Origin of the sequence: Glutamicibacter sp. AOP12-B1-11 (assembly GCF_052379245.1) — a bacterium.
Classification (GTDB): domain Bacteria; phylum Actinomycetota; class Actinomycetes; order Actinomycetales; family Micrococcaceae; genus Glutamicibacter.
The window spans coordinates 1-56,909 of sequence record NZ_JBQSYL010000026.1; the positions used below are offsets into that span (position 1 = coordinate 1).

Below are 56,909 nucleotides of genomic sequence, written 5' to 3' on the forward strand. Positions count from 1 at the left end.
CGAAATATCCTGGCGCGGATCATGCCCAGTTCTTCGCCGAAGTCCTGCACGGCGAAGGCCGCGGAGCGCGGCTGGGTGCCCAGTGCATGCGCCGCCTGTGTCAGAGCGCTCTCGTAGGCGGCCAGCAGGCGGTCGATCGTCGGGCAGGGCACCGCCAAGTGCCGGGCGAGGCCCTGGATGATCTTGGTGCGGTAGTAGTCTTCCCTCGGCATCCGCGGCACGTCCCAGCGGCCTGCGTCGTTGCGGAAGATCGGCCGAATGGGAATGGCGGAGAAGTCGAAGTAGCGCCCGTGGGCATCCGGTTCGGAGAAGGGGTCCACGAGCAGCGAGGCGTAGCGCACGTAGACGAGGTACTCCTGGTGGATGGCCGGCAGCTGCTCGAATGCCGCCACCTGCTCCGGGTCGATGCTCTGCGGGTGGACCGGGTAGCCGTCCTGGAGCATGAAGGCCAGCAGGTTGACTCCCTTCCCGCCCAGCGCGGCGATGATGGCCGAAAGCTCGCGCCACTGCTGGACCATGGCGTGGATCATGGATGGGGTGACCGGCCCCTCTGGGTAGAGCTTGTAGACGTACTGCGTCGGCGGCTTCGCGGCGAACACGGCGCGCAGCGTGACCTCGTTCATGAACAGCGCCGGATGCACGTACAGCGAAATATTCCGCGCCTCGGCTTCGGCTGGCAGGCCGAGCACCGCCAGCTCGGTGCCCGCCGCCTCATGCACGGCGCGCAGCCGTTCCAGTCCCGGCGAGCTGCCGCGATTCGATGCGGCGTAGATGCGGGCCTTGGCTCCGGCGGTCAACACCGCGGCGCCCGGGTGTCCCTGCGGCCAGCGGGTGTCGCCCAGGTAGCTGGAGAAGCTGATCACCTCCGGGTCCGCGCCCCGGGCGTTGGCGTATTCGCGCACCAGTGACCCGGAGCCCAAGGTGGGCGAGAGCAGGACGATGCGTTCGAACCCGGCCAGCACCTCACCGGCCAGTTGGCGCAGCACCGGGAGGTAGGCATCCGCAGTGACCGCCAGGAGCAGCGTGTCCCATTCCCCGGCCACCGATCCGTACCCGTGGAAGACGTGTTCGATCTCCGCTTCCCCGGCCAGTGCCGCGTGGGCGAGGTTCTGCACCTCGGCGCGCACGGTGCCCGCAGTTGTCTCCAGCGCGGCGAAGAATGCCGCCGCGCGCTGCGATTCGCGGCCCGCAAGGCCCAGGGTCCCGGGGAGCCGCCCGAGCAGCACCGCGCTTTGCACGGCCACCGGACCGGTCCCGGCGATGAGGATATTTCCCAATTCGTCCATCTGCTAAACGTCTTTTCCTATTGAGCGCTGCTTCACGTACAGCGCGATGTCGAATACCTGGTCCGGCTGGCGGATGATGTCGACCAGCCGCCAGAGCGCCGGGTCGACCTGCTGCATCGGGTAGTTGAACAGCGATTTAAGCCCGTCCCCGAAGCGCATGGCCACCACGATGTCCTCGCGGGTCAGCGCATGCATCTGGTGCAACAGTTCGTATTTCACGCCCACCGTGGAGCTGATCACCACGTGGGTGGCCTGCGCGGTGAAGTCCAACTCGTGGAGCGCGCGTTCCTCCAGCCCGATGTCCAGGCCCTCGCCGAGCTGGGCCACGACCCGGCGCCCGAGCGCAATCGACTCAGCGTCGATGTCGATCCCGAGCGCGGACGCGCCGGTGAGCGAGGCGACGTTCAGCAGCGTCATCGGGAAGGATCCCGCGCCGACGAGCAACAGCTTGGAATCCCCGGTCAGCGCGACGGCCCCGAATTCCTTGGCGATGCAGGATTCGATATTGGCAAAGTATCCCTCCGCTCCTACCTGCCCCTCCAGCAGCCGCAGCGCGCGGTACTTCTCGATGACCGCCACGCAGCGCGCCGACTGGCAACGCAGTTGGTCCACCAGCTCATCCGTGCCGGCGGCCGCGGCAAGCTGGGCGAAGGGGGGCACGTTGCCCGGATCGGTGACGAAGCGCGCGTAGTCCGCCAGCAGCTCCTCGAGCTCGCCAGCGTGCCGGGTCGAGCCGTCGTAGCCGTCGGCCGCCGCGCTGAAGTGGCGCAGGAAGCCGCGCAGCGTGGCCAGCATGGCCTGCGCACCGGAGCTCAGCTCCGGGCTTGCGCCAATCGATATTTCAGTCATGGATATATGCCCTCCCCTCGGCCACGATGGCCACGTGTCCGGCGACGCGCAGCCCGGTTACCGTTCCGGAGCCGTAGTCGGCTTCCACGTCCATGCTGCCGCCGGGTTGCCGTACGCTGGCGCAGACCGGAGCGCGGTTCTTCGCGGCCAGGTACGCGCCGAGCGCGGCGGTTCCCGAGCCGCAGCTGCGTTCCCAGAGCAGGCTGCCCAGTGCGGGCACGTTGATCAGCGGGTCCAGCGCCCCGCGCGCCGGATCGTAGAGCATCACCCCGGCAACGGAGACGCCTTCGCTATTGCCCAGCTGCAAAGCCGCCTGTTCGGCGTGCTCGCGCAGCCCCTGGCCGTGGCCGGCGCACTCAATGACAAGGTGCACCGAATCCGCATACCGCACCAGGGCCGTTCCCGAGCGGGCTCCCGGGGACGGGTAGGGTTCGATGCTCAGCGGCAGCGGGCTCTCCAGCTGGCAGCGGTAGCCCGAATCCCGGGGCTCGACTCGGCAGCTCAGCAGCTCCTCGGCGCCCGAGGCTTCTAGAAAGAGTTCAACCCGGCCGGTCTGCCCCTGCCTCGAGGCGTGCAGCGCTGCCAGCGCCATCGCGGCGTTGGCGCAGAATTCGTCCCCTGCCATGTGCAGGCGCAACTGCGCCGCGGAGGATTCCGCCGGCAAGATGAACCCGACCTGTTCGGCATGCAGATGCTCGGCGCGCAACAACTGCTCCGCGATGGTGCGGTACTGCCGGGGCGGATGCTGGCTGGTGACCAGCACGGTGGTGTTGGATGTCGGGCTCAGCTTCGCGAAGTCCACTTCGGTGGTGCCCCTGGCCGCAGTGGAACGCGCGTATCTGCGTGCAGGCAGCGCGGAGGCGTGCCGGCGGCCGGTGTGGCGCGGGGTCCGGCGCAGCTGTGCTGACTGGCTCATGGGGCGGACAACCGGTCCGCGAGCAGCTCCACGCCGTCCACGGCCAGCGGGCCGGGTGAGGAATAGTAGTAGTTCAGCGGCACCACGGCCGCGTCCTCCTCGATGGCAGCGAGGCCATCGAGCTCGGGTCGATCGCGCAGCGCCTGGAGCACCTCCTGGTCGGTTTCCAGTGCCGAGGAACCGGTAGGCAGGTACATCGCGAAGACCTTGTCGGCGGCGCTGGCGATCAGTTCTTCCGTGGAAGGGTCGAAGTAGCGCTTGGGCACATCGCCGAAGGCATTCTCCAGGCCGAGCAGCTCCATCTGCTCCGAGACCAGCGATTCCCCTCCATAGGATCCGAGGCCGCCGGCGCTCGGCACGTATAGGGACAGCGCGCGCTCTCCGCTGCCCTGCTCAACGCGCGCCGCGGCGGCCGCTACACGCTCGCGCATGTCCTCCACCGCATTCTCGGCCGCCTGATCGGTGCCGAACAACTGGCCGTAGGACTGCACGTCACGGTAGATCTGCTCGAATCCGCTCACTCCTCCGGTGGAGCGGTCTTCGAATCCGGCGCAGTAGCCGCTCACGGTCAGCATCTGGACCCCGGCCTCGTCCAGTCGTTCGGCCAGGGAATCCAGATCGACTCCGGCTGCGATATCGGTGCCGATGACCACGTCGACTCCCGAACCAAGGATCATCTCGTAGGAGACGTCGTGCGAGTCCTCCGTGATCCGCTCGGCGTCCTCCACCACGGCCTTGGTGGCCGCGTCGAAAGGCACCTCCAGGCTGCCAGCGTAGTGCGTCAGCTTGTCGCCGGCTCCAGCTGCGGACAGCAGCGCCGGGGCCTCCGAACCGACCGCGAGCACGCTGCGCGGTGCCGCGTCGAACACCACCTCCCGGCCGCAGCTGTCCAGGGTGATGCTGCCGGCGGCCGATTCATTCTGCGCGCTGTTCACGGTTCCGCCGGGGACGGCGCAGGCGGTGGCCACGGCCAGGATGACGGCGGGCATGGCCACCATCCAAGGATTGATTCTTCTCATAGATCATTGCTCCATTCGGTGCGGCCAGGGCGGGGACCTTAGGTCTCTGAGTACGCCTTTTAGCCAACAATCGTAAACACTAATGAGAATCATTCTCAAAAGTCAAAACGATGACGGCCCGCCGTCTCCTTGAACCCACGCCAGCCCCGCTCGCCCGGATAGGCCGCAGCGCACCTCGGAACAAAAATAGATCGCCCGCCGTACCCGGAATTTCCGGGTACGGCGGGCGATCTCCTGGATATCCAGCCTAGAGAGGATCTGGCATTAAAGCCCTTCAGCGGTCAGCCAGGCCGAAGCGATATCGGCGGCCGACTTCTGGTCAACGGTGCTTTGCACATTCAGCTCAACCAGGGTCTCGGCACTCAGCTTTTCGCTAACCGGGTTGAGCACCTCGGCCAGATCCGCTGACAGCTCGGCGGAGACCACCGGAACGACGTTCGAAGCCAGGAACAGCGACTCGGGGTCTTCCAGCACCACGAGATCTTCGGTTTTGATGCGCGGGTCGGCGGTGAACACGTTGGCAATGTTCACCGTGCCGGCGACCAGATCTTCAACGGTGGTGTCGCCGGTCCCGGAGAAGTCAGCCTTCACTCCATAGACGCTTTCGAGCCCCTTAGGGCCATAGGGGCGTTCGGCAAGCTCCGGTGGCCCGCCGAGGGTCAACGGCTCGCTAACATTCGCCAAGTCCTTGATGGACTTCAGGTTATTTTCCTCAGCAAACGCCCGGGTCACGGTGTAGGAGTCCTGGTCAGAGGCCTCGGCCGCTTCAAGGACCGCCAGAGAATCCGGAAGCTCCGACGTCAGCTCGGTGTAGACCTCATCGGCGGCACGCGCTTCGGTGTCTTCCTTGAAGAATTGCAGCAGATTGCCGGTGTACTCGGGGAACACATCGATACTGCCCTCTTCGAGCTGAGGCATGTACGCGTCCCGCTGACCAATGCTGTACTTGCGTTCCACCTCTTTGCCGGCCCCTTCCAGCGCCTGGGCGTAGATCTCGGCAACGATCTCATTCGAGTAGTAGGCCTGCGAGCCGACAACAATCGTTTCTCCGCCGCCTTGTTCGGCGTTGCTCTCGGTTGCCAGCGGGTCTCCCCCTGCGCAACCAGCCAAGACAAGACTGCCCGCCAGCATTGCGGCTGCGCTCGGGATAGTGCGTTTCAGTTTCATGGCTTTTCCCTTTCCTGGGATGTCGAGTGACCTATTTTCGGGCTTGCATCTTCACCGGCGGTTTTGTCTGGGGCGAGCTTGCGCGGTGCCTTCTTCCTAGCTTTTCCCAGGCCCTCCGGAACTGCCGTCTTTTGAATCACGGCGAACAACAGGTCCAGGAGCAGCGCAAGCACCGCCACCATGAGCGCTCCGCCGAGAACCATGTCGAAGCGCCGCAGATTCAGTCCGGTAATAATTGGCAGGCCCAGCCCGCCAAGGTTCACGTAGGCCGCGATGGTCACCGTTGCGACCACTTGCAGCATGGCTGACCGGATTCCGCCTACGAGCAGCGGCAGGCCGAGCGGGATTTCAACCTTGAAGAGGATCTGCCACTCGGTCATCCCCATGGACCGAGCCGCGTCAAGGGCCTTGCGGTCTATGGCTTCAAACCCCGTATAGGCTCCGGCCAGCAGCGAAGGGATGGCCAGTAGAACAAAGGCGACCATGGCTGCTTCGGGTTTGTGCAGCACGCCAAAGAGCAGCACCAATAAGATCAGCAGGCCGAAGGAAGGTACCGCACGGGCAACACCCGCGGCGCCCACGGCGATCTCGCGCCCAATGCCGGTGTGCCCGATCGCCCAACCGGCAGGGATGGCAATGACTCCCGCAAGGAGCACCGCCGCCACCGTGAACAGCAGATGCTGGCCAAGCAATGCCTGCAGTCCCCCGCTGCCTTCCCACTGCTCTGGCGCGGAAATCCATTCAAGTGCCTTGGCAATCAGGTTCATGGCGACACCCGCGTTCTGGCCGCATGCGTGGCTTTTCGCTTTGGTTGCTTAATTTGACGTGTCCAAGGCATCAGCCATCGTCCGAGGAGGACTAAGAGTAGGTCGATGGCTAGGGCAATCAAGGCCACCGCAAGGATCCCCGAAAAGACTTCTTCGATGATGCGCCGCTGGAGGCCGTTCGTGAACAGGTATCCCAGGTTCGTCACACCCACCAAGATTCCCACGGTCGCTAGCGAGATGGTGCTGACCGCGGTGACGCGCAGTCCGGCGAGAATCACCGGACCGGCAAGCGGCAGGTCCACCTCGAAAAACCGGCGCCCGGGCCCGTAGCCCACGGCAGTTGCGGCCGCGCGCGCGGCAGGGTCTACGGAGTCCAGTCCGTCCACGACGCCGCGGACCATAATCGCAATCGCGTAAATGCTCAGTGCCACGATCAGGTTGGCTTCACTGATCGCGCTCATTCCGGTGAGCACCGGCAGGAGCATCAGCAACGCGAGCGAGGGGATGGTGTAGAGCAGGCCGGTGGTTGTCACTACCGGTCCGCGAACGATTCGAAATCGCCAAGCTACCCAGCCCAGCGGGATGGAAAGCAGGAATCCGATGACGATCGCTATCAGGCTCTGCCGCAAGTGCTCTAGCGACAGCGACCCGATGAGTCCCAGATTCTCGAGTATCCAGTTCACGCCTTGGATCCGTCCTCGACGAGTCTTCCCTGGGTCCGGCCTTGGGAATCCACGAGCACGGCACCGTGGGGCGTATTTTTGACGCTCAGTGCTCTGGCTCCACGGTCTGTGCCGATGAAGGAAGCCACGAACTCGTTGGCTGGGTTTTCAATGATTTCACTCGGGCTACCCACCTGCAGCTTCTGCGCACCGGCGGACAGGATCACCACCTGGTCGCCGAGGAGGAATGCCTCATCGATATCATGGGTGACGAAGACAATCGTCTTATCAAGTTCTTGTTGCAGCCGAATCAGTTCCTGCTGCAGTTCGGCGCGCACAATGGGATCGACGGCACCGAAGGGCTCATCCATGAGCAAAATATTCGGGTCAGAAGCCAAGCCACGGGCCACTCCGACACGTTGCTGCTGGCCTCCGGATAACTGGTGCGGGTATCGGTCAGCCATGGTTGAGGGCAGGCCTACGGTCTCCATAAGTTCCAGTGCCCGGGTTCGGGCAACCTTGCGAGATTTGCCTTCGAGCCGGGGAACCGTGGCGATGTTCTCTGCCACAGTGAAATGCGGGAGAAGCCCCGAGTTCTGCATGACGTAGCCGATACTGCGGCGCAGGCCCACCGCGGGCTTTGTGGATACATCCTGGTCGTCTATGCGGACCGTGCCGGCACTGGGGTCAACCATGCGATTGATCATGCGCAGCAGTGTCGTCTTGCCGCAACCAGAGGAACCCACGAATACGGTGGTGCGATGGGCTGGAATCGTCAGGCTGAAGTCCTCAACAGCCGTGGTGCCGTCTGGATAGTGCTTGGAAACGGTATCAAATTCGATCATGCACTGTTGCTCCCCACTAGCTCGTTGTGATCAGCTGCGTCGTGCCTGTGCATACATTGGCTCCTTGCGGTGGCGTTGAGCCTAATTCTGCCCTAAAAATCCGATGACGGCACGGCAGACTATGAATTGATTTTCGCTCGATCTTCGAGACAATACGCACTAAACCTTCAAGCCACATTAGGATCGACATAAACATAGTTACTACTTTTGGAGGAATATCTTGCTTATCCCCGCCGTTGTCCTAGCGTCCCTCTCGCTGACCACCGGGATTTTTACGGCCTCTGCGCCAGCGGTGACTGGCCCCGAAGCAGAATTACTGACAGAAATGTGGGATTCGGTGCTGACCCTCGATGCGGCCACCGGGTTGGTCCTTGACGAAAACATGCAGCAGGAATGGGTCTCAATGACGGTCGTGGACGTCCAAACAGGAAAAATTCTAAGTGAGACCACACTGACTCCTGGGCATGCAGGAACTCCGGTCCAGGTTCCGATATCGGTTCTTCCACTTCGAGATCGCTTGGGCTGGAATTAGTCGCTTTTCGTCGAAGACGGAATGCTCCGACCTCCACAACCGTTCGCTGGACGGAGCTTTGCCTGTTTCCATCGCACGATCATCGTTCTGATAAGCGCCACGAAGGACAGCGGGATCACCATTGCCCCGGCAGCCAGCGATAGATCAGCGGTGATTCGGAATACTCCAGCCTCAGGGAAAGCATCGCTCAGCAGCAGTGCCCATATGGTGCTTGGAATAATTCCCAGAGCCAGCGAGAGCAACGTGAACAGCAGAACGCTCACCCGAGTTGAAACGACGAATCCAAGGAACGCCATCAACCCAGCGAATCCGAGCCACGGCAGCAGCGGGAAACCCAGTGCAAACCACAAACCCGCGTCGAGATAAGTCCACCAAGGGGCACGGGCAAGCAACGGATCCACGACAAGCAACAAGATCGCCCATCCTGATCCGCAAAGCAGCGGCAGAAATCGCCATTTGTTTTTTGTTACCAGTTGATTGTTCCCGACACCGCGCGTTTGCTCAGAGATCTCCACGGATTCGTTCCTGTCGGGTTTTGAAAGTCTTAGTGATTGGACCTGCACCGAGGAGATGCGCTTCGATTGGAGCCTTGCCTATTCCGCGGGTGCTGCCGACTGTGGCCGAATCCAAGTTGCTGCCCTTCGTTGCGCTAGCCCACGAATGCTCATCCACGCGATAGCGAAGCAGAGCATGAGGAAGGCCAAAGCAGAGGCAAGCCCGGATACGAGGTCCAGCGCTTGGTAGAAAATTGCGCCGAGCGCCAGTACCACGAAGACCCCGCCGGCGGCGGAACCGATCGCGCCCATCAGCGCCTGGGAGTTTCCGGTAGCTGCGGGTCGCTTCTTCTCACGAATCGCCAGGGCGATGGTTGCCCCCGTGGCGGGAAAGACCGCGGCGATCGCGCCGATCCACGCGCCGTTGGCCAAGGCCAGCACCAGCCCCCCACCAATGCCGGACAGCGAGAACGGTGATTCCTTAGCCAGAATTGGCCAGAAAATTGCGGCGCCGAGCGCGGCGCCAAACACAATGCCGGCCAGGATCGCCAGCCCGAAGAGCGGCAAAGTGAACGATTCGGCCTTCTGCCCAGCAATTTTCACCATATGGTGATCATATGCGATTGCTATTTGACTTGTCGATATTTAATGCGTTGCAGTGATACGTCAGTCTTTGCCGGTTAGTCGTTCAGGTCGTTTGCCCCACGGACCCGAGCTTGGCGGTCAGGGAATCCCGCCGCTGCCAGCAGCCGAGCAGGCCCAGTCTGGGGAGCAGCAAGCTAACTGAACTCTGCGCCCGGATCGTTAACATGGCCCGAGCATCGGCAGAGTTCCTTGCCTTGGATACACGAAATGCCCCAAACCGCTGGTGGTTTGGGGCATTTCGAGGATTGAAGCTTAGGCTTCGAGCACTACCGGAACGATCATCGGACGGCGGCGCAGCTTGCGCGACACCCACGAACCGATGACGCGGCGCACGATCTGCTGCAGCTGGTGGGTGGAGTGGTTTGGATTGTTAGCCACTGCCTCCAAGATCGCTGCGGCGATCTTTGGCTTGATCTCGTTGAAGACCGCATCGTCCTCGGCCACGCCGCGGGCGTGGATGTCTGGCCCGGAGATCAAGGTGCCGTTCTGGCGGTTGATCACGGTGATCACCGAGATGAAACCTTCTTCGCCCAGGGTGACACGGTCCTTGAGGTCCTCGTCGGTGATGGTGCCGACCTTGGAACCATCCACGTAGACGTAACCGCATTCGACCTGGCCAACGAGTTCGGCTACGCCGTCCTTGAGGTCAATGACCGAACCGTCTTCCGCGAGGATGACGCTCTCTTCCGGAACACCGGACAGCGCGGCCAAACGGCCATTGGCGATCAGGTGGCGGGTTTCGCCGTGGACCGGAAGAACGTTCTTCGGACGGACGATGTTGTAGCAGTACAACAGCTCACCGGCCGAGGCGTGGCCGGAAACGTGGACCTTGGCCATGCCCTTATGGATGACCTCGGCGCCCAAGCGCATCAGGCCGTTGATCACACGGAAGACCGCGTTCTCGTTGCCCGGGATGAGGCTGGAGGCCAGGATCACGGTGTCACCCGGGTTGATCTGGACCTTGTGTTCACCGTTGGCCATGCGGGACAGTGCCGCCATTGGCTCACCCTGCGAACCGGTGGACATCAGCACCACCTTGTGATCCGGCAGCTGGTCAACCTGCTTCAGGTCAACAACGACCCCCTGCGGGATGTGCAGGTAGCCGAGGCGCTCGGCGATGCCCATATTGCGCACCATCGAACGGCCGATGAAAGCAACCTTGCGGCCGTGCACGGCTGCAGCATCCAGCACCTGCTGGACGCGGTGCACATGCGAGGAGAAGGAGGCGACGATGATCCGGCGGCGGGCCCGAGCAAACTTCGCTTCCAGCACCGGACCGATTTCGCGTTCGGCGACGGTGAAGCCCGGCACCTCGGCGTTGGTCGAGTCGGTGAGGAACAGGTCCACGCCCTCCTCGCCGAGCTTGGCGAAGTGGCGCAGGTCGGTGATGCGGCCGTCGAGCGGCAGCTGATCCATCTTGAAGTCACCGGTGTGCAGCACGGTACCGGCTTCGGTACGCACGAACACGGCCAGCGCGTCTGGGATCGAGTGGTTCACCGCGACGAATTCGCACTCGAACTCGCCGATCTGAGCCACTTCATTCTCGGTGACCACGTTGGTGATCGCCTTGATGCGGTGCTCGGCCAGCTTGGCTTCGATGAAGGCAAGGGTCAGCTTCGAACCATACAGCGGGATATCTTCGCGCAGACGCAATAAGTACGGAACCGCACCGATGTGGTCTTCGTGGCCGTGGGTGAGCACTACGCCCACCACGTCGTCCAGACGATCCTTGATGTAGGAGAAGTCGGGCAGAATCAGGTCAACGCCCGGCTGGTGCTCTTCGGGGAAGAGCACACCGCAGTCGATGATCAACAGCTTGCCGTTGATCTCGAAAACGGTCATATTGCGGCCGACCTCGCCCAATCCGCCCAGCGGAACGGTACGTAGGGTCCCCTTCTTCAGCTTGGTCGGCTTCTGCATACGCGCAGTATCGGCCTTGCCTACTGAACTTTCAGTCATAAGTGGTTAAGCCCTTTCGTTAAAGATCCCATCCACCTTCACGTAGGTCCGCGCGGATGGCATCGAGTTCTGCGTCCGATGGTGCCAGTAGCGGCAATCGAACGACGGTGTTCGGCAGGACACCCTGCCAGTGAAGTCCATATTTTGCGGCAACTGCGCCCTGAATGTGGCCCATGATGCCGCGCTGGATCGGGTCCAGCTCGAAGTGTGTAGCGCGTGCAGTCGCCAAATCCCCGGCATGCATCGCATCAACAAGCGTACGGTACTTAGCCGCTGCGACGTGAGCCGTCACGGAAACGACACCGGCGGCGCCGGCTGCCATCAGTGGCAAAGTCAGTCCGTCGTCCCCGGAGTACACGTGCAAATCGGTGTTAGCCAGCACGGTGGTGGTCGACTGGTAGTCGGCCTTTGCATCCTTCAACGCAATGACCTGAGGAATCTGCGCTAATTCAATGATAGTTTCCGGGCTCAGCGCGATTCCGGTGCGTCCAGGGATGTCGTACATCATGATCGGCAGGTCAATGGCCTCGGCAATCGCCTTCACGTGGGCGATGATTCCAGCCTGACTTGGCTTGTTGTAATAAGGCGCGGTGACCAGGATGCCGTGAACTCCGGCCTCCTTAGCACCGAGCGACAAACGGATGGAGTGGCGAGTGTCATTAGTTGTGGAGCCTGCCAGCACCGCTGCGCGGTCGCCCACCGCATTGACGACGGTGCGGAACATTTCGATGTTCTCTTCGTCGGTGAGCGTCGAGGTCTCCCCGGTAGTGCCGGTGACGACCAGACCGTCGCAGCCTTCATCAACGAGTTTGACAGCCAGCTTGGCGGCGACATCATAGTCAACCTCACCTGCCTCGGTGAAGGGGGTGACCATCGCGGTCAGCACGGTACCGAACGGGAACGACTGATTATCAATTTCACTAGTTGCCATGGCTTAAATCTACACGCGGAAGTGTCTTGATGGCATATTCATGTTGTTCCGTGATGCGATATGTCTATGGACGTGGAAACAAAGGCCCGCAGACTGCCCGGATTAGATGCAGCCAGGGCGCTAGCCATCTTGGGAATGTTTGCCGCCCATATCTTTGATCTCTTCGCCCGCGATGCGACGGGTGCGCTGCAGCCAACCCTGACCGGAGCCGCGGCAAATGGCCGCTCCTCGGTGCTCTTCATGGTGCTCGCCGGTGTTTCGCTGACCTTGTTCGCCCGCGCGCTGGAACGCAAGGGCATGGATCGCAAGTCCTCGTCGCTGGTGCTGCTGCGCCGCGCGGCGGTTATCGCGGCGCTGGGCATGCTGATCGGCCCGGCGAACGAGTCCATCGCGAACATCCTGGTGCACTACGGATTGCTGTTCCTCGTGCTGATCCCGGCGTTATTCGTGCCAGCGAAAGTTCTGTGGGCACTGGCCGGTGGCTGGCTGCTGCTCGCTCCACTCATCTGGCGGCCGCTGGCGGCCGGTGATGCCGGAGCGTCGCTGAACCACAACCCGACCTTCACCGACTTTGCGCACCCGGGATTGCTGCTTGAGGACCTGCTGGTCACCGGGTACTACCCGCTGCTGATCTGGATCGGCTATGGCCTGCTCGGGGTAGCTGTGGGGAAACTTCGACTCGCTAGCCGAGGCACGGTGGCATGGTTGGCAGCTGGCTCGGTAGTCGTCGCGGCGCTAAGCCTGCTCATCGGATGGCTGAAGATCCTGCCTTGGGTCGATGGGATCGGCGCGGTCTCCGGGGTTCCTCGCTCGCAGCTGTTTACCGCGCTGGTCACCGGGCGCTCACCGTCCGGGAACCTCGACTCGTTCATGACTCAATCCGCTTATATTTGGCTTCCCACCGCGCACTCAGGGTCGCTGATTTTCACCATTCATGCAGCCGCCTGCGCCGTTGCGCTCTTGGCGGTATCGCTGCTCTCAATCCCCTATCTGGGCTATTTCGGCCAGCTCATTGCAAGCGCCGGGAGGGCTCCGCTGACACTCTACATCGGTCATTTGATCTTGTTGCCGATGCTGCAGCTGGGGCTCTCGCAGTGGACCCAATGGTGGGTATTGTGCGTGCTGATGCTGCTCACCGCGTTGATCTTGCGCCACACCCGTAGGGCAGGCCCGCTGGAAGCTGGAATTCGCTACCTGAGTGAATTGCCGAATGCGGACCACAAAGAGAACCCAAGCTAAGCTCTCCGCCAGTCCCCGAAGGCAAGAAATATGCATCTCGCTATTAGGCCAACTGACAAGGGATTAGTTAGACTTTCCTTATGATCAAACGCGTCCATTCCCGGCAGAGGCTGCATAATATTCCGCTCAAATCTTCGTGCATTTTGCTTGCTCTTGCGCTCATCGGATGCTCTTCGGCGCCCATCGATCCACCGCGCGAATCTTCACCTGCACCATCCGAATCCCCCGCTGCCCCAAGCCTTCGCGAATTTGATCTTGACAACGCGTTATGGGAATTAAGCGACGGATACGGTTCCGAAGAATCCACAGCGCTTCAGTTCAAGAACGGCAAGGCGAACCTCAACACCGCCGAATACTCCATTGGGGACGTAGTCTATTCGGATATGAACGGCGATGGAGTCGAAGATGCCTTAGCGCCGGTCGAAATGCTAGACGGCAACAGCTTCTCCTCGCTTTGGTTTATCTGGCTAGCGGCCATCGAACAGCCAGAACAATTAATCCACCCTGTAGCGGCCAGCAGAAGCTGCGGTGATTTCATCAATGAGGTGACCGCCATACCCGGTGGCATAGAGATTACGGAAACTCGTCGCACCATCTTCGATGAGGACCGATCATGCGCAGAGGGAGGAACCTGGGAGGAAACGCGAACCATCGCCGTCGAGCAATTTGGCGAGGACAAGATCTGGCTTCCCGTTCAAACGGGCCCCGAACGCGGCTACGGCGGCGTTTGCAATGAAGAACTGCCCGGCGATGTCGTGCCCTTTGACGAGCCCTACTACCTGGCGCCCACGACGGAAGCCAAGGAGGAATTCTCATCTGGTGAGATCCGCGGGATCAGCATTGCTGGACTTGAAGATCAAGGCACTGAGGGCGGAGAACCCGGCGGGTGGCGGCTCTACAACGTGGTGGAGAATGACGACTCCGTAGAGCGCTGCATCTGGCTCCCCATCCACTAGAGCTAGACTTCTGAAATATCTCAATTAAAACGGCAGGAGCTTCGAAACCAAGAGTAGGTTGCGAAGCTCCTGCCGTTTCATGTGTTCAGATCACTTGCTCGTTGTGCTCGCGTTCTTCTCGGCCACGAAGAAATTCACGGCAGTTCGCATCGAAGCTCGTGCACGTTTCCGGTCTCCACTGGCGTCATAAGCCAAAGCCAAGCGGTACCAAGACTTCCAGGATTCAGGATGGGCCTCGACGTCTTGCTTGTGGATCGGGAAGTCAGCGTCAGCAGCTTCTCGCACGAACCTGCCCGAGGGCATGCGTGGCAAGTCTTCCGGCAGTTCGCCGAGTTCTGCGAGAATTTTTCCCATCTTCTCGGTGCGCAGTCCGAAGAGAATCTCGCGGATCAAGATCCACACGCCCAGCGCAGGAATGACGAAGACCGCAACGCCTATGGCGATGGCGATCGGTTCGCCGGTGCGCATGAAGCGCATCGCTTGGGTGAAGGACATGGCAATATACAAAACGAACAGCAGCAGAATGCCGCCTACCCATAGTTTGGTTTTCACTGGCCCAACTCCAAGTAGCCGTCGAGCCCATAGGTAAGTCCTGGGCGCGAGGCGACGGTACGCAGGCCGAGCAGCACCCCTGGCATGAAGGATGCCCGGTCATAAGAATCGTGGCGCAGGGTGAACTGCTCGCCGGGGCCGCCGAAAAGAACTTCCTGATGGGCCACCAGACCGCGCAGACGCACTGAATGTACGTGCACGTCGTCCACGAGGGCGCCTCGGGCACCGTCAAGTTGGGTTTCCGTTGCGTCCGGGCTTTTCGCCACGCCGGCGTCCCTGCGGGCTGCGGCAATCAGCTCGGCGGTGCGCACCGCGGTGCCGCTGGGTGCATCCACCTTGTTGGGGTGGTGCAGTTCGATAATCTCTACCGACTCAAAGTATTTTGCGGCCGTGGCCGCGAAGGCGCTGGCAAGCACCGAACCAAGAGCAAAGTTTGGGGCGATCAGCACACCTGCTTCGGGGTGCTGCGCGAGCAGGTGCTCAAGCTTCGCACGGCGCTCGTCGTCCCACCCGGTGGTTCCCACTACTGCGTGCAAGCCATTCTCCACGGCGAAGCGCACGTTGGCTTCGGTGGCTGTCGGTACCGACAGGTCAACGATGTGGGTTGCGCCTGCCTCAAGAATTTCTTTCAGGTCTGCGCCTCGTCCAAGGCTCGCCACGAGATCCATATCGGCGGCTTCGGAGACGGCTTTAACCGCTTCCGCGCCCATTCGTCCTGCGGCGCCAAGCACCGCAACCTTAATCTGTGCACTCATGGGTTTAAGCCTATCGCCTGTACCCTGCAGGTCTTCGCATCGGTGACGTGATCTGCGCCTGATCCAGTCGCGACGGCACCGCGGGGATCCACCTCCAAGATTTTGCGATCATCTCGAGATATACGGCGTGTAGCTTGTAATTCAATTCTTCACAAGGAAAAATGGAAGACAGGATCTTTCTAGGAGTTGTCAAGTAATGGGGACCGTCCTGAAGCGATGGCGCGCTATCACATTCATCTTATTTGCTGTTGCTTGTGGAACTGTCGCTTGCGGTTCCGGCGATGTACCGACGTCGTTAAGCGATGAAGAGCGCTCCAGGCTCGTTGATCTGCTGGAGCAGGAAAGCTCGTGGATCGAAACGCCATCATGCCAAGTCGAAGTTTTCCGTCAGGACGCCGATACCACCTATGGCTGGGCGACTTGCGTGACCGCAGCCTCGGCACCCGATCAGGAAATAGACCAGGGGCATTCTTACCCTTTCCGTGCCGATGGCAGTGAAGTAAGCACTCCCGGTGACGGCAGCGACTATCAAAAAAACGTTGAAAAGCTCTTCCCCAAGGACCTTTGGCCGGCAATCGAGCAACACGCGGTGGGTCTGCCTTAAAGCTGCAATGCACCATTGCTCGCGATGATTGGCTATCCTTGATCCTCAGTTAACTGAATACTAGATTTTTCGTGGAATCGTCCGCGGACGGAAGGTTATGTGTGCGGCACGGTTATTTTGGACAGGTCCCGGAGTCTTTGCGCACTCGATTATCGGTGCGCGTGGCCGGCGAAGGTCCGGACGTGGTTCTCATCCACGGGTTGGGAGCTTCAAGCCGCTATTTCACTCCTCTGGCCACGGAGTTGGCCCGTGACCATCGAGTGATTGTGCCCGAGCTACCCGGGCATGGCAAAAATATGGATGATGGACGCCCAGTCAGCGTGGCACGCTTCGCCCACGAAGTGTCCCTAGCGCTGCGCACGCTCAACGTGAAAAATGCGGTGATTCTCGGGCATTCGATGGGGGCACAGGTGTCCATTGAGATTGCACGGACCCGACCCGAACTGCTCGAACACCTCATCATTGCCGCACCCGCGGTCAATGACCGGGAAGACACGCTTTTTCGTCAAGCGCGCCGTTTAATCCAAGACTTCCCTCAAGAGTGGAACGCGGTCAAGGCGATCCTGCTCGTTGACTACCTACGCTGCGGGATTCCGTGGTGGGCTAAGAGCTGCTCGGAAATGCTCGACTACTCGACCATTGATCTGTTGCGCACCGTCCCCGTTCCCGTGGATGTGGTCTGCGGTACGCAAGATTCACTTTCACCGCCTGAATTTGGGCTACGGCTGACGGCTAAGGCCCCGCAGGCGAAACTGACGGTGTTCCAGAACGCTGCTCACGGTTTTAATTACTCGCATTTCGAAGAGCTCGCTGAGCTTGTACGCAAAGCAAAAAATTCGGCTGTTTCAGCGTCAACGTGCTGACGTTCAAAAGCAAGAAGTGTATTGGCGGACTGTCCAAACCTGTATCTCCAACCCCTTGAATTAGAGTTTCGCTCGGCATAGGGTTGCCCTGAGAAACATCAACCCAGCATGTGAGGTAAGCGATGAGGCGCACTCTGCGAACATTTGCAGCAGCGGCAGCGCTTACCCTGGCAGCCACGACTCTGGCGGTTCCCGCACAGGCCTACGAGAGCTACAACATGGACAATTCTTGGGCGAAAAGCAGCGGTAAAGTATGGCGCGATGACAATCGAAGCATCGGTTTCAATCTGGCGCTCACCGATGACAATCGCGATGGCAAGTGCGTCTACTACCAATACCAGGGAGTACGCAACAATGCTCCGGATACCGGATGGTCCCGGCTGACCACCAACGTGTGTGGTGCGGGAACGACAAAATACTATCGAGACGATTCCAAGCGCGTCATTCCGTACTATTCGCTCACCGTCAACGGGTTCCGCGTGCGAGCCTGCAAGGCAATCAACAACGCTCCCGACACTTGCACCGCGGCCTCGTACGTCGCCACTCGAGGCAAATACAACAAGGGATAGCGTTTTTCCGGCACAAATGAAGGGACGCCAGGTCAAGCAACATTTAGTGCGACCTCGCGTCCCTGCAAATTCTCTGCTTGCGTTTAGCGTCCGAGCGCCTGCGCCGACTCGAATGGGCCAACCACGGTGATGGTCCGCTCCTTGGCCGCAAGCTCTTGAGCCAATGCCTGTACGTCCTTGGTGGTGACCGCGTTTACGCGGCTCAGCGCCTCATCTATGTCCTGGAATTCGCCGGTGACCATCTCGGCCCGACCCAGACGCGACATACGGCTTCCCGGGTCTTCCAGTGCCAACACCGTTCCGCCGGCGAGCTGGCCTTGGGCCTGAGCCAGCTCGGAATCGGTGATGCCGTCGCTTGCCAAACGGTCCAGCTCGGATTCGAGCAAGCCGATGACTTCCCCGGCTTTTGCCGGTGAGCAACCTGCGTACATGCCGAAGTAACCGGCATCCGTGTATGCGGCCGAGAATGAATAAGTGGAGTAGGCAAGACCGCGCTTTTCACGGATTTCTTGGAAGAGTCGTGAACTCATGCCGCCGCCGAGGACCGCGTTGAGGACCGCGAGGACCTGACGCCGGTCGTCTTGTCCGCTAATGCCAGGGCAGCCGATGATGATGCTGGCCTGCTCGACCGGACGGTTGATGACTTCTATGCCGGGTACCGAAACGATCTGTGCCGGTTCCGAAGAACGGCGAGGCTCGGGCACGGCCATGGGATCTAGGTCCCAGCCAGCCTCGGACAACGAAGTGAGCACCATGGAGCACAATTCATCATGGTTCAGCGAACCAGCTGCGGTGATGATCACTTCGCTCGGGCGGTAGTGGGCCCGGTAGTGTTCCATCACTGCCTCGCGGGAGATCTCCATGATCTCGGCCGGGGTTCCGCCTATCGGGCGAGCCAGCGGATGATCGCCCAAAACCTTGGCGACGAAGCGTTCGTGGGCGACCTCGGTGGCGTCGTCGGCGTCCATGGCAAGTTCCTCGATGATCACCCCGCGCTCCTGCTCCAGCTCCAGCGGATCGATTACCGCGGAAGTCACCATGTCCGCGATGACATCCATCGCCATCGGCAGATCAGTGTCCAGCACTCGCGCGTAGTAGCAGGTTGATTCCTTCGCCGTCGCGGCGTTCGATTCGCCACCTACCGCGTCAAAGGACTGAGCTATTTCAAGTGCGGTGCGCTTCTTGGTTCCCTTGAACAGCAGATGCTCCAAGAAATGCGTCGAGCCGTAGTGTCCGGCTTCTTCATCTCGGGATCCCACCGGGACCCAGAAACCAACGGTGGTCGAACGCTGGCCTGGCATGGCTTCGGTCAGTACACGGACGCCTCCCGGAAGAATGCTGCGGCGAACTTCCGCGCCACCTTCACCGCGGTGGACCAGCGAGGGGTCAGCCGGGTCAATCGGAGAGAACTGTTGAGCCTCTACCGAGTGCAATGGCAACGGAATCATGACCACAGAGAAACATCCTTAAATCATTGGGTCCCGGAGCCTTGGTCCGGGCAGAACATTGTCCCTATTCTCCCACAGCCCCGCAGTCGAATACGTGGAACTAGGGGCAACCTCTCAATTGCTGGCCGCGCTTCATTTTCAAGGCTTTCCGAAGATACGTCGCCTAAGCAGCCCGACTCGAAGCAACGGCAATCAAGGTCCGGCTCACCAACAGGTGAGCCGGACCTTGAGTGAAACGCATCGACAGACGGAGTTGAGAGCCAAGAACCTGCCGCTGGTTCAGCTGCTCAGCTATCGCTAGGCGTGGTCGGATCAAACGGTGGTCGAATGCTGGGACCGCCCGGGTCGGGTCGGTCAGGTGGAGTAGTCGGATCTGGAGGAGCGGCGGGAGTCGTTGGATGGTCCGGCACGTTCGGCCGCGGTGGCTCGGCAGGAGATGGCCAGCCTGGTTCTCTCGGAAAATCTGGATCGGTTGATTCCATATTATTTTCCCCTTAGCTCCGGTGAACGATTCCCCGCTATTGCGGCTATCCGTCCATTCAAATACTCCACGCAGGATATTTCAATAGCCACGAAGGGATCCGGTGCGCACAAACTAAGGCAGTGAGCAGAGAAACTATGCGATGCCGCCGGCTATGCGATGTTGGTACGGTCAAACGCGTCGAGGCTGATGCCCTGCTCCAAGATCAATTTGGCCCATTCCTTGGCCGAGTGCAGGCTGTGGTCACGGTAGTTGCCGCAGCTGACTGCCTCGGTGCCCGGAACATCATCCCAGGTGACGCGCTCTGCCAGATCTTCCAGGGAAGATTTGATCGCCGCGGCAACTTCTTCAGGCGTTGGCTCGCCCCATGCGATGAGATGGAACCCGGTACGGCAACCAAAAGGCGAGAAATCGATCAGGCCCTCGAAACGGGTACGGATCAGGCCGGCCAGCGTGTGCTCGATAGTGTGCAGGCCCGCAGTAGGGATCTCACCATGATTAGGCTGGACAAAACGGATGTCGTAGTTGGAGATGGCGTCCCCCTTGGGACCATGGTCCACCCCGATGCGACGCACGTAGGGGGCCTTGACCTTGGTGTGATCCAGGGCGAAACTTTCGACTTCGGCAAGTTCAATATCACTCATAGTTTCAGTCTATCCGCTCCCCCGTGAGCAAAATCGAAAAACTTCATCGTCCGTAACCGATAAACTCTGATGCGAACACTGGTTGCTCTTTCACCGTATTTTCCAGCCCGTGCCAAAGACTTGTTTGTTGTTGAGAGGAACCCAATGTCGGATCAGAAGACCCTGCTTGTATTCGCGCACAGTGACGAAGCCTCAGCTTTTACGGACGTACCGCATGTGGTCTCGGGGGTAGGCAAGGTCAACGCCTCGGTAGCTCTTGCCGGTGCGCTCGCCGAGGGCAACGTTGAGCGAGTAATCGTTTTGGGCACCGCCGGTGTCGTCGGCAGCGCCAACGAAGACCGCCCCAGCTTGGACACGATCTATCAGGTCACCCGATTGATCCAGCACGACTTCCCATTGGCCTCGGCCGACGTAGTGCCTGCCGGTGAGATCCTGCTGCCAGATACGCAGGCGACCATGGCCACCGGCGACGTATTTGTCAGCAATGACGAGCAGCGCACGCACATCTCCGGGCTGAACGCGGCTTTGGTGGATATGGAGGGCTACGCCTATGCCAGCATGTGCCAGCGGTTCGACGTTCCGCTGCAGATCTTCAAGGTGCCATCGGACTACGCCGACAGCGCCACCAGCATGGATGACTGGGATGCGATTGTCGTGGCCAAGAGCGTTCAGCTTCGCGAGTTCTATGATGCGCACCTGAGCTCGGCAATCGACGCCGCTAAATAATACTGAGGGCTCAAGAGCTGGGCGGTTTCGTCGGACAGGTGAGCGGCTGAACATCGGCTGCGGCCGATGAGCCGAACACCAGGCGCAATCCCGTTGCCTTGCGTTCTCTCACCTGCGGTTCGCACTAGAATCGAACCACATGCATCGAACGGAGAAAGTTTCATGACGGCACCGTCAAACGCACGTGTCAGTGCAGGAGACCTCTCTGTGCCTCGTCATCATCAGTTGATTGTCTCGCTGTTCGGACTTTATGCTCGCCAGCACGGTGGAGCGCTGCCGGTGGCCACGATCATCACGTTGATGCAGGATGTGGGAGTTGAATCAGCCGGAACTCGCTCCTCGATATCTCGGTTGAAAAAACGGGGAGTCATCGAGAGCATTCAGGTGCGAGGCCGAAGCGGGTACTCGTTGGCTGAATCGGTATTGACCACTTTCGCCGAAGGCGATGAGCGCATCTTCCATCCGCGCCGGGCCACGGCCCAAGACCGCTGGCTGCTGGCGACGTTTACCGTGCCCGAAACCCAGCGGAATATTCGGCATAAAATCCGCTCTTCGCTGGTGCGGATGGGCTTCGGTTCGGTGGTTCCAGGACTATGGATTGCCCCAGAACATGCCAAGGACGCGGCATTGGCCTATTTCTCCCGGCACGGCTTGAATGAGTATTTCGAGTTTTTCCTTGCCGAGCACATCGGCGGTGCGCAAATTCAGAAGAATCTTGATTCGTGGTGGGATCTGGACTCACTCGATCAGCTTTATTCTGAATTTTTGAACGAAAATCGCGGCAGGTTGGAAAGCTGGCGGCAACGCGTCGGCAGCGGGGACAGCAATGAGCTTGAGGCTCGGGCATTCGCAGATCATTTGATTCTGCTGACCCAGTGGCGCCGGCTCCCCTATTCCGACCCCGGGCTGCCGGCAGAACTGCTCCCAGATGGATGGAATGCGTTAAAGGCCGAGGATCTATTCCACGACCTGCACACTCTCTTGGCGCCAATGGCGGCCCGCCATGCCCAACGTGTGATCGGTGCGGAAGACTGATACAACCCGTATAAATTAACCGAGCTCCCCACGCAAGAAAAGGACCACGAAATCACCCGGTGATTTCGTGGTCCTTTGCTGTTTCTAGTGCCTAGTTGCGATCCTGAATCACCGCGACGCCCTGAATTTCGATCAGCGCTTCCTTCTGCCACAGGCGCGTGACACCAACTCCGGCCATGGCCGGGTACTCGGTGCCAGCCATTTCACGCCACAGTCGGCCAATTTCGCGGCCATTGGCCATGTAGTCATCAACGTCGGTGAGGTAAATGGTGACGCTTACCAGGTCCTCCGGGTGCCCGCCCGCTTCAACCAGAGTGGTCAGCACGTTGGAGAACACCTGCTTGAACTGCTCGACAATTCCGCCGGGAACGATATTCATATCCTTGTCCAGGGCAGTCTGTCCGCCAAGGTAGACCGTGTCTCCGGCTTTCATTCCATGGGCATAGCCAGAGGGCTTCGCCATGGAAGCCGGGTTGATCGTCTCATTGCGGTGAAGCTTGGTTTCAGTCATGTCCTGCTCCTGTTCCGGGCCAATCAAATTTGCCCCATTTGGCTCTAGCGCCATCTTTGTGATGCGTGCTACATTGAGCTTACGTGACGGCAGTAAAAAAGTCGACACATAGATTCAGTGCCGAACGACCAAGGGGAACACACTAATGAAACTCGCAACGATTCAAGCTGGAGGGAAGTCCCTGGCCGCGATCCAGGTTGCTCAGGGCTACCTCCCGCTTCCAGCCAGCAATCTCAGCGAGCTTTTGAAAGAAGAGGCTTGGTTCACCACCGCCTCCCGGATACTTGAAAATCACGGCGAGGACTCACTGATCCCAACCGACGAAGTTCAGCTGCTTAACCCGGTTCCCGCGCCCTCCAAGGTGATCTGCTGTGGCCTGAACTACGCGGATCACATCTTGGAGATGGGACGCGAACTTCCTCAATACCCCACCTTGTTCGCCAAGTTCGCCGACACCCTCACCGGCCCGGATTCGGAAATCATCAGCACCGTCTCAAGCGACGTTGATTGGGAAGCCGAACTTGCGGTAGTGATCGGAGCCGAGATCTCCAACGCCTCCGAAGAAGAAGCCACAGCCGCCATTGCCGGCTACACCGTGGCCAACGATATTTCGATGCGCGATTGGCAGCGCCGCACACTGCAATGGTTCCAAGGCAAAGCCTTCGACGGCACGACGCCGCTGGGCCCGGTGCTCGCCACTGCCGAAGAAATCGACCCGGAGATGGGCGTAGAGGTCATTTGCCGAATTAATGGCGAAGAAGTCCAACGCGGCAACACCTCAACTTTTGTCTACTCAGCGGCCCGGCTCATCGCCTACATCTCCGAATTCACCACGTTGCGTCCCGGCGACATCGTGCTGACCGGGACGCCTGGCGGAGTCGGCATGGGCATGAATCCACCACGCTTCCTCTGCGACGGAGACGAGCTCCAAACAGAAATTCCAGGAATCGGAACCCTAATAAACCGCTTCCGGCTACGCGTGGACGTTCCGGCGGCAACACATTAATAGCCAACTATCAAGCATTATTCATTTCGAAGGAGAACACCATGACTGAAGCACCAATGACCTACCGCACCGAAGGCGACAATTCGATCTACGCCTCCGAAAATGGCCAGGTCGTCCCTGTGGTCACCCGCGCCGGATCGGAAGACACCAATACCGCGCAGTCCGGGGATTGCATCCGCGTTTCGGGTGTGAGCATCCAGCACACGCCCGCCACGAAGATCTGGTTCGGTCAGGTCTCCAATGTGCCTGGCTACCGCTCCTTGCCTCATCATCACGGCGAAGCTGAAACTGGCGGCTACGTGTTGCGCGGCCATGGCCGGATCTACTTCGGCGAAAACTATGAACAGTACGCAGATATGAAGGCCGGAGACTGGGTCTTCGTCCCGCCCTTCATGCCGCATGTGGAAGCGAATATGTCGGTAACCGAGGAGCTGGTGTGGCTCACCGCGCGTACCCCGGAAAACATCGTGGTGAACTTGCCCGATGTTTCCGACGACTCGCTGGAAGGATACCGCCGAGCATGAACACCACCGCACTTTCCGAGCAAGTATTCCTCGACGCCATCGAACTCACCCAGTGCGAGGCCGAAGTCTTCGACCAGGCGTTCACCGCGGTTCCGCAGTACGTTCCATGGCCCAAGGCCTACGGCGGAGACATGGTTGCCCAAGGCGCATTGTCCCTGATGAAATCGGTGGACACCGATCGTTCCCTGCACTCGATGCACTCGTACTTCTTGCGCCCAGTGGATATGCACCAGGCGGTGCGCTACGAGGTGGAGCATTTGCGCGATGGACGCGGATATTCCACCCGTCAGGTACGCGCGTTCCAGAATGGCAAACCCGTCTTTGCGGCGTTGGGCTCTTTCCACGTCCCCGAAGACGGTGCCGAATATTCCCAGGACGCTCCGGGCGAATCGCTGGATCTAGATCCGGAAACGCTGGCAAGTGCTGCCGACGTCCTGCAGGGAGTCGAAAGCGATGCCGCCAAGTACTGGGCCGGCGGCCGGAGCTTCGATATGCGCCACGTGCCCGAGCCAATCTATCTACCCGGTGAGCGTGAAAAAACCGCCAAGCAGGCCGTGTGGATCCGCGCGTTCTCGCCCCTTCCGGATGACGCCATCATCCAGAAGTCGGCCCTGGCCTACGTCTGCGACTACACCATCTTGGAGCCGATCATGCGCAGCCTCGGGCTGAGCTGGGCAGACCAGGGTCTGGTGACGGCCAGCCTGGATCACTCCATGTGGTTCCACCGGGAAGGCCGCATGGACGATTGGGTGCTGTATGCCCAAGAAGCCGTGTCCAGCCAAAATAACCGCGGTCTGGCCCTTGGGCGTTTTTACACCCGCGAAGGAAAGCTCTTGGCCACCGTCGCCCAAGAAGGGATGATCCGCCCCGCGCGGACCACCACTGACTAGGACATCCGAACGAATCACCAAACGGAGTTGCCTTATGGAACTATCACCCTCAGCTCATGAAGATACCTTCACCCGAGACCACCTCCCTCCACGGGAGCTGTGGCCGACAATGGAATTCACCTTGCCCGAGCTGCAATACCCGGAACGGATGAATGCCGCGCAGGTCCTGATCGACCAGACCGTGGCGGATTTCGGCGCGGATCGCACCGCGCTGCTGGCTCCGGATGGCACCAGGCTTTCCTACGGCGAGTTGCAACGCCAGGCCAATCAGGTTGCCCAGGTGCTGGTCGAGGACTATGGCCTGCGTCCCGGAAACCGGGTGATGCTGCGCGGGCCGAATAATTCCTGGCTCGTCGCCTCCTGGCTTGGCGTGCTCAAGGCCGGCGGAGTAGTGGTCACCACGATGGCTGCGCTGCGTGCCGCGGAGATCAGCAAGTTGGCCGAGCTGACGCGCCCGTTGCTGCTCATCACCGATCACCGTTTCGCCGACGACGCGCGGCAGGCTAGCAACGGCGGGTATCCGGTCCTCAGCTACGGCGGCGCGGGCAACGATGACCTGGTCAAGCTGGCCGAGCGCAAATCAGGTGATTTTACTGCGGTGGATACGGCCGCCGACGATGTGGCATTGCTTGGACCGACCTCGGGCACCACCGGCGTTCCCAAGATCACCATGCATTTCCACCGCGATGTGCTGGCCAACGCGGACACCTTTGCCCGCTACATCCTCCAACCCACCCAGGATGACGTCTTTGCGGGGTCTCCCCCATTGGCATTCACCTTCGGCCTCGGTGGCCTGGTCGTATTCCCTTTCCGCTTCGGTGCCAGCTCGCTGCTGACCGAACGAGCTACACCGGTGGAACTGGCCGAGTATTCCCATCAAGCCGGTGCGACTATCTTGTTCACCGCTCCCACCGCTTATCGCGCGATCCTCAAAAACGGCAAAGAGGAGCTGCTCAAGCCGCTGCGCGTCGCGGTTTCCGCCGGGGAACATCTGCCGGCAGAAACCTGGCATCAGGTCAAGGACGCCACGGGGCTGGAATTGGTCAATGGCATTGGCGCGACCGAGCTGCTGCACGTCTTCGTTTCCGCAGCGGGTCAGGACATCAGGCCCGGCGCCACCGGCAAAGCGATTCCTGGCTTCCGAGCAACGGTCCTGGACGAAGCTGGTAACGAAGCCGCTCCGAACGAGCCAGGCCGGTTGGCGGTCATCGGGCCTACCGGATGCCGCTATCTCGATGACGAGAGGCAGCATAACTACATCTGCAACGGCTGGAATATCACCGGAGACATCTTCTACAAAGACGAAGATGGCTACTTTGTGTATCAAGCGCGCAGCGACAACATGATCGTCTCCTCCGGCTACAACATCGGTGGACCGGAGGTCGAACAGGCCCTCGACCAGCACCCGGACGTGCTGGAGAACGCCGTGATCGCCCGCCCGGATCCAAACCGCGGATCGATCGTTTGCGCCTTCGTGGTCCTCGTCGAAGGTGCCGAGGCCAGCGATGCGAAGGTCAAGGAATTGCAAGACTTCGTCAAAGCCACGATCGCACCTTACAAGTACCCGCGCGAGGTCCGTTTTGTTACGGAGCTTCCGCGCAATCCCAGCGGCAAGCTGCAGCATTTCAAGCTCCGTGAAGCGGCCAACGGATCACCGGTCGCTTAACCCCCTAATAACTTATCTGGGCCTTGCCGGCCCCCGCTCCCCTCTTTGGGGTTGTTGAAAGGACACATCATGAAAATTGCAGTTATCGGCGGAGGCCCGGGCGGACTCTACTTTGCGGCCCTGATGAAGCAGCTCGACTCGAACCACAAGGTCACCGTGTGGGAACGAAACGCAGCATCGGATACCTTCGGATTCGGCGTGGTGTTTTCCGACGAAACCCTGGGCGGCATCGGCAACGCCGACCCAGTGGTGGCCGAGTACATGTCACGGCGCTTCGCGCGCTGGAGCGATATCGACATCCACTTCCGCGACCAGATGCATACCGTAGGCGGGCAGGGCTTCGCCGCCATGAGCCGCAAGGAACTTCTCGAACTGCTGCAGCGTCGCAGCATCGAGCTGGGTGTGGATGTGCGGTTCTCCACCATGGCTCCGGACGTGGAGCAGCTCTCTGCCGAATACGATCTGGTGCTGGCCGCCGACGGGCTGAACTCCGCGGTGCGCACCAAGTACGCCCAGTCCTTCAAGCCTTCGCTGGATCCGCGCACCTCCAAGTACATGTGGCTGGGCACCGACCAGGTGTTCGAGGCCTTCAAGTTCTTCGTCAAGGAAACCGCCGCCGGTACCATGCAGATCCACGGCTACCCGTACTCCGATGAGGGCTCCACCTTCATCGTGGAGATGCACGAGGATGTCTGGCGCGCAGCCGGGTTCGACGAGACCGAGAACGAGGTTTTCGCCCCCGGTGTGAGCGATCAGAAGGCGGTGGACAAGGTCACCGAAATCTTCGCCGACGAACTGGCCGGCTACAAGGTGCTGACCAACAACTCGAAATGGATCAACTTCACCACGGTGCGCAACGAGAACTGGCGCCACGAGAACATCGTGCTGCTCGGCGACTCCGCGCATACCGCCCATTTCTCCATCGGCTCGGGAACCAAGCTCGCCATGGAGGATGCCCTGGCGCTGGCAGCCTGCCTGCACGAGCACGCGGACGTGGATCGCGCCTTGGCCGCCTATGAGACCGAACGCCGCCCGGTGGTGGAATCCACCCAGCGCGCCGCCCAGGCCTCGCTGGAGTGGTTCGAGAATATCGGCCAGTACAAGGACCAGGACCCGGTGCAGTTCTGCTTCAACCTGCTCACCCGATCCCGGCGCATCACCGCCGAAAACCTGAAGCTGCGCGATCCCGGATTCGCGCAGACCGTTGAGGCGAACTTCGCCAGGCTCAACGGGCAGCAGCACAGCGCCCCGGCTATGTTCCAGCCCTACACCCTAGGCGGCATCGAACTGGCCAACCGAGTGGTGGTCTCCTCGATGGACATGTACTCGGCCTCCGAGGGCGTCCCCGGGGAGTTCCACTTGGTGCATCTGGGTTCAAAGGCCCAGGGCGGCGCCGGGCTGGTGATGACCGAAATGGTCTGCGTTTCCGACATCGGGCGCATCACCCCGGGCTGCACCGGGCTGTACAGCGATGAACAGGCCACCGCTTGGAAGCGCATCACCGAATATGTGCATTCCAACTCGCAGGCGAAGATCGGTGCGCAGATCGGGCACTCGGGCCGCAAGGGCTCGACGAAGCTGATGTGGGAAGGCATCGACCAGCCGCTGGAAGAAGGCAACTGGGAGGTGCTGGCTCCAAGCGCGCTGCCCTACGGGGAAGGCTGCCATGTCCCCGTGGCAATGGACCGCACCCAAATGGATGAGGTCCGCCAGCAGTTCGTCGACGCCGCCCGCCGCGCCGACGCCGCCGGATTCGACGCGCTGGAAGTGCATATGGCCCACGGCTACCTGCTTTCCTCCTTCCTTTCCCCGCTGTCGAACCAGCGCACCGATGAATACGGCGGCAGCTTCGCCAACCGGCTGCGCTTCCCGCTGGAGGTACTCGACGCGGTGCGCGAGATCTGGCCGGCCGACAAGGCCTTGGGCGTACGTGTCTCGGCCACCGATTGGGCCGAGGGTGGGAACACCGATGATGATGCGGTGCTGATCTCCCAAGCCTTCATCGAGCACGGCGCCCAGTTCATCGATGTGTCTTCCGGACAGGTCGTCAAGAGCGAAAAGCCCGCCTTCGGGCGCAGCTACCAGACCCCGTTTGCGGACAAGATCCGCAACCGAGTCGCCGCCGCGGCCGGGGTGGCCGTGATCGCCGTCGGCGCGGTATCCACCTGGGATGACGCGAACTCTATCCTGTTGGCCGGCCGTGCGGATCTGATAGCGCTGGGCCGCACCCACCTGTACAACCCGCAGTGGACGCTGCAGGCCGCGGCCGAGCAGGACTACGCCGGTGCCGCGGCTCTCTGGCCGAAGCAGTACAAGGCCGGGCGCCGCAAGCCGCCAAGCGCGCGCACCGATGCGGTACGCCCTCGCCTGTCCCTGCTGCCGCAGAATCAGGAAGAGGATCTGACCCATGTGCGCTGGACCCCGGATGCAAATGCCTCGGCCCTGACAGCCAGCCACTAGGCGGCAATTAGCCAAGCAATGCCGCACTTGCCGGGTTCGCCGAACGACATCGTTCTGCGAACCCGGCAATTTCCTGCCTTAAAATCCGGCCCGGGACAGGGCCCAAGCTAGAAAATTCCCCAATCAACCGCAGAGGACTGTGCGCAACCGGCCCGAAGTGGCGTCCATTGGGCTGATTATTGGGCTGTGCATTGTTCAATCGTCCCGCCGCACGGACCCGCGGAAAACCGTGCAGTTCACCTCCCGCAGATATGTATGTTAACGACAACCACGAGGTTAAAAATGAGCTCCTCATTAGAGCGCATCAAAAATCGCGAAGCAGGGCTTTCGCGCCAATTAAGTGCCAAACAGCTAAGTATGATTGCACTGGGCGGGGCCATCGGCACCGGTCTGTTCCTAGGCAGCAAGTTCGCAATTTCCTTTGCCGGACCCAGCGTCATCATCAGCTACGCCATCGGCGGATTTATCGCGGTACTGCTGATGGGCGCACTCGCCGAAATGACGGTGGCGCACTCGACTACAGGTTCATTTGGCGCCTTCGCGGAGCACTACATCAATCCTTTCACCGGATTCATGCTCAAGTACCTGTACTGGTCGTGCATTGTTCTGGCGGTCGGCACCGAAATCACTGCGGTGGGCGACTACATGCAAATGTGGTTCCCCGAGGTGCCGCCGATCATTTGGGTTGTCGGGCTGTCGGTGCTGCTCATCGGGGTCAATATGTTTAACGTCAAAGCCTTTGGGACCTTGGAATATTGGTTCTCGGCCGTCAAAGTGTTTGCGATCGTGGCGTTCATCTTGCTGGCGGCCATATTGGTATTCGGCAAAACCGATCCTTCCTATGGTTTGGGCAACTACACCGCCGGCGAGGGATTCTTCATGGGCGGAATCCAAGGCGTATGGTTTGCGGTCGTGCTCTCGATCTTCTCCTATTTGAGCATCGAGATGATTGCGGTCGCCGCGGGCGAGGCCAAAGAGCCGGAATCGGCGGTCAAGAAGGCCTTCAAAGTTACCCTGCTGCGCTTATTTCTGTTCTATCTCCTGACCTTGTCGCTGATCTTGGCAATTGCACCGGTGGACGAGATCCTCCAAGGCGACAGCCCATTCGTCACGGTCATGCAGGTCATTGGCATTCCGTTCGCCGACTCGCTGCTGAATTTCGTGGTGATCGTGGCGGCCTTGTCAGCGATGAATTCCCAGCTATACATCTCCACGCGCATGATGTTCTCCCTCGCCCGCGCCCGGCAGGCTCCGGTTGCCCTGGGCCGTCTGCGCAAGAATGGTGCACCGGTTAATGCCTTGTTGCTCTCGGCCGCTGGAATCGCGGTGGCGACTATCATCTACGCGACGAACCCGGAGAAGGGTTTTACCCTCATGATGGCCCTGTCGATGTTCGGGGCTATGGCCACCTGGTTGCTGATCTTCCTGACTCACCTGTTCTTCCGTCGCCAGCATGCCCGCACCGGGGAACCGCTGAAGTACAAGCTTTTCTTCTACCCCCTCGGGTCGGTCCTGGGAGTCCTGCTCATGCTGGCGCTTTTGGTCACTACGCTCTTTATCGAAGAATTTAGACTCACCTTAATCTTCGGGATTCCCTTCGCGGCCGTGGTGGCCGGGTTCTACTTCCTCATGCGCAAACGCATGCGGGCCGCTCAAGAATCCGATGCATCCCATGAGGCAGCCGAAGATGAGCCAGATTCCCTCACTTCGGTAGGAGTGGGCTGACCGAACTCACCGATGAGCTGCCCGATCCCCAGGGAATGAGTTCAAAGGCGTGGGGTGGGCCGGATTTCTAAGCGCACGCCACGACTATTTTTGGCTCCGCGTGGATACTTCTTGGGACGCCATCCGGAATTTTCGCACCGTCGGAGCACCTTTCGCTCATTGGCGATAGGCAGCAGGTTCGGGTCTTGGGCCGGATGCCGAGCTCTCAGCGCTCAGCAGATTGGAGGCTCCATTTGGGTGGAAGCGGTCGAGGCGGCGGCCGCTGACCGGATACCTGAAGCGCGCCTCTAGTGCCCCTTGAACGCTTCGGCCAGCCACCAGGCCCCGCCATCCGAGGCGATCTTCGCATCGATGACCAATGGTCCCGATGGGTCCGAATCCAGCCAGCGCTTCACCTCCTGTAGATCTTGCACCGTGCGCACCGTAATGCCCGAGGCGCCGAAGCCGCGGCCCAGGGCCGCGAAGTCGGTGTCAGGGAAGACCACCGAGCTCATGTCCGGGGTTTGCCCCGACTCAGCGAAGTGGTGCACCTCGGCACCATAAGCGGCATCGTTGTAGACGATGCAGACCAGCGGCATTTTCAGCCGCACCGCGGTGTCCAGTTCGGCGATGGCCATATGGAATCCGCCGTCCCCGGTGCCCAGCACCGGCAGCCGATCGGGCCGTGCCAGCCCGGCGCCGATCGCCGTATACAGGCCAAGGCCGATGGACTGGAACGCCTGGGTAAAGCAGAAGCCATGCTCATCGGGCACCGAGAGGTACTGGCTCGGGTAGCCCATGAAGTTCCCCGAGTCGACGCTGACCACGCGCCGCTCGGGCAGGAGCTCATCCAGCGCCTTACTCAGTGTCCGCGGATCGATTGCCGACTCCGTGGAGAGATCCTCGAACTCGACCTGCTGCCAGTGGATCCGTTCGGTCAGGCGCTTGCTGATCTCGGGGGTGCGATAGCCAACACAGGCGGAGACCTTCTCGCGGCGCAGCAGCTCCAGCACGTCGCGGGCGCATTCGGCGGAGTCCCCGACCACTCCCAGGTCGATCGGGCGGTTGGCGCCCAAGGCCGGTTCATCCAGATCCACTTGGACGACCTTGGTTCGAGCGCCAATCAAATGGCCATGGCGCATGGTCCACATATTCAGGGCGCAGCCGAACCCGACGATCAGATCCGCGTCCGAGATCAGCTCGGCGGCCAGCGGCGAGGAGAAGCCGCCGGATATTCCGAGATTGAATTCATCCTCGTTGAACAAACCCTTGGCGACGGCCGAGGTAGCCACCAGTGCGCCGGTGTGGCGGGCCAGAGAACGTATTTCCTCCTTGGCGCCGCGTCCTCCGCGTCCTGCGACGAAAACCGGGCGGCTGGCGTTCTCGATCAGCACCGCCAGCGCACGGATCGAATCCCGGGAAGGACGCACCGGTTCACGGGGTATCACCTCGATCTCCTGGGTCGTTTCCGGGGCAGGCAGCACCTGGATATTCAACGGCAGATTCAGTACCACGGTGCGCCGGTCGTTGATCGCCGTGCGGTAGGCCCGGACGGTATCGGCCACGGCGCTTTGCGCACTGTGCACACGTTCGGAAACCGCGTAAACGGACGTGGCGAAAGCGTCCTGGTCCATGGCGAAATTCGAGTACACGGCGCTGGGTGCTGCCTCCGCGGCGAGGACGAGCAGCGGGGTGCGTGATTTGGCGGCCTCGCCAATTCCGGTGGCTGCGTTGGTCAACCCGCACCCCTGGTGCACGGAGACCACGCCCACCTTGCCGCTGGTGCGTGAATAGGCATCGGCCATCGTGGCCGCGCCGCCTTCGTGGCGTGCTTGGGTATAGGGCACTCCGTACTCGATCAGCGCGTTGGTGACGGCAAAGTTCCCGCTGCCCACCACGCCGAAAGCATGTCCGATACCGAGGTCCGCGAGGGTCTTGCCAACGAGTTCTGCGACGTTCATCAGGAATTCCTTAGAGGCTTGTAGTTTGTCGCTGACGGCCTGGGCGTACCTGGCCGCCAGCGGTTCCGGGCAACAGCCCACGCGAGCAGCGCTGGCCTTACCCATATGGAATCGGACAAGCTAGTCGGCGGCGGCCGCTAGCTCAGTGCGAGAACCCGCGCGGGCGCCCCGGTGCCTCCAACGATCGGCAGCGGGGCGACCACGAGCAGCGCTCCGAAGACCGGCAGCTTATCGAGGTTCTTCAGCGAAGTGATGCCGTACTTGTCATGGCCGAGCAAGAAGTTGTGCATCGGGAAAGGCGGATCGAGCAAGGCAGCGTTGCCCGCGTCGATGCCCACGGTTTCCACGCCCACCCCGGAGATCACCAGCTCCTGGGCTATGTATTGGGCGCATTCGGCGGTGAATCCCGGGGTATGCGAACCCTGCTCATCGGTGTTCAGGAACGCTGCACTGTCTTCTCCGTATTGGTCCCATCCGGTGCGGAAGAGCAGCCATGAATTGGGCGGGAACTCGCCATGTTGAGCCTGCCAGGCTTTCAGATCATCAACTGTGATCAGGTAATCCGGACTCTCGGCGGTCTCGGCGCTGAAGTCCAGGACCACCGCCGGCCCGACCAGTCGCTGCGGATCGATCTGTGACACGTCCTTGCCGTCCCGCCCCGAAATCCAATGGATCGGGGCGTCGATGTGCGTGCCGATATGCTCTCCGGTATGGATGTTATGGTGCTTCCAGAATGGGCCGGGTTCGTCATATGCGGAAACTTCCTCGATGCTGAAGTCTATTAAGTTGGAGAAGGGTTCCGGCAGCACAAGGGTCGGTGTATTGACGGAGAGCGGCGCCGTCAGGTCGTGAACAGTCACAGTTCCACTGGCGAGTGAAGACAGAACGTGGGCTAGCTGGGTCATGAGAACTCCGATAACTGGCGAAAACTTGACTGGGCATTGAACATGTATGACGGCCGTCATAGCCATTGGACGACTTCAACCTACCACCGAATCCATGCTCCGAGAAGAGCTATGCGCATCAGGCGCGCACCAATTCCCGCCCGCGCTTCGCGGCACCGACCGGGCAAAGCCCTGCATTGGGCCAACCCCTTACTGCCGCCCACCACTTGCCTGGGCGTCGACAATGGTCTGCCGAATTTCCGCAGGCCAGGGCCCGGATCCCGATGACCCTTCAGGCACGCAGACGGTAATGACCTTGCCTTCGGCAGCAACTGCCAGACCGTTGCCCTCGAACGGGTGACCCCACACCCTAAAGGCAAAGTGCATGGAGCTGGTCCCCAATCTGTCGATGCGGATCGCCGCCGTTGCAGACTGCCCGAAATACAGCTTGGACTTGAAATCTATTTCCTGCCTGACCCGCGGTGAAATGGGAAAATAACCCTTCAGGCCGAGCTCTCTAAAGAGCTTCGACTCGGCGGCTTCAACGAAGCGCATGATCACCGAATTGTGCTGATGACCTGCAGCGTCCGTGTCAACCCATTCGACAGTTCGTTCCAGCGAGCTTCCGGCGAGCGCAGCCCCGAGGAACTCGGACACCTCGGCCGCAACGACTTCAGGCGCACCAGTCATTGGTTCCCGTCCATGGAAAGTCATGTTCACCTTTCTTTTATAGAACTATTGTAACGCACGTCACTTTAAGGCAATAATACTGGCTAGGCCCATTCGGGCGCTAACGACCACCCCTACGCCAGGAGAACGGTATGGCCTCACCCACCGCAGTAACCGAATGGAACATCCCAAAACGCACCACGGGATTGGTGCTCTTTGCCTGTTGGCTGGCAATTCTGGCCGAAGGCTACGACGTCGGCGTGCTCGGTGCGGTCCTCCCGGCCCTCGCCGAGTACAAAGAATGGTCGCTCACCCCTCTCGAACTGGGCGGCCTCGGCGCCTACGCGCTGGTCGGCATGCTGTTTGGCGCCCTGTTTATCGGGACCCTAAGCGACGTTATCGGCCGCAAGCGGATGCTACTGCTCGCCATGGTGATCTTCACTATCACCCAAGCAGGTGCGGCATTTGCCCCCACACCTGAAATCTTCGGACTGTTCCGGTTCCTCGGCGGCCTGGGAATGGGCGGGATCATACCGGTGGCAGCGGCCCTGACCATCGAATATTCCGCGCCTCGAAAACGATCGCTGAACTACGGCATCATGTATTCGGGATACTCCTTGGGAATTGTTGCCGCTGCTCTGGTTGCCATGGCGCTCCTTCCGGTACTTGGCTGGCGTTGGGTTGTAGCTGTCGGCGCATTGCCGGTTGTGCTGCTGCCGATTATCGCCTGGATTCTCCCTGAATCCTTGGAGTACTTGGTGTCCAAGGGACGCCTGGCCGAAGCCAAGGCACTGGCCTCGAAGCTCAAGGTGCCCAATTACCAGCCGGTCGCTCCGGCTCAGCCAGGCAGAAAGATTCCTTGGCGAGAAGTCATGTCGGCGATGTTCTCTGGTAAATACCTGCGTTCCACGGTCTTTTTCTGGATTTCACTGTTTTGCGGCATGGTGCTGGTCTATGGCCTGAACACTTGGCTGCCGCAAATCATGCGCAAAGCTGGCTACGACCTCGGGTCCTCGCTGACTTTCTTGTTGGTCTTCTCCTTGGCCTCGGCCGTCGGCGGATTGATCCTCGGATATCTGGCTGATAAATACGGCCAGAAGACCATCCTGGTGATCTTCTATCTGCTGGGGGCTGGTGGAATCTTGCTGCTGATGTTTCCGAACACCATGTTTATCAACCTGTGCTTTGTCGCCTTCGCCGGTATTGGTTCGATCTCCACCTCGTTGGTGCTCACCGGCTACATTGCCGACTACTATCCGGCGGCCCAACGCGGCACCGCCACCGGCTGGGCGTTGTCTTTCGCCCGCATTGGTGCAATATCGGGTCCCATCATCGGTGGCTGGATCGCGGCAACGGGGATTAGCTTCGAATTCAATTTTGTCTTCTTCGCAATCGTTGGAGTCGTAGCGGCGATTGCGGTGTCCCTGATACCACCGCGAATCGTGGAGAACCGGTCCCCAAATACCGCCGTCGAACGCGAGCTAGCAGTGGACTAATCCGCAGGAATTTACCCCCGTATTTGTGCAGGCACGGCTTCGGATCACGCATTCTCGCGTGGGCCGAGGCCGTGTTCGCTTGCGTGCAAGAAGGAAAAACCTTCTACCGCGACTTGCCCATGCACTCGGCTGAGCAGCAGCCGATGCAAGCACCGCTGCCCGAGTCGATTCCAGGTTCTGCACCGCCGTGCCATGATCTCCGGACCCGAAGCGACCGATCGCAGTTCGTACCTGGTGGCGCAAATTGATCAAGGCACATTCCCCAATTCCTATCGGCGCGGTTCGATGGGCGGCCGCAGTATTGGCGCAGTTCATGCCGCGAATGCACTCATCGGCGCCGCTGGTTCGCTTCAGTGCCATTGCGTTTGACGCTCCGGAGTTCACCGCACATCGCGGATGCAACTCCGCCGTTGCTGAAACGGAAACTCCACCGATCCAGCCTAGCTCCGCAGAATTCAGGACCTGCAGTTCGCGCACCTCGCCATTGACCGCTGGATCCACCTTGGTGGATTGCGCTCTGGGCGACTTCCGAATCGCCCATAACAAACACAAAAATCATCGAATGGGCCGGCGATGTGCGCAGGTAATTTGAGCTTGCCGCGCCCGGCGTTCCCCATGTTCTTTGGATGGGATCTCGTCTCACGAGAATTCCGGGTTCGTCCCAAGCCTGAACCCCTCTTTGCTCCCGCGGTGATCGCTGCGCAAGCCAGCGAGCCACGGGAGCAAAGAGAATACCCAAAACCCCTACTGGATTGTCAGCCGGTGAACGTGAAACTGGTTTGCAGCTTACGGGCCGTCCGGTCCGGATTGAGCATCAGTACGCAGAAGATGCCAACGACGACCAGGTAGATTCCGATCATCCCGAACGAAGAGTTCATCCCCTGTGCCAGCAATGCAGCCATTTCAGCCGTATCCGCAACGCCCTTGGGGCTGGGCACGTACCCCGCCCGATCCATCAGACCACCCACCATGGCTGGAGCGATCACGCCGCCCACCGACGCCAGGCCCGTCAACGTGGCCATAATTGCCGCACGCTGCTTGGAACAGACGCTGAAGGCGATCGCAGTTGGTGCCAGCGGATAGATCATGGCCGTGCCGGCTCCCAAGGTCAACATGGCCACCGCGGCGTACCCCGAGAGGAATGGAAGAATCGAGAAGCACACGCCCGAGATCAGCAAGGTTGCCCCGAAAAGTGCACCGAGCGCCCAACGCACGGTAACCCCACGTTTCATCAGGTAGCGCGAGCCGAAGCCCAGAATCAACAGCGCGATGGCGCCGACGACCCAGGGGAATGTCGAGACGAGGCCAATCATTTCTGGAGACAGCGCCACCACAGAACCTAGATATTTCGGCGACCAAGTGGTCAGGAAACCTTGCGCCCAGAAGCATCCAGCACCAGCCAACACCGCGGCTACGAACATCCAAGATCCTAGAACGCGTCGGATTGGCACTATCTTCAGCAGATCCGACGAATCGGCAATACTGCCGGTACCGTTCGGCTCGAATTCCGCCACCGGCTCCGAGGGGGCCTCGGCCTTCTTCGGTGCCTCAGGTGCAATCGGCCGCGCATCCTGGGTCTTGTCCTGAGACCGCGCTTTGCCGTCTTTGGAATGGCTGAAGGGTCCATCGCGGCCGACAATGAGCCAGGCCACGCTCCAGAGCAATCCGACAAGTCCCAAGAAGCCGAAGGCCCAACGCCAGCCCAAGGCTGGGTGGGCAATAATCCAGGCCAGGGCAGGTGCAGCGAGAATCGGACCTAAGGTAGAGCCTGCGGCAATAATGCTGCTGGGCAGCCCGCGCTCTTTAGGCTTAAACCATCCGTGGGCATGCTGCAGTGAAATGGGCGTGGCGGGACCTTCGGCACCGCCCAAAAAGATACGGGTCACCAGCAGGACCGCGGCGCCTCCGCCAAAGAGCATGGGGAACTGCAGGACAGCCCACGCTATGCCCATGGTCAAGAGGATCCAACGCGTCGACACCTTACCGGCCAGGAAACCGACCGCTACGCCAACGATGGCAAAGAGGAAGAAGAACGCGCTGCCGATGAATCCGAACTGTCCGGCGGTCAATCCCAGTTCGCGCATCGCCGGGTCGGCCACCAGACCCAAAACAGCCTTGTCCGCAAAGTTGATTATTTGAAAGAGCACGAGCATGCCGGTGACAACCCACGCTCGTCGATTCATCTTGCCATTGCGAATGGCAGCACTCAAGGTGTGATCGGAGAGGTTCTGTGTAGCGCTCATACCAAGCTCCTCTTGGTTTCGGTGCCGGCAAGTTGCAACTTTACGCTTCCAATTTCAAAGACGTCGTTGTCTTCAGCAACGGAAACGGTACCGGCGAAATCTTCACGTGCGGTATCTAGCATGGCCCCCAGATCCGCGGCGCCTGGGGTGTTGGGAACAATGTGGTGCAGCACCAAGGAAGAAACGTTGGCCTTCTGCGCCACTTTGCCAACCTCGCTATATGGAGTATGCGACTCGCGCAGATGCACTTCGATCCCGTCTCGCGTGGGACCGTCCGGGAACGTAGCCAGAATCCCTGGCAGATCGATGACTTCATGCAGGAGCAGGTCGGCGCCTTGGGCGAGCTTCACGCAATTTTCGGAATACGCGGTATCACCCGAAACCACTACAGACCCATAGCGCGAGTCAATACGATAGGCGAAAGCGGGGAAGCACAAGCGATGGTCAACAAGGATTGCTGAAATGGTGACTAGCTCATCGCGGTAGATTTCGAATGGTTCCATCTCCGGGTGCCGGTTCTCCACGGCACAGGCCCGCACAGGTTCCGGGATCTGGATGTTATGCGCCTGGATCCATTCATGGGGCTCATCTCGCCCTTCGTCAGCCATGCGGATGACCACGTCCGAGGCAAAGACCTTATCCAGCAGGGCGTCCACGATTTCTTCCGTGCTTGTCATTTCACGGTCGGCCACGCGCGCGGCGATCTGCTCCTCATGCTTTCGGTCGAGGGCAGGCATGCGATTCGGCCGCCCGGGACCGTAAACCTGAATAGGACGGGTAAAGGACTCACCCGGAACTTGCCATCCGGTCACCAAGTACGCACCGAGATCGTAGATGTGGTCAGAGTGGTGATGGGTCAACAACACGGCCCGCAACTCGCCCCAATCGGCGTGCGACCGGTAGTTGCGGATACTTCCCATTCCGCAATCGATGACATAGGTTGCCCCATCGACTCGAATCGCCGTGCTGGTCCCAGCACGGGAACTGGAGACTATAGGGCCGCCTCCGGTACCGAGCGTGTAAACGCTCATTCCTGTTCTCTGTTTGGTATTCACATTGATGCCTAACTCGTTGTGGGCAGCAAAGGGTCCCATCGACCGCGATGCGTGAATTGCGAGGGTGTGAAAGCGTTCGGCAGTGATGACCGAAGTGATAGAAATCATATACACCATATTTTGCGATCGCAAGACCTATTGCATATCCAATGTGATCTATGCCATGCTGAACGCGAGAGTTCGTTACCCCACAAAGGAGTCAAAATGGAGCAGCAGCAGGGTCAAGAAATCATCCTGGGCGACCTGCCCAAGGGCATTACCTTGGCAAGCGAGTCGATGGGCAACAAAACATGGAACGTCCTTGGCCACACGTACCTTTCCAAGGTTGAAAGCTCCAGCAGCTTTGCGTGGTTGTCTCTGGATCCTTCAGGAACCGGTGTCCCGCCACACGTTCACCCGACCCAGGATGAGCACCTCTACATCATGGAGGGCACCTACACCCTCTATCTAGACGGCGAATGGTTCAAGGCCGGTCCCGGCGACACCGTTCGCATGCCCATGGGTCTTCCGCACGCTTACTACATCAAAGATGAAAAACCGGCGAAATCGCTGTTCTGGGTCAGCCCCGCGGGACAACTCGCCACCCTCTTCGATGAACTCCATGACTTGGCAGATCCCGAGGAAGTTGTACGCCGCTCGGCGCTGCGTGACGTCAATTTCCTGCCGCCGGGATCGGTTCCCGGAGCAGACTAGAATCTATAGAAATTCCAAACGGCCGGCAGGAACATCCTGCTGGCCGTTTACCGGCGAAGGGAACGGCCCGTGACGCAAAACTCGCAAGATAGCCAAGTATTGAGTTACGGCGACCACCCCGATCAGCATCTCACCCTGGTGCACTCACGAGTTCAGCCTTCACGCGGCACCGCGGTTCTGGTCCATGGCGGCTACTGGAGGCAGCGGATCAATGCCGCGGTCATGCAGCCCATGCTCGAGGATCTATTGCAGGCGGGATGGAATGTGGCCAACGTGGAATACCGGCGCGGCCCTGAGCATCCCTGGCCCACACCATCCGTGGATGTAGCTTTGGCGATCGAGCTGATCCGGAGCACACTTCGCCGCGAAGATCGCCCCGATCGCTTGGTCCTTATCGGGCATTCGGTGGGCGGGCAGCTGGTTCTGCTCAATGCCGATCGCGCCGATGCCGTAGTAGGACTTGCACCGGTCACCAATGCCATCAAGGTCTTTGAAGAAGACCTCGGTGATTCCGCGGCCAAAGAATATTTTGAACGTACACCCAGCGATGCGCCAACCACATACCGGCAGGCCTCACCTTGCCACCAGCCGTCCCCTGCGGTGCCCATGCTCCTGGTCCACGGTCAAGATGACGACCGTGTGCCATTGGAACATACACGGCAGTATATTCAATCACTGGGAGACAAAGCTCAGCAGACAGCCATGTTTCATCCGCACTTGGACCATTTCGAGGCCATTGATCCCAAGAAGCACCATTGGGACGCGGTCCGAAACTGGATGACCCGGGCGTCAGCCAATGCGCAGGCCGAGTAACTGATTGGCATACAGCTCCGCTTGCGGCGCCAGCAGCTCATGCAATGCCAGGAACGTGTTCTTGGCCTGCGGTGCTTTCCATCCTTCGGGCAGGTATTCGAAGGGAAGGTTCGGATCACGATACGGAAAATGCCGCCAACGGGTCAGCATTGGTACATAGAAAGCGAAAGCTTCTCGTTCAAGATCCCTGCGCTGCTCATCGGATTCCACTGGCTTTGCCAGCTTTTCCTGCCAAGCCCCCAAGCGCCCTACGTACAGTTGCAAGAAGTCGGTGTACTGCTGGTCAAGCGCTTGGAGATCCCACCATTGCGCCACCCGATCTTGAATATCTTCCGGTGACATGTAGTCGGCACGGAAAAATTCAACATACCCCGATAATCCTCGTGCGTTCAGCCGTGCTTTGGCCTGCTCAAATGCCAATTGGGGGCCGACGGCGACACCGCTTGCAACCATTCCGAAACCCATGCTCGCCAACTCCGAACGCAGTTCGTAACGGCGATTCCGCTCGCTCTCGGGCACCGAAAATATGGCCAGGATCAGAGATTCATCGGAGCTGGAGCGAGACGGGGCGAAAATCCGCTGATCGTCCTTGCGGAAGCCATCGAGAATCTCGGCGGAAAGTTGATAATGCGAATCGCTGCCGGTGCGTTCATTGATGAGCACACCACGACTTTTTAAACGCGAAATCGTCGACCGGGACGCTTGGGACTTGATCCCCAACGCGCCGAACATCTCAACGATTGCAGATACCGGGAAGGAGCCGCTGGAGGGCTGTCCATACAAACCGTAGAGCGTCACCAGTAAGTTCTGGTGCTGCAATTTCATTCCCCCGATATCCACTGAAACGATGTCCTCCATTTTCTCCGCGGCCACGTTGACAGAGCTCAAGTTCTATCCTAAGCGGGCAGGTGCTGATTCGCGGGCAAGACGTTCGAGCACTCGGAAACCACGACCCGATGCTAACCATGTTTTTCCGAACATAGCTCGACCGATCGCGGTATCACGCCAGCGACTCGACCAGAGGACTGTTTTATACCGCTGCACATCAGCGTGAATGCCACAACGGAAAGTTCCAGTCCAATGAGCTATGTCTGCATATTGAGAACCGTTTTGTCGCACGATATCGGTGACGCTTCCACCCATAAATGACGCTCTCGATCAATGAGTGGGCACTAATTCGCTTCATCAGATCGGCCTGAACTGTGAAGAGCAATGATCCGGTTGATCCCAGTATTCGATTGGCGATCGCCCAGTGGCCCGAAAGTACTCCGCGCGGAGCAAGCAGCATGTTCTGCGCGGCTTCTCCCCCGACATCCCGTAGCACTCACACTTCGTCATTCCGAGCCGAATCGCTGCATAGCCGATCCCTCGCTGCGGATCGCGTAGAACGGCCAATCGCTCCGGCCAGGTCCGGGCACTCGGGCAACGGATGCTGCGCCTCGCACCACAAGCTCTTCCTGGGCTTACGCCAATTTCTGCTGGCAAGCCCGGAGGGGACTCCGAGTGTTTGGCGAACGCGCAACGCTCAACCAGATCCTGTGCGGCAGCCGGCACCCGGTCTTCGAGAATCAGAAGTTCCTGGCCGACATGGAATCTTCCGGCCAGGACTTCGGATGCTTCCTCCCCGAGGAGTCCAAAGGCCATAGCGGCGTCCGGACCGGAAGAACGGGAAGCCATAATTCGGCCAGCCCGGGTCCGAACGCCACGGGGCGCGGACCAACGAGTGGTTGCCGGCGAGGGCAGTTGGGAGCTGGCCCAATTAGAAGACCGATGCCCCGCACAAACACGCCGTGGTCGCTACTGACCACGGAAGTTTGTGCGGGGCAGAGTTCCGGGACTAGCCATCTGGGCTCAGCTGCAAGCCCAGATCGCAGCGGGCGCATCCCGCGCGGCGGCGCAGACGCTCCGGCTCAGCCTTGCTTGAAGGCCGCGTCGAAGGACGTGGAGGACGCTGGAAAGTCCAGCTTCTTCAGCGCCGCCAGCGCCTCGGGCGCACCGTAGAGTCGGTCCATGCCGGCGTCCTCCCACTCGATCGAGATCGGGCCGGCATAGCCGATCGCCGCGAGCGCGCGGAAGGCGTCCTCCCACGGCACATCTCCGCGTCCGGCCGAGACGAAGTCCCAGCCGCGCCGCGGGTCGCCCCAGGGCAGGTGGGATCCGAGCCCGCCGTTGCGGCCGTTGCCCATGCGCATCCGGGTGTCCTTGCAATCCACGTGGTAGATCTTGTCCGCGAAGTCGGAGATGAACGCCACCGTGTCGATCCCCTGCCACACCATGTGGCTCGGATCCCAGTTCAGCCCGAATGCTTCACGGTGCCCTATCGCCTGGAGCGTCTTGACCGTGGACCAGTAGTCGTAGGCGATCTCCGAGGGGTGCACCTCATGGGCGAACCGCACCCCGCACTCATCGAAGACGTCCAGAATCGGGTTCCAGCGGTCGGCGAAGTCCTGGTAGCCGGCCTCGATGACCTCGCCCGGAACGGGCGGGAACATCGCGACGTACTGCCAGATCGAGGACCCGGTGAATCCGATGACGGTGTCCACGCCCAGGCGCTGGGCCAGCCGGGCGGTGTTCTTCATTTCCTCGGCCGCCCGCTGGCGGACGCCCTCCGGGTCGCCGTCGCCCCAGACCCGCTCACCGACGATCGCCTGGTGGCGGAAGTCGATCGGGTCATCACAGACCGCCTGGCCCTTCAGGTGGTTGGAGATGGCCCAGACCTTCAGGCCGTGGCGTTGCAGAATGCCGAGGCGCTCGGCGATGTAGTCGTCATCGTCCCAGCGCCAGGCGTCGAGGTGCTCTCCGGAGACGGCGATCTCCAGGCCGTCGTAGCCCCAGCCCGCGGCGAGGCGGGCCACCTCTTCCAGCGGCAGGTCGGCCCACTGGCCGGTGAACAGGGTGAAATCGCGTGCCATCCTTGTACTCCTTTGCTCGGTTCCTTCGTGCTGAGATGCGGTGCGGTGCGGTGCGCTGGGCCTAGAGCGTCTGGGCCCAGGCGCTGGCGTTCTGCGCGCTGCGCTGGACGCCGTCGAGCACGCGCTGGACCTGGTGGCCGTCCGCGAATGAGGGCTCGGGTTGCCGGCCCTCGGCGACCGCCTCGACGAAGTCCTTGGCCTGGTGCACAAAACCGTGCTCGTAGCCGAGCGCGTGCCCGGTGGGCCACCACGCGGACATGTAGGGGTGCTCCGGCTCGGTGACCATGATATTCGTGAAGCCCTGGAGGGTATTCGGCGCGGTGGCATCGTAGAAGCCCAGCGAGTTGTAGTTCTCCAAATCGAAGGTGATCGCCCCCTTGGAGCCGGAGACCTCGATCCGCAGCGAGTTCTTGCGTCCGGTGGCCATGCGGGTGGCCTCGAAGATGCCGATCGCTCCGCCGTCGAACCGGCCGGTGAACATCGCGGCGTCATCCACGCTGACCTCCCCGCGCTGCGACTCCGCTCCGGGCAGCGGCCGCTCGTGGACGAAGGTTTCGAGAATGCCGCTGACGCCGGTGAGCTTCTGCCCGGTGATGAACTGGGAGAGGTCCACGGCGTGCGCCCCGAGGTCCCCGAGCGCGCCGCTGCCGGCGTGCTCCTTCTGCAGCCGCCAGGTCAGCGGGGCGTCGGCGTCGTGGAGCCAGTCCTGCAGATAGGAGGCGCGGACCTGGCGGACCTGGCCGATGGTGCCCGAGCCGACCAGTTGCCGCGCAAACGCCGCCGCGGGCACGCGGCGGTAGGTGAATCCAAGCATCGCCTGGACACTCTTGCCTGCGCTTTCGGCGGCCGCGGCCATCGCCTCGGCCTCTTCGAGCGTGTTGGCCAGCGGTTTCTCGCACAAGACGTGCTTTCCGGCGGCGAGCGCGGCGATCGCGATCTCGGCGTGCGAGTTGCCCGGGGTGACGATGTCCACCACGTCGATGTCCTCGCGCTCGATAGCCTCGCGCCAGTCGGTCGACGTCTCCGCCCAGCCCCACTTCGCGGCGGCGGCCTCGACGCCGGCGGCATTGCGGCCGACCAGCAGCGTCATCTCCGGTTGCATCGGCAGATCGTAGAATCGCGGCGCGACGCGCCACCCCTGCGAATGCGCGGCGCCCATGAAGCCGTGCCCGATCAGGGCGATTCTCAGGGCTGATTTTTGGTTGGGCATGTGTTTCCTCCTGCGAGGGGTAGACGTGGGGGCGCTGGCCGGGGCGGTCCGCCGGTGAACGGAGAACCGCCCCGATCCGTTGCCTGGGCCGGTTAAGAGCTGAACGCCGTCGGCAGGTACTGATCGACGTTGTCCACCGTGACCACCGGGGCGTTCAAGACGATGCGCTTCGGGACCTCGACCTCGACCAGATCGCTCATGGCCTTGTTCTGGGCGATCAGTCGGGCTAGGCGAACGCCGTCTGCGGCCTGCGTGGAGGGATAGAGGACCGTGGCTTCGAGTACGGACTCCCCGCCCTTGATCAGCTCCATCGCGTTGGCGGAGCCGGCGCCGCCGACCATGAAGAACTCGTCGCGCCCGGCGCTGTCGATCGCGGCCAGCACGCCGTGGCCCTGATCGTCGTCGTGGTTCCAGAGCGCGTCGATCTTGGGGGCGGCGGAGAGCAGCTGCGAGGCCGCCTGTTCGCCGCCGGCTACCGTGAAGTCGGCCGGGACGCGGTTATCCACGTTGAGGCCGCAGTCCTTCAAGGCGTCTTCGAAGCCCTTGCTGCGGTCCTGGGTCAGCGGCAGGGAGTCAATGCCCGGGATCTCGGCGACCACCGCGTCCGGCTTGTCCCCCAGGCGCTCGCAGATATAGTTTCCGGCGCTGCGGCCCATGCCGTAGTTGTCACCAAGGATCGTGGTGCGGGCGGCGGCGGGGTTGGAGAACTCACGGTCCACGTTGACCACCGGAATACCGGCGTCCATGGCCTTGGTTGCGACGGCGGTCAGCGCCGTGCCATCGGTGGGCAGCAGCACAATCACGTCGACGCCGTCGTTGATGAACTGCTCAACCTGGCTGATCTGCAGGTTCGCATCGTTGGTGCCTTCGGCGACGCGCAGGTCCACGTCTTCCAATGCCTCGCCCTGCGCGATGGCGGCCGAGTTGATGGCGCCGAGCCAGCCGTGGTCGGCCGCCGGGCCCGAGAAGCCGATCACGACCTCCTCGCCCGCGGCCGAATTGCCTTCGATCGAGGCGTTGGAAGGCTGCGCGCTGCCGCCATCGGAGCCCGACGAGCAGCCGGTGACGAGCGCGCCAACTGCCAAGAGGGCACCGGTGGTGATGAGCATCTTCCGTCCGGAATGAACAGCAAACATGTCTATCTCCTCAATGAGTTAGGTACAACGCCGCCGTGTGCAGCCCGAATTATTCGGGCACCAGCCAGCGTGATTACAATCACAATAACAGAAGATCGGAGAAAATCGACGAACTTCTACCGATTGCCGACATAATGTGTTAGGTTCATCACATGCTGCAAGATGAAAAGCCCCGTCCTCTGCTCGAGGTGCACGGGCTCACCAAGCGATTCGGAGCCGTCCAAGCACTCAAGGGCGTCGACCTTTCCGTGCTCCCGGGCGAGGTCCACTGCGTCATGGGCCAGAACGGCGCCGGCAAGTCCACCCTGATCAAAACCCTGTCCGGGGTCCACCAACCCGACGAGGGCAAAATTTTCTGGGAAGGCCAGCAGGTCAGCCTGCCCGGCCCTACCGCGGCCTTGGATCTGGGCATCGCCACGATGTACCAGGAACTCGACGTCGTCGACGGGCTGAGCATCGCCGAGAACATTTTCCTGGGCCACGAGCATGCGACCCGGGGCGTGCTGCACGTGAAAAGGGCCCACGCGACCGCCCGGTCGCTGCTGCAGCGCCTGGGACACGGCAACCTGTCGCCAGCGCGCGAGGTTGGCACGCTCTCCACCGCCAACAAGCAGATCGTCAGCATGGCCCGCGCCCTCTCCCGGGACACCAAGCTGATCATCATGGACGAGCCCAGCGCCATCCTCGATGCCGGCGAGGTCGCGAACCTCTTCCGCGTGGTCCGCGAGCTCACCGCCCAGGGCATCGCCGTCGTATACATCTCCCACCGGCTGGAGGAGATCCGCGAGATCGGGGACCGGATCTCGGTCATCAAGGACGGGCAAAGCACGGCGAACAACCTGCACGTCGCCCAGACCCCCAAGGCGGAACTCATCCGCCGGATGACCGGCCGCGATGTCGCAAACGTGTTCCCGGAGCGCCGGCCCCTCCCGCTCGATGCGCCCGTGGTGCTCGACGTAGCGGCACTGGAGCTGGAGGGGCACTTCGCCAAACTCAGCTTCACGGTCCGCGCCGGCGAGATCCTCGGCATCGCCGGGCTGGTTGGTTCGCAGCGCTCGGAGATCGTCGAGACCATCTACGGCGCCCGCAAGGCAACCGCAGGCCAGGTCACGGTGAACGGCAAGAAGCTGGTTCCGGGCTCGGTCAGCTCCGCCGTCGCGGCCGGGATCGGCTTATCCCCCGAAGAACGCAAAAGCCAGGGCCTGATCCTTGACGAGCCGATCTACAAGAACGTCACGCTGTCCACCTTCGAACGCTTCGCGCGCACCGGGCTGCTCGACGAAAACGCCGAGCGGCGAGCCGCGCGGGAGCAGATCGAGGCCCTGGAGCTGCGCCCTGCGGATCCGGAGCGGCCCGCCCGGACGCTCTCCGGCGGCAACCAGCAGAAGATCCTCCTGGCCCGCTGGCTGGTCCACGGGACCAAGGTCCTGCTGCTGGACGAGCCGACCCGCGGCGTGGACGTCGGCGCCCGCGCCGAGATCTACACGCTCATCCGGCGGTTGGCCGACGCCGGCACCGCCATCATCGTCATCTCCAGCGAGATCGAGGAAGTCCTCGGCCTCGCCGACAATGTGCTCGTCGTCGACGACGGGCACGTCCTCGCCCAGAGAACCGCAACCGATATCGACGAGCACGGCGTGCTCGACCTCGTCATGAAGGGAAGTGCCGCGTGAGCAAGCAAAAGACCCAGGTCATCGAACACTCTTCGGCCCAGACCCCGGACCCCGGCGCCACTTCCGGCGGCGCCAGCGGACTCCTCGGCAATCTCCTGCACGGCCCCGCCGCGCGCAGCATCGGCCTGGTTCTCGCGCTGGCCGTGCTGGTGGCCATCGGCCTGATCACCAGCGGGGACCGCTTCATGTCCTCGGACAACATGCTGGTGATCCTGCGCCATGCCTCCATCATCGGGGTGCTCAGCATCGGCGTCACCTTTGTCATCACCGCCGGCGGCATCGACCTGTCGGTCGGCTCCGTGCTGGGCTTGACCTCGGTGGTCGGCAGCCTCGCCGTCGTCCAAACGGCCGCGGCGGAATCGACGTGGCTGGTGATGGTCGTGGTGGCCCTGCTGGTCGGCGCGTTCGCGGGCCTGATCAACGGGGTGATCATCGCCTACGGCAATGTGGTGGCGTTCATCGCCACGCTGGCCATGCTGGTGGCCGCCCGCGGGCTCGCCGAGATCATCTCCGAGCGCCGCACCCTGCTGGTGACCAACACCGACTTCACCGGCTTCATGCGCGCCGACTTCCTCGGCGTGCCGGTGCTCGTATGGATCTTCGCCCTGGTCTCCGCGGCCGGCTGGTTCCTGCTCAACCGCACCACGTTCGGACGCCGCACGGTGGCCATCGGCGGCAACCTCGAAGCCTCCCGCCTGGCCGGCATCAAGGTCAAGCGCCACATCGTCTCGCTCTACGTGCTGGCCGGCATCGCCGCTGGCATCGCCGGCCTGATGATGATGGGGCGCACCACCTCGGGCACCTCCACCCATGGCTACCTCTACGAGCTCGACGCGATCGCCGCGGTCGTGGTCGGCGGCACCCTGCTCGCAGGCGGCCGCGGCACCGTCATGGGCACCGTCTTCGGCGTGCTCATCTTCAGCACGCTCACCAACGTGTTCACGCAGAACAACATGGACACCTCCGTCCAGGCCCTGGCCAAGGGCGCCATCATCGTGCTCGCCGTCCTGCTGCAGCAGCGCTTCGCCGTCCGCAAGGAGCGCAAGGCCAAGAAGCAACCCCTGAAGGCCTAGGGGCATATCGTGGATCTGGCCGCGAGCGGCGAACTGGTCGAACAGCGGCTTCGGCGATTCTTCGCGGATGCGAAACTCCGCGCGGAATGCGCAGGGCCGGCCTATCTGGAGCTCTGGGAGGCCCTGGAGCGTGCCGCGGCCGGCGGTGCCCGGCTGCTGAGGTCGATCGAGGTGCCCGAGCCCATCCACCGGAAGCTGCACGAGGTGCTCGACTAGGCGGAATTTGCCTCGGTCGGCGGCGAGATCTTCGACATCGAGATCAGCAGCTCCCAGACGATGCCCGAGCTGGAAGACATCGTCAAGACCGCACGGCAGAGACCTCTGTGTACTCCTTCGAGGCCCCGTTGCAAGCCGGGGCGAAACTCGCCCAGGCTCCCGAGCCGGTGTGCGCCGCGTGAAGTCAGTCGGCCGCTACGCGGGCATCGCCGATCTCATCGGGTCCCCGGAGCTGACCGCGGACGGCGCCGAGCGCGTCCGTTCAGTCCTGGTCGGCTGCGGTGCCAAGGACTTCGCGATCGACCTCGCCGCACAGCACGCCGGCTTCGCCCTGGCGCAGCTGGAGCACGGCGGCGTCCCGGAGACCCTTCCCAGGGCGCTGCGCGAACCTCTGCTTTGCGCCGTTGACCGCGTCTATCCGGCCGGAATCATCACTTGAATCGCCGATCGAAGGTCACTGTTTGGCGCGTCGCTGCAGATAGCATGTAAGCGGAAGCAGGCACGGCAGCCTGCCAGAAAGTGACGGTCCGGAAGTGGATAGCAATTCGTCGAAACCCGCTGGCGTGCGTCCGGCCGGCGCCGGGCTGGGCAACAACCGCGACTCGACGCGGCAGCACAACCTCTCCACCGTACTGGGCCTCGTGCACAGCTCCGCGGGTCTCTCCCGCGCCCAGCTCACCCGCACCACGGGGCTGAACCGCTCCACCATCGCCGCTCTTGTCGGCGAACTCGTGCAGCTCGGCCTCGTCGTGGAGAGCGATCTGGACCAGAGCCAGCAGCACGGCCGCCCCAGCATCATGATCAATCCCGGCCCGTCGGTGCTCGCCCTGGCCGTCAACCCCGATGTAGACGCCGTCGGCGTCGCACTGGTGGCCCTCGGCGGGAATATCGTCAACCCCGTGCGTTTCCATACCGTCCGCGCCCCCTCCATGCCGGAGGTCGTGAATATCGTCTCCGCCGTCTACGCGGGCATGGCCGCGGCCCTGCCCGCGCATTTCCGTGTGGTCGGCATCGGTGTGGCCGTCCCCGGGCTCGTCGACCCCGCCGATGGGACGGTGATCGAGGCACCGCAGCTCGGCTGGCGCGAGCAGCCGCTCGCCGCGCAGCTGGCCAAGGCCCTGCAATTGCCGGTGGCCTGCGCGAACGACGCCGTTGTCGGAGCCCGGGCGCAGGCGGCCTTCGGCGCGGGCCGGGAAGTCGCGGACTTCGTCTACCTCTTCGGCGGAGCCAGCGGCATCGGCGGCGGGATCGTCAGCGGAGGCAAGCTGATGCACGGGGCGACCGGGTTCGCCGGGCAACTGGGGCACATGCTGGTGCGCACGGACGGAGCAGCCTGTTCCTGCGGTTCCTCGGGCTGCCTCGAAGCCGAAGTCACCCGGGAAGAACTGCTTCGGGCTGTGCAGCTGCCGGTGGACCGGGCCGAGGACCTGGAACAAAGCGTGCTCGGATTATTCGCATCCGGCGAGGCCTCCGCGCAGCTGCGCGAGGTTCTCTCCCGGCAGGCCCGCCTGCTCGCGGTGGGACTGCGCGGCGTGGTGCACCAGGTGAACCCGTCGCTGATCGTGCTCGGCGGATTCCTGCGCATCCTGGCCGAGGCGATGCCCGATATCGTGGAGGGGGCCGTGTCCCTCGGTGCCGCGCGCGGCGCTCGTGAGCAGGTGCGCATCGAGCTTGCCCCGCTCGGCGAGAGCCCCATCCTGGTGGGTGCCGCCGAGCTTGCCTTCGCCCCGCTGTTGGCTGATCCCGCCGGCGTCCTGCGCGCGGCATCCGCGGACCGGGAAAATTAATCGGCAGGTTGCCCCCGGGTTTAAACAGCTAGCAGCATCGTGGTGATGAAGGAACCGGTGCAGCCGCTGGTGGTCGCCTGCGGGTGGTGGCCCAAGATGCAGCTCACTTCCACGCGCACGTAGTCAACCGGCTGGTCGCAGGAAACCTGGACCTCGTAGCTGACGGTATCTCCGAAGGCGAAGCCCTCCTGATCGGTTGCGCAACCGGTGGCCGCCGTGGCCGCCGTGGCCGCCACCGAACCGCGGGCGCCGACGAGCCAGAGGCCCACCCACCCCACCGTGGAAGCGCCAGGGATTCCCCGTCCGCGATTTCGTCCTCGTTAATGTCCAGGTTGGCTGGTGTTCCCACCTCATTGTCCTTTCACATACTGTGGTGCGAGCGGTGATGCTCGTGCGAAAGTGCTGTTTCGCGGCGGCGCGCCGCATCCAGGATGGGCGACCAGTCGATCTGCCACTCCCCCCACATCATCGGTCGGTATGGCGCGTTCCTGGAGCATCTGCACGACATCCACGCCGGCATCAGTCGTCCAGAGCACGTCCAGTTCGAAGCTGACATGCCGCGAATCGGTGTATTCGGCCAGCAGCTCCCAGGCGCTCATGAGCTCGCCGGTCTTCGGGTGGAGTATTGGCTGGTGAATTCACCCTGGTGGTTGTGCACGAAGATCTTGCCCGTATCGGATTTCTTGGACCGCTCGCCGAGCCGGTTGAGGGTTTGGGCGGTGGCAAGGGTGTCCTCAAGGTTTCCAATGCCCGGGGAGGCGGCACCGCCCGAACCCACATATTTCTGGCCAACGGTCTTGGCGAACTCGATGGTATCGCCGAAGGGCTCGATGTTTCGGTAGCCGATGTCGGCCAACTCGGCGAGCACCGACTCGGTCCCAACCTCGTTTCCCCACGTCAAATAGCTGAAAATCTGGATGGAGATCTTGCTGGCGGGCACGCCCTTGCCTGCGCATTGCCCGGCCGATCATAATTGCCCTTCGTCATGCGCTTCTCGTGATGTAGTGGCACGGTGCGACGCCGCCGGCAGAGCGTGCAAAAACGCAACTACCGGCCATATGAGATCCCGGTCATATGAAATTAACACGACTCATGAGGATAAATAACGAATCTATATAGTTTGACGATGCGTCTTCGCCTTCAAACGACCACCTCCTATCGCTGTAAGACGTGATTTGTGGCTTAGCGCCAATTTGCCCATGCCTGCGCGCGAGGCGCAGGGCCGTTTCCATATGTCGCTTCACACCACAAACCCCTTGGCGAGCCGTGCCCACGGAGCGCAGAGCGCGTTCCGTCGATTAGTATGCTGTAATTAGTCGATGAATGACATAAGCAACTTCAGCGGCCTCAGCGGCTCAGGTGCCAGCGAACTATTCCAGATCCTCCGCGACGGACGAGCGCGCACGCGCACGGAGCTCTCGGAGATGATGGGCTTGGCCCGCTCCACGATCACCCTGCGCATCGAAGCGCTGATGGCCCTCGGGCTCGTGGGGTTCGTGGACGACGCCACCTCCACCGGCGGGCGCCCTTCCTCACGCATTGCACTGAACGCAGGCAGCAAGGTGGTTCTCGGCATCGACATTGGCGCATCCCACGTGCGCGTGGCACTCACCGACCTGCTCGGGCATCGGTTGCGTGAGGACGGGCGGAATATCGAGGTATCCCAGGGTCCAAATGTCGTCCTCGAAGCCGCCGTCGAGCTGGGCAAGGAGCTGCTGGAGGCGAGCGATCACGCGCTGGCCGACCTGCTGGCGGTGGGCGTCGGGATCCCTGGTCCGGTAGAACACCGCACCGGCCGCCCGTTCAACCCGCCCATCATGCCCGGCTGGAACGGATTCGACGTTCCGGGGCTGCTGCAAGACCACTTCCATGTCCCGGTGCTCGTCGACAACGACGTGAACATCATGGCCCTGGGCGAGCGCAATGTCTCGTGGCCAGAAGTGGACAACATGCTCTTCGTGAAGATCGCCACGGGCATCGGTTCGGGTCTCATCTCGAGCGGGAGACTGCAGCGCGGTGCCGACGGCGTCGCCGGCGATATCGGGCACATCCGAGTGCATAACGGCTCGGGCATCACCTGCCACTGCGGAAACCTGGACTGCCTCGAAGCGGTCGCCTCGGGACCCGCCGTGGCCAAGAAGCTCAACGCCCTCGGCCTGGACGCAAATTCCAGTGAGGATGTCGTCGCGCTCGTCAAATCGGGCAACGCCGAGGCCGTGCATGCCGTCCGCCAAGCCGGCCGCGATGTGGGCGAGGTCCTCTCCGCCTGCGTCAGCCTCATCAACCCATCCGTCATCGTCATCGGGGGCTCGATGACACTCACCGGCGAGCACTTCATCGCCGGGATACGCGAGGTGGTCTACTCGCGGGCCATCCCGGTCGCAACCCAGCACCTGCGGATCGTCCAGTCCGGAGCCGGACAGGACGCCGGTGTGCTCGGCGCCAGCATGCTGGCCATCCACCACGCCATGTCGCCGAAGCATATCGATGCCCTCGTGAATGGACTCAAGGGAGACTAAGCCAAGCGAAGAAACGACCTTTTGTCGATTGTCGACGATTTTTGCTTGACAGACAACAAAGTCTGGAAATAGTGTTGCATGCGTCACATACTCCAAGCGCTGGTGCTGATTGCCGCTGGCGTTTAACGCACGCCAGAAAGGCATCACTATGTGCTTCGGATTCAATGCCCCCGCCGCCTTCAAACGCTCCCTCGAGCAGAAGGACGTGGGGCGGCGCGGCTTCCTCCGTGGCGCGGCAGCCCTCGGCGCCGGCGCCGGACTCGTCGCTCTCGGCGGAACTACCGCGCTGGCTGCACCCACTGGCCGCCGACCGGTGCCTCCAGGACAGATCAGCATCCAGCTCTACACGCTCCGCTCGATCATGCAAGGCGAGGGCGTCGACAGCGCCCTGGCTTCTCTGGCCGACTACGGCTACACCAAGATAGAGCTAGCTAGCCTTTACGGCCGCACCGCAGGGCAAATGCGTGCCACGCTTGACTCGCTGGGCCTCACCCCGTCATCCAGCCATAGTGGCCTCAGCAATTCGCCCGCGGCGCTGGAGGCAAAGCTCGCCGATGCACTCACCCTAGGCCAGACCTATATCAACGTGCCCTACCTCGTCTCCGACAACGGTGATGACTGGCGCCGCTGGGCCGACCAGATGAACGAAGAGGCCGCGGGCGCGGCCGCAGTGGGCCTGAAATACGGGTACCACAACCATGCCCACGAGTTCACGACCGACCTCGGCAATGGCGAAACCCCGTGGGACATCTTCACCAGCCGACTCGATCCGCGCCTCGTGCACCTAGAGGTCGACCTCTACTGGGCCGTCACCGGCGGCGTGGGCGTGGGCGCAGAAGATCCGATACAGTTCGCGATTGACACGATCGCCCAGGCACCGCAGAAGACACTGCAGTACCACGTCAAAGATCGCGATACCGCGGGCGACTTCGCGGATCTCGGCACCGGTGCCATCGATTTCTCACGCATTTTCGCGGCCCACCGCCCGAAGGAGTTCATCGTGGAGAACGACCGCCCGGACGTCACCCCGTTGCAGACCGCCGAGGTGGGTTACAACTACCTGCGCACCTTGCGCTTCTAAAGATCGCCGGCAGGAGGCTAAGCGCTAGTCTCAAGCTGGCAGGCTTGAAGGCCGGGCACCGCATGGTGCCCGGCCTTCGCAGTAAGCTCCATCCGCTCCTGGAGCAGGCCTCGCAAAGCACGCCGACCGGCCGCGCTGGCCTGAAGGAACCGTAGCAACGCGAAATATCGCCTTGCCGCCGGCCACGTAGCAGCTGTTTTCATCTGCAACCACGGACTGCAACCGGTTTAAGCCGATAGGTCCCGGCTCGCACAGTGTGCGGGCCGGGACCTATCAAAACGAACTAGGAGACGAGAATTACTCGGCCGCTACGGCTTCTGCTTCTGCTTCGGCTTCGTCGTCTTCCTCAACAACTGGAGACAGCGACAGCTTTCCGCGGTCATCGATCTTGGTGATCTCGACCTGGAGCTTCTGGCCTACCGAGACGACGTCCTCAACATCCTCGACGCGCTTACCGTCGTTGATCTTGCGCAGCTCGGAGATGTGCAGCAATCCGTCCTTGCCTGGAGTCAGCGAGATGAACGCACCGAAGGTGGTCAGCTTCACGACAGTACCCAGGTAACGCTCGCCGATCTCAGGAACCTGAGGGTTGGCAATCGCGTTGATGGCCGAACGTGCGGCTTCGGCGGACTCACCATTGGTGGCGCCGATCAGCACGGTGCCGTCATCTTCGATCGAGATGTCCGCTCCGGTGTCTTCCTGGATCGTGTTGATCATCTTGCCCTTCGGGCCGATGACCTCGCCGATCTTATCCACTGGGATCTTCACCGAGATGATGCGTGGCGCGTAGGTGGACAGCTCATCCGGGGTGTCGATGGCCTGGTTGACCACGTTCAGGATGTGCAGGCGGGCCTCGCGGGCCTGGGTCAGCGCTGCGGCGAGCACCGAGGCAGGAATGCCGTCTAGCTTGGTGTCCAACTGGATCGCAGTGATGAACTCAGGAGTACCAGCCACCTTGAAGTCCATGTCGCCCATGGCATCTTCGGCGCCGAGGATATCGGTCAGGGCAGCGTAACGGGTTTCGCCGTCGACGGTGTCCGAAACCAGACCCATGGCGATACCGGCAACCGGTGCGCGCAGTGGCACACCGGCGTTCAGCAGCGACAGGGTGGAGGCGCAGACCGAGCCCATGGAGGTCGAGCCGTTGGAGCTCAATGCCTCGGAGACCTGGCGGATTGCGTATGGGAATTCTTCACGCGAAGGAAGAACAGGCATGATGGCGCGTTCTGCCAGGGCACCGTGGCCGATTTCGCGGCGCTTCGGCGAACCTACGCGGCCGGTTTCACCGGTCGAGTATGGCGGGAAGTTGTAGTTGTGCATGTAGCGCTTGCGGGTGACCGGGCTCAGCGAGTCGATCTGCTGTTCCATCTTCAGCATGTTCAAGGTGGTGACGCCCATGATCTGGGTTTCGCCACGCTCGAAGATTGCCGAACCGTGCACGCGAGGCAGGACCTCGACCTCGGCGGAGAGCTGACGGATGTCAGCCAGGCCACGGCCGTCGATGCGGATCTGCTCGGTCAGGATGCGCTGGCGCACGATGTGCTTGGTGACCGCACCGAAGGCCTTGGAGATTTCCCCTGCCCGCTCGGCGAAGGCTGCGCCTTCACCGGTCAGCTTTGCGACGATCTCGTTCTTGAACTCGCCTGCGGCATTGTCGCGGTCCTGCTTGTCAGCGATGGCGTAGATTTCGGCCAGGCGGGTGGAGGCTGCTGCCTCGACCGCTGCGTAGGCGTCATCTTCGTAGTCGCGGAACACTGGGAACTCGACGGTTTCCTTTGCGGCACGGGAAGCCAGATCGGCCTGCGCCTCGCAGAGAACCTTGATGAATGGCTTAGCGGCTTCAAGACCCTGGGCAACGACCTCTTCGGTTGGCGCGGTGGCGCCGCCCTGGATCAGTTCCCAAGCGTTATCGGTGGCGTCAGCCTCGACCATCATGATCGCCACGTCGTCGCCTGCCACACGGCCGGCAACAACCATGTTGAACACGGCGTTCTTCAGCTGGCTGTGCTTCGGGAAGGCAACCCACTGGGCGCCGTCTCCGTCATCAACCAGTGCAACGCGGACGCCGCCGATTGGACCGGAGAATGGCAGACCCGAAAGCTGGGTGGACATCGAGGAAGCGTTGATCGCTACCACGTCGTACAGCTCGTCTGGATCGATGGCCAGAACGGTGACAACAACCTGAACCTCGTTGCGCAGGCCCTTGACGAAGGCTGGGCGCAGCGGGCGGTCCATCAGGCGGCAAGCCAGGATGGCTTCGGTCGATGGGCGGCCTTCGCGGCGGAAGAAGCTGCCCGGAATACGGCCAGCTGCGTACATGCGCTCTTCGACGTCCACGGTCAGTGGGAAGAAGTCGAAGCCTTCGCGTGGGTGCTTGCCGGCCGAGGTGGCCGAGAGCAGTGCGGTCTCTTCGTCGATGTAGACCATTGCAGCGCCAGCGGCCTGCTTGGCCAGACGGCCGGTCTCGAAACGAATGGTGCGGGTACCGTAGCGACCGTTGTCGATCTGTGCTTCGGCGAACTGAATTTCTGGACCCTCCATTAAGGGGGTTCTCCTTTCGATCGCTCCCAAAGAGACAAGCGATCCGTGCAGGCCTACCCAGATCTGGTCTTCGATCGAGACTCGCACTTTAGCCGCAATAGACTAGAGCGAAAGCCACTACCGAGGACCGCGATACTGGCGGTCAGGACTCACGGTGACGCAGTCATAGGGAGTGTATTTATCGTTGAGGGCTTGACCAAAGGCCAAGACCTGACTCTAAGCCTACCGGGAATTAGTCAAAG

Annotated in this window: 54 protein-coding genes; 24 read left to right on the forward strand and 30 right to left on the reverse strand. The window is 61.5% G+C overall.

What is annotated here, in order from left to right; all coding sequences use genetic code 11:
• The 8 genes from ACT3UQ_RS14825 to ACT3UQ_RS14860 all read right to left on the reverse strand — a co-directional run.
• Positions 1-1,286, reverse strand: a 1,286-nt coding sequence (locus ACT3UQ_RS14825) for an opine metallophore biosynthesis dehydrogenase (RefSeq protein ID WP_444637403.1), incomplete at its 3' end; no start/stop codon positions are given.
• A 3-nt stretch (positions 1,287-1,289) separates the two neighbouring features.
• Entirely contained in the window at positions 1,290-2,135 is an 846-nt protein-coding gene (locus ACT3UQ_RS14830) for a class I SAM-dependent methyltransferase (RefSeq protein WP_258137628.1), read from the reverse strand.
• The gene (locus tag ACT3UQ_RS14835) at positions 2,128-3,051 is read right to left on the reverse strand and encodes a diaminopimelate epimerase (protein WP_105649282.1); all 924 of its coding nucleotides are present in this window, start codon (positions 3,049-3,051) and stop codon (positions 2,128-2,130) included. Before ACT3UQ_RS14835 ends, ACT3UQ_RS14830 begins: the two co-directional genes overlap by 8 nt.
• Positions 3,048-4,070, reverse strand: a complete 1,023-nt coding sequence (locus ACT3UQ_RS14840) for an ABC transporter substrate-binding protein (RefSeq protein WP_105569985.1) — start codon at positions 4,068-4,070, stop codon at positions 3,048-3,050. The genes ACT3UQ_RS14835 and ACT3UQ_RS14840 overlap by 4 nt, the downstream gene beginning before the upstream one ends.
• A 264-nt stretch (positions 4,071-4,334) precedes the next feature.
• Positions 4,335-5,237 (reverse strand): ABC transporter substrate-binding protein, encoded by a 903-nt coding sequence (locus tag ACT3UQ_RS14845; protein ID WP_105569986.1) that lies wholly within the window; start codon positions 5,235-5,237, stop codon positions 4,335-4,337.
• Positions 5,234-6,004, reverse strand: coding sequence for an ABC transporter permease (locus ACT3UQ_RS14850; protein ID WP_444637405.1), 771 nt, complete (start codon positions 6,002-6,004; stop codon positions 5,234-5,236). Before ACT3UQ_RS14850 ends, ACT3UQ_RS14845 begins: the two co-directional genes overlap by 4 nt.
• Positions 6,001-6,687: an ABC transporter permease gene (locus tag ACT3UQ_RS14855; protein ID WP_444637406.1), complete on the reverse strand. Its 687-nt coding sequence runs from the start codon at positions 6,685-6,687 to the stop codon at positions 6,001-6,003. Before ACT3UQ_RS14855 ends, ACT3UQ_RS14850 begins: the two co-directional genes overlap by 4 nt.
• Positions 6,684-7,511: an ABC transporter ATP-binding protein gene (locus ACT3UQ_RS14860; protein ID WP_096288127.1), complete on the reverse strand. Its 828-nt coding sequence runs from the start codon at positions 7,509-7,511 to the stop codon at positions 6,684-6,686. The genes ACT3UQ_RS14855 and ACT3UQ_RS14860 overlap by 4 nt, the downstream gene beginning before the upstream one ends.
• 220 nt (positions 7,512-7,731) lie before the next feature.
• Here ACT3UQ_RS14860 and ACT3UQ_RS14865 point away from each other — a divergent pair, with 220 nt between their 5' ends.
• Complete coding sequence (locus ACT3UQ_RS14865; protein ID WP_105569989.1) at positions 7,732-8,043, forward strand: hypothetical protein; 312 nt, start codon at positions 7,732-7,734, stop codon at positions 8,041-8,043.
• On the opposite strand, the gene ACT3UQ_RS14870 is transcribed toward ACT3UQ_RS14865, so the two are convergent.
• The 4 genes from ACT3UQ_RS14870 to dapA form a co-directional block, all read right to left on the reverse strand.
• Complete coding sequence (locus tag ACT3UQ_RS14870) at positions 8,040-8,558, reverse strand: hypothetical protein (protein ID WP_444637407.1); 519 nt, start codon at positions 8,556-8,558, stop codon at positions 8,040-8,042. The genes ACT3UQ_RS14865 and ACT3UQ_RS14870 overlap by 4 nt on opposite strands.
• Positions 8,559-8,636: 78 nt before the next feature.
• Entirely contained in the window at positions 8,637-9,143 is a 507-nt protein-coding gene (locus ACT3UQ_RS14875) for a hypothetical protein (RefSeq protein ID WP_105569990.1), read from the reverse strand.
• Positions 9,144-9,434: 291 nt separating this feature from the next.
• A complete protein-coding gene (locus ACT3UQ_RS14880) occupies positions 9,435-11,102 on the reverse strand; it encodes a ribonuclease J (RefSeq protein WP_374954802.1) in 1,668 nt (555 codons plus the stop codon).
• Positions 11,103-11,160: 58 nt separating this feature from the next.
• Positions 11,161-12,072, reverse strand: coding sequence for a 4-hydroxy-tetrahydrodipicolinate synthase (dapA, locus tag ACT3UQ_RS14885; protein WP_105554706.1), 912 nt, complete (start codon positions 12,070-12,072; stop codon positions 11,161-11,163).
• Positions 12,073-12,138: 66 nt separating this feature from the next.
• Between dapA and ACT3UQ_RS14890 the strand changes: the two genes are divergently transcribed.
• Together ACT3UQ_RS14890 and ACT3UQ_RS14895 are read left to right on the forward strand one after the other, a co-directional pair.
• Entirely contained in the window at positions 12,139-13,311 is a 1,173-nt protein-coding gene (locus tag ACT3UQ_RS14890; RefSeq protein WP_444637408.1) for a heparan-alpha-glucosaminide N-acetyltransferase domain-containing protein, read from the forward strand.
• Positions 13,312-13,391: 80 nt separating this feature from the next.
• Positions 13,392-14,267 carry a hypothetical protein gene (locus tag ACT3UQ_RS14895; RefSeq protein WP_096288149.1) on the forward strand — a complete coding sequence of 292 codons (876 nt, stop codon included), beginning with the start codon at positions 13,392-13,394 and terminating at the stop codon, positions 14,265-14,267.
• A 90-nt stretch (positions 14,268-14,357) separates the two neighbouring features.
• On the opposite strand, the gene ACT3UQ_RS14900 is transcribed toward ACT3UQ_RS14895, so the two are convergent.
• Both ACT3UQ_RS14900 and dapB read right to left on the reverse strand, forming a co-directional pair.
• Entirely contained in the window at positions 14,358-14,819 is a 462-nt protein-coding gene (locus tag ACT3UQ_RS14900) for a hypothetical protein (protein WP_096288151.1), read from the reverse strand.
• Entirely contained in the window at positions 14,816-15,574 is a 759-nt protein-coding gene (gene dapB, locus ACT3UQ_RS14905; RefSeq protein ID WP_096288153.1) for a 4-hydroxy-tetrahydrodipicolinate reductase, read from the reverse strand. The genes ACT3UQ_RS14900 and dapB overlap by 4 nt, the downstream gene beginning before the upstream one ends.
• A 196-nt stretch (positions 15,575-15,770) precedes the next feature.
• Here dapB and ACT3UQ_RS14910 point away from each other — a divergent pair, with 196 nt between their 5' ends.
• The 3 genes from ACT3UQ_RS14910 to ACT3UQ_RS14920 all read left to right on the forward strand — a co-directional run bounded on the left by ACT3UQ_RS14910 (position 15,771) and on the right by ACT3UQ_RS14920 (position 17,610).
• The gene (locus tag ACT3UQ_RS14910) at positions 15,771-16,178 is read left to right on the forward strand and encodes a hypothetical protein (protein WP_096288155.1); all 408 of its coding nucleotides are present in this window, start codon (positions 15,771-15,773) and stop codon (positions 16,176-16,178) included.
• Between the two features lie 182 nt (positions 16,179-16,360).
• Positions 16,361-17,041 (forward strand): alpha/beta fold hydrolase, encoded by a 681-nt coding sequence (locus ACT3UQ_RS14915; RefSeq protein WP_258137771.1) that lies wholly within the window; start codon positions 16,361-16,363, stop codon positions 17,039-17,041.
• Positions 17,042-17,163: 122 nt separating this feature from the next.
• Positions 17,164-17,610, forward strand: a complete 447-nt coding sequence (locus tag ACT3UQ_RS14920; protein ID WP_096288159.1) for a hypothetical protein — start codon at positions 17,164-17,166, stop codon at positions 17,608-17,610.
• Between the two features lie 83 nt (positions 17,611-17,693).
• On the opposite strand, the gene ACT3UQ_RS14925 is transcribed toward ACT3UQ_RS14920, so the two are convergent.
• A complete protein-coding gene (locus tag ACT3UQ_RS14925) occupies positions 17,694-19,064 on the reverse strand; it encodes a M16 family metallopeptidase (RefSeq protein WP_374954803.1) in 1,371 nt (456 codons plus the stop codon).
• A gap of 627 nt (positions 19,065-19,691) precedes the next feature.
• Entirely contained in the window at positions 19,692-20,183 is a 492-nt protein-coding gene (locus ACT3UQ_RS14930) for an S-ribosylhomocysteine lyase (protein ID WP_105554711.1), read from the reverse strand.
• Positions 20,184-20,327: 144 nt separating this feature from the next.
• Between ACT3UQ_RS14930 and ACT3UQ_RS14935 the strand changes: the two genes are divergently transcribed.
• Together ACT3UQ_RS14935 and ACT3UQ_RS14940 are read left to right on the forward strand one after the other, a co-directional pair.
• The gene (locus ACT3UQ_RS14935) at positions 20,328-20,909 is read left to right on the forward strand and encodes a phosphorylase family protein (protein WP_444637411.1); all 582 of its coding nucleotides are present in this window, start codon (positions 20,328-20,330) and stop codon (positions 20,907-20,909) included.
• Between the two features lie 162 nt (positions 20,910-21,071).
• A complete protein-coding gene (locus tag ACT3UQ_RS14940; protein ID WP_105554713.1) occupies positions 21,072-21,944 on the forward strand; it encodes a PaaX family transcriptional regulator in 873 nt (290 codons plus the stop codon).
• A gap of 91 nt (positions 21,945-22,035) precedes the next feature.
• On the opposite strand, the gene ACT3UQ_RS14945 is transcribed toward ACT3UQ_RS14940, so the two are convergent.
• A complete protein-coding gene (locus ACT3UQ_RS14945; protein ID WP_105554714.1) occupies positions 22,036-22,455 on the reverse strand; it encodes a RidA family protein in 420 nt (139 codons plus the stop codon).
• Positions 22,456-22,600: 145 nt separating this feature from the next.
• On the opposite strand from ACT3UQ_RS14945, the gene ACT3UQ_RS14950 reads away from it, so the two are divergent.
• From ACT3UQ_RS14950 to ACT3UQ_RS14975, 6 genes are all read left to right on the forward strand, one after another.
• A complete protein-coding gene (locus ACT3UQ_RS14950) occupies positions 22,601-23,461 on the forward strand; it encodes a fumarylacetoacetate hydrolase family protein (RefSeq protein WP_105554715.1) in 861 nt (286 codons plus the stop codon).
• A 41-nt stretch (positions 23,462-23,502) separates the two neighbouring features.
• A complete protein-coding gene (locus ACT3UQ_RS14955; RefSeq protein ID WP_105554716.1) occupies positions 23,503-23,985 on the forward strand; it encodes a cupin domain-containing protein in 483 nt (160 codons plus the stop codon).
• Positions 23,982-24,875: an acyl-CoA thioesterase gene (locus ACT3UQ_RS14960; RefSeq protein WP_444637414.1), complete on the forward strand. Its 894-nt coding sequence runs from the start codon at positions 23,982-23,984 to the stop codon at positions 24,873-24,875. The genes ACT3UQ_RS14955 and ACT3UQ_RS14960 overlap by 4 nt, the downstream gene beginning before the upstream one ends.
• 34 nt (positions 24,876-24,909) lie before the next feature.
• Entirely contained in the window at positions 24,910-26,541 is a 1,632-nt protein-coding gene (locus tag ACT3UQ_RS14965) for an AMP-binding protein (protein ID WP_105649287.1), read from the forward strand.
• Positions 26,542-26,610: 69 nt separating this feature from the next.
• Positions 26,611-29,001: a bifunctional salicylyl-CoA 5-hydroxylase/oxidoreductase gene (locus ACT3UQ_RS14970; RefSeq protein ID WP_444637416.1), complete on the forward strand. Its 2,391-nt coding sequence runs from the start codon at positions 26,611-26,613 to the stop codon at positions 28,999-29,001.
• A 282-nt stretch (positions 29,002-29,283) separates the two neighbouring features.
• Positions 29,284-30,726 carry an amino acid permease gene (locus ACT3UQ_RS14975; RefSeq protein WP_444637417.1) on the forward strand — a complete coding sequence of 481 codons (1,443 nt, stop codon included), beginning with the start codon at positions 29,284-29,286 and terminating at the stop codon, positions 30,724-30,726.
• Positions 30,727-31,013: 287 nt separating this feature from the next.
• Here ACT3UQ_RS14975 and ACT3UQ_RS14980 read toward each other — a convergent pair whose 3' ends face one another.
• The 3 genes from ACT3UQ_RS14980 to ACT3UQ_RS14990 form a co-directional block, all read right to left on the reverse strand.
• Positions 31,014-32,666 (reverse strand): thiamine pyrophosphate-binding protein, encoded by a 1,653-nt coding sequence (locus ACT3UQ_RS14980; protein WP_105569994.1) that lies wholly within the window; start codon positions 32,664-32,666, stop codon positions 31,014-31,016.
• A 137-nt stretch (positions 32,667-32,803) separates the two neighbouring features.
• Positions 32,804-33,571 carry a cyclase family protein gene (locus ACT3UQ_RS14985; RefSeq protein WP_105554727.1) on the reverse strand — a complete coding sequence of 256 codons (768 nt, stop codon included), beginning with the start codon at positions 33,569-33,571 and terminating at the stop codon, positions 32,804-32,806.
• 189 nt (positions 33,572-33,760) lie between these two features.
• Positions 33,761-34,240, reverse strand: a complete 480-nt coding sequence (locus ACT3UQ_RS14990) for an acyl-CoA thioesterase (protein WP_105649289.1) — start codon at positions 34,238-34,240, stop codon at positions 33,761-33,763.
• A 131-nt stretch (positions 34,241-34,371) separates the two neighbouring features.
• Here ACT3UQ_RS14990 and ACT3UQ_RS14995 point away from each other — a divergent pair, with 131 nt between their 5' ends.
• Positions 34,372-35,715, forward strand: coding sequence for an MFS transporter (locus tag ACT3UQ_RS14995; protein WP_105554729.1), 1,344 nt, complete (start codon positions 34,372-34,374; stop codon positions 35,713-35,715).
• A gap of 755 nt (positions 35,716-36,470) precedes the next feature.
• On the opposite strand, the gene ACT3UQ_RS15000 is transcribed toward ACT3UQ_RS14995, so the two are convergent.
• Together ACT3UQ_RS15000 and ACT3UQ_RS15005 are read right to left on the reverse strand one after the other, a co-directional pair.
• Positions 36,471-37,958, reverse strand: a complete 1,488-nt coding sequence (locus ACT3UQ_RS15000) for an MFS transporter (protein ID WP_444637419.1) — start codon at positions 37,956-37,958, stop codon at positions 36,471-36,473.
• Complete coding sequence (locus ACT3UQ_RS15005; RefSeq protein ID WP_444637421.1) at positions 37,955-38,989, reverse strand: MBL fold metallo-hydrolase; 1,035 nt, start codon at positions 38,987-38,989, stop codon at positions 37,955-37,957. The genes ACT3UQ_RS15000 and ACT3UQ_RS15005 overlap by 4 nt, the downstream gene beginning before the upstream one ends.
• Positions 38,990-39,217: 228 nt before the next feature.
• Between ACT3UQ_RS15005 and ACT3UQ_RS15010 the strand changes: the two genes are divergently transcribed.
• Positions 39,218-39,706, forward strand: coding sequence for a cupin domain-containing protein (locus ACT3UQ_RS15010; protein WP_105554731.1), 489 nt, complete (start codon positions 39,218-39,220; stop codon positions 39,704-39,706).
• A 69-nt stretch (positions 39,707-39,775) separates the two neighbouring features.
• The gene (locus ACT3UQ_RS15015; protein WP_181148514.1) at positions 39,776-40,519 is read left to right on the forward strand and encodes an alpha/beta hydrolase family protein; all 744 of its coding nucleotides are present in this window, start codon (positions 39,776-39,778) and stop codon (positions 40,517-40,519) included.
• Here the strand turns inward: ACT3UQ_RS15015 and ACT3UQ_RS15020 are convergent.
• The 4 genes from ACT3UQ_RS15020 to ACT3UQ_RS15035 all read right to left on the reverse strand — a co-directional run bounded on the left by ACT3UQ_RS15020 (position 40,496) and on the right by ACT3UQ_RS15035 (position 45,777).
• Positions 40,496-41,377, reverse strand: a complete 882-nt coding sequence (locus tag ACT3UQ_RS15020) for a PaaX family transcriptional regulator (RefSeq protein ID WP_258133952.1) — start codon at positions 41,375-41,377, stop codon at positions 40,496-40,498. The two genes, ACT3UQ_RS15015 and ACT3UQ_RS15020, sit on opposite strands and share 24 nt — an antisense overlap.
• A 1,052-nt stretch (positions 41,378-42,429) precedes the next feature.
• A complete protein-coding gene (locus ACT3UQ_RS15025; protein WP_444637423.1) occupies positions 42,430-43,431 on the reverse strand; it encodes a sugar phosphate isomerase/epimerase family protein in 1,002 nt (333 codons plus the stop codon).
• Between the two features lie 61 nt (positions 43,432-43,492).
• Positions 43,493-44,641, reverse strand: a complete 1,149-nt coding sequence (locus tag ACT3UQ_RS15030) for a Gfo/Idh/MocA family protein (protein WP_105554734.1) — start codon at positions 44,639-44,641, stop codon at positions 43,493-43,495.
• A gap of 92 nt (positions 44,642-44,733) precedes the next feature.
• Positions 44,734-45,777 carry a substrate-binding domain-containing protein gene (locus ACT3UQ_RS15035; protein WP_105554735.1) on the reverse strand — a complete coding sequence of 348 codons (1,044 nt, stop codon included), beginning with the start codon at positions 45,775-45,777 and terminating at the stop codon, positions 44,734-44,736.
• 152 nt (positions 45,778-45,929) lie between these two features.
• Between ACT3UQ_RS15035 and ACT3UQ_RS15040 the strand changes: the two genes are divergently transcribed.
• The 5 genes from ACT3UQ_RS15040 (at position 45,930) to ACT3UQ_RS15060 (ending at position 50,526) form a co-directional block, all read left to right on the forward strand.
• Positions 45,930-47,450, forward strand: coding sequence for a sugar ABC transporter ATP-binding protein (locus ACT3UQ_RS15040; protein WP_444637424.1), 1,521 nt, complete (start codon positions 45,930-45,932; stop codon positions 47,448-47,450).
• Positions 47,447-48,523, forward strand: a complete 1,077-nt coding sequence (locus tag ACT3UQ_RS15045; RefSeq protein ID WP_374955674.1) for an ABC transporter permease — start codon at positions 47,447-47,449, stop codon at positions 48,521-48,523. The genes ACT3UQ_RS15040 and ACT3UQ_RS15045 overlap by 4 nt, the downstream gene beginning before the upstream one ends.
• A gap of 9 nt (positions 48,524-48,532) precedes the next feature.
• Positions 48,533-48,739 (forward strand): hypothetical protein, encoded by a 207-nt coding sequence (locus tag ACT3UQ_RS15050; RefSeq protein ID WP_105649292.1) that lies wholly within the window; start codon positions 48,533-48,535, stop codon positions 48,737-48,739.
• A gap of 178 nt (positions 48,740-48,917) precedes the next feature.
• Positions 48,918-49,178 (forward strand): hypothetical protein, encoded by a 261-nt coding sequence (locus ACT3UQ_RS15055; RefSeq protein WP_146112526.1) that lies wholly within the window; start codon positions 48,918-48,920, stop codon positions 49,176-49,178.
• 94 nt (positions 49,179-49,272) lie between these two features.
• Positions 49,273-50,526, forward strand: a complete 1,254-nt coding sequence (locus tag ACT3UQ_RS15060; RefSeq protein ID WP_444637426.1) for an ROK family transcriptional regulator — start codon at positions 49,273-49,275, stop codon at positions 50,524-50,526.
• Between the two features lie 20 nt (positions 50,527-50,546).
• Here the strand turns inward: ACT3UQ_RS15060 and ACT3UQ_RS15065 are convergent, their stop codons facing one another.
• The 3 genes from ACT3UQ_RS15065 to ACT3UQ_RS15075 form a co-directional block, all read right to left on the reverse strand.
• On the reverse strand, positions 50,547-50,795 hold the full coding sequence (locus tag ACT3UQ_RS15065) for a hypothetical protein (protein ID WP_444637428.1): 249 nt from the start codon (positions 50,793-50,795) through the stop codon (positions 50,547-50,549).
• Positions 50,796-50,876: 81 nt separating this feature from the next.
• The gene (locus ACT3UQ_RS15070; RefSeq protein ID WP_444637429.1) at positions 50,877-51,125 is read right to left on the reverse strand and encodes a hypothetical protein; all 249 of its coding nucleotides are present in this window, start codon (positions 51,123-51,125) and stop codon (positions 50,877-50,879) included.
• A complete protein-coding gene (locus ACT3UQ_RS15075) occupies positions 51,122-51,466 on the reverse strand; it encodes a hypothetical protein (RefSeq protein ID WP_444629170.1) in 345 nt (114 codons plus the stop codon). Before ACT3UQ_RS15075 ends, ACT3UQ_RS15070 begins: the two co-directional genes overlap by 4 nt.
• 379 nt (positions 51,467-51,845) lie before the next feature.
• Between ACT3UQ_RS15075 and ACT3UQ_RS15080 the strand changes: the two genes are divergently transcribed.
• On the forward strand, positions 51,846-53,045 hold the full coding sequence (locus ACT3UQ_RS15080) for an ROK family protein (RefSeq protein ID WP_444629169.1): 1,200 nt from the start codon (positions 51,846-51,848) through the stop codon (positions 53,043-53,045).
• A 148-nt stretch (positions 53,046-53,193) separates the two neighbouring features.
• Complete coding sequence (locus ACT3UQ_RS15085) at positions 53,194-54,126, forward strand: sugar phosphate isomerase/epimerase family protein (RefSeq protein WP_444637431.1); 933 nt, start codon at positions 53,194-53,196, stop codon at positions 54,124-54,126.
• 297 nt (positions 54,127-54,423) lie between these two features.
• Here the strand turns inward: ACT3UQ_RS15085 and ACT3UQ_RS15090 are convergent, their stop codons facing one another.
• Positions 54,424-56,667 (reverse strand): polyribonucleotide nucleotidyltransferase, encoded by a 2,244-nt coding sequence (locus tag ACT3UQ_RS15090; RefSeq protein ID WP_444637433.1) that lies wholly within the window; start codon positions 56,665-56,667, stop codon positions 54,424-54,426.
• Positions 56,668-56,909: the final 242 nt, after the last annotated feature.

Bases quoted from the DNA above. Each gene is read 5' to 3' on its own strand.
- ACT3UQ_RS14830 (WP_258137628.1), bottom strand. From the start codon at position 2,135: ATGACTGAAATATCGATTGGCGCAAGCCCGGAGCTGAGCTCCGGTGCG.
- ACT3UQ_RS14835 (WP_105649282.1), bottom strand. From the start codon at position 3,051: ATGAGCCAGTCAGCACAGCTGCGCCGGACCCCGCGCCACACCGGCCGC.
- ACT3UQ_RS14840 (WP_105569985.1), bottom strand. From the start codon at position 4,070: ATGAGAAGAATCAATCCTTGGATGGTGGCCATGCCCGCCGTCATCCTG.
- ACT3UQ_RS14845 (WP_105569986.1), bottom strand. From the start codon at position 5,237: ATGAAACTGAAACGCACTATCCCGAGCGCAGCCGCAATGCTGGCGGGC.
- ACT3UQ_RS14850 (WP_444637405.1), bottom strand. From the start codon at position 6,004: ATGAACCTGATTGCCAAGGCACTTGAATGGATTTCCGCGCCAGAGCAG.
- ACT3UQ_RS14860 (WP_096288127.1), bottom strand. From the start codon at position 7,511: ATGATCGAATTTGATACCGTTTCCAAGCACTATCCAGACGGCACCACG.
- ACT3UQ_RS14875 (WP_105569990.1), bottom strand. From the start codon at position 9,143: ATGGTGAAAATTGCTGGGCAGAAGGCCGAATCGTTCACTTTGCCGCTC.
- ACT3UQ_RS14880 (WP_374954802.1), bottom strand. From the start codon at position 11,102: ATGCAGAAGCCGACCAAGCTGAAGAAGGGGACCCTACGTACCGTTCCG.
- dapA (WP_105554706.1), bottom strand. From the start codon at position 12,072: ATGGCAACTAGTGAAATTGATAATCAGTCGTTCCCGTTCGGTACCGTG.
- ACT3UQ_RS14890 (WP_444637408.1), top strand. From the start codon at position 12,139: ATGGACGTGGAAACAAAGGCCCGCAGACTGCCCGGATTAGATGCAGCC.
- ACT3UQ_RS14895 (WP_096288149.1), top strand. From the start codon at position 13,392: ATGATCAAACGCGTCCATTCCCGGCAGAGGCTGCATAATATTCCGCTC.
- dapB (WP_096288153.1), bottom strand. From the start codon at position 15,574: ATGAGTGCACAGATTAAGGTTGCGGTGCTTGGCGCCGCAGGACGAATG.
- ACT3UQ_RS14910 (WP_096288155.1), top strand. From the start codon at position 15,771: ATGGGGACCGTCCTGAAGCGATGGCGCGCTATCACATTCATCTTATTT.
- ACT3UQ_RS14920 (WP_096288159.1), top strand. From the start codon at position 17,164: ATGAGGCGCACTCTGCGAACATTTGCAGCAGCGGCAGCGCTTACCCTG.
- ACT3UQ_RS14930 (WP_105554711.1), bottom strand. From the start codon at position 20,183: ATGAGTGATATTGAACTTGCCGAAGTCGAAAGTTTCGCCCTGGATCAC.
- ACT3UQ_RS14935 (WP_444637411.1), top strand. From the start codon at position 20,328: ATGTCGGATCAGAAGACCCTGCTTGTATTCGCGCACAGTGACGAAGCC.
- ACT3UQ_RS14940 (WP_105554713.1), top strand. From the start codon at position 21,072: ATGACGGCACCGTCAAACGCACGTGTCAGTGCAGGAGACCTCTCTGTG.
- ACT3UQ_RS14945 (WP_105554714.1), bottom strand. From the start codon at position 22,455: ATGACTGAAACCAAGCTTCACCGCAATGAGACGATCAACCCGGCTTCC.
- ACT3UQ_RS14950 (WP_105554715.1), top strand. From the start codon at position 22,601: ATGAAACTCGCAACGATTCAAGCTGGAGGGAAGTCCCTGGCCGCGATC.
- ACT3UQ_RS14955 (WP_105554716.1), top strand. From the start codon at position 23,503: ATGACTGAAGCACCAATGACCTACCGCACCGAAGGCGACAATTCGATC.
- ACT3UQ_RS14960 (WP_444637414.1), top strand. From the start codon at position 23,982: ATGAACACCACCGCACTTTCCGAGCAAGTATTCCTCGACGCCATCGAA.
- ACT3UQ_RS14965 (WP_105649287.1), top strand. From the start codon at position 24,910: ATGGAACTATCACCCTCAGCTCATGAAGATACCTTCACCCGAGACCAC.
- ACT3UQ_RS14970 (WP_444637416.1), top strand. From the start codon at position 26,611: ATGAAAATTGCAGTTATCGGCGGAGGCCCGGGCGGACTCTACTTTGCG.
- ACT3UQ_RS14975 (WP_444637417.1), top strand. From the start codon at position 29,284: ATGAGCTCCTCATTAGAGCGCATCAAAAATCGCGAAGCAGGGCTTTCG.
- ACT3UQ_RS14980 (WP_105569994.1), bottom strand. From the start codon at position 32,666: ATGAACGTCGCAGAACTCGTTGGCAAGACCCTCGCGGACCTCGGTATC.
- ACT3UQ_RS14985 (WP_105554727.1), bottom strand. From the start codon at position 33,571: ATGACCCAGCTAGCCCACGTTCTGTCTTCACTCGCCAGTGGAACTGTG.
- ACT3UQ_RS14990 (WP_105649289.1), bottom strand. From the start codon at position 34,240: ATGACTGGTGCGCCTGAAGTCGTTGCGGCCGAGGTGTCCGAGTTCCTC.
- ACT3UQ_RS14995 (WP_105554729.1), top strand. From the start codon at position 34,372: ATGGCCTCACCCACCGCAGTAACCGAATGGAACATCCCAAAACGCACC.
- ACT3UQ_RS15000 (WP_444637419.1), bottom strand. From the start codon at position 37,958: ATGAGCGCTACACAGAACCTCTCCGATCACACCTTGAGTGCTGCCATT.
- ACT3UQ_RS15005 (WP_444637421.1), bottom strand. From the start codon at position 38,989: ATGAGCGTTTACACGCTCGGTACCGGAGGCGGCCCTATAGTCTCCAGT.
- ACT3UQ_RS15010 (WP_105554731.1), top strand. From the start codon at position 39,218: ATGGAGCAGCAGCAGGGTCAAGAAATCATCCTGGGCGACCTGCCCAAG.
- ACT3UQ_RS15020 (WP_258133952.1), bottom strand. From the start codon at position 41,377: ATGGAGGACATCGTTTCAGTGGATATCGGGGGAATGAAATTGCAGCAC.
- ACT3UQ_RS15025 (WP_444637423.1), bottom strand. From the start codon at position 43,431: ATGGCACGCGATTTCACCCTGTTCACCGGCCAGTGGGCCGACCTGCCG.
- ACT3UQ_RS15030 (WP_105554734.1), bottom strand. From the start codon at position 44,641: ATGCCCAACCAAAAATCAGCCCTGAGAATCGCCCTGATCGGGCACGGC.
- ACT3UQ_RS15035 (WP_105554735.1), bottom strand. From the start codon at position 45,777: ATGTTTGCTGTTCATTCCGGACGGAAGATGCTCATCACCACCGGTGCC.
- ACT3UQ_RS15040 (WP_444637424.1), top strand. From the start codon at position 45,930: ATGCTGCAAGATGAAAAGCCCCGTCCTCTGCTCGAGGTGCACGGGCTC.
- ACT3UQ_RS15070 (WP_444637429.1), bottom strand. From the start codon at position 51,125: ATGAGCGCCTGGGAGCTGCTGGCCGAATACACCGATTCGCGGCATGTC.
- ACT3UQ_RS15080 (WP_444629169.1), top strand. From the start codon at position 51,846: ATGAATGACATAAGCAACTTCAGCGGCCTCAGCGGCTCAGGTGCCAGC.
- ACT3UQ_RS15085 (WP_444637431.1), top strand. From the start codon at position 53,194: ATGTGCTTCGGATTCAATGCCCCCGCCGCCTTCAAACGCTCCCTCGAG.
- ACT3UQ_RS15090 (WP_444637433.1), bottom strand. From the start codon at position 56,667: ATGGAGGGTCCAGAAATTCAGTTCGCCGAAGCACAGATCGACAACGGT.